This is a genomic window from Methylobacillus arboreus, from assembly GCF_020532725.1.
GTDB classification, from domain to species: Bacteria; Pseudomonadota; Gammaproteobacteria; order Burkholderiales; family Methylophilaceae; genus Methylobacillus; species Methylobacillus arboreus.
In genome coordinates this window covers 631898-689568 of record NZ_JAJAVC010000006.1, presented here as the reverse complement: position 1 = coordinate 689568, position 57671 = coordinate 631898, and the positions used below count along the sequence as shown (strand labels likewise).

General features: G+C 55.7%; 51 protein-coding genes and 1 tRNA gene (2 of these 52 running past the window's edge). 22 read left to right on the top strand and 30 right to left on the bottom strand.

What is annotated here, in order from left to right:
* Nucleotides 1-1007, bottom strand: the 5' portion of a protein-coding gene (locus tag LG198_RS09245) for a M20 aminoacylase family protein (RefSeq protein ID WP_230342885.1). Its footprint begins 226 nt before the window's first position; 1007 of the gene's 1233 nt are visible here — the first part of the coding sequence; it begins with the start codon at nt 1005-1007; its stop codon lies beyond the left edge, outside the window.
* Between the two features lie 13 nt (nt 1008-1020).
* The gene (locus LG198_RS09240) at nt 1021-2040 is read right to left on the bottom strand and encodes an isopenicillin N synthase family dioxygenase (protein ID WP_230342884.1); all 1020 of its coding nucleotides are present in this window, start codon (nt 2038-2040) and stop codon (nt 1021-1023) included.
* A gap of 238 nt (nt 2041-2278) precedes the next feature.
* On the opposite strand from LG198_RS09240, the gene LG198_RS09235 reads away from it, so the two are divergent.
* The 10 genes from LG198_RS09235 (at nt 2279) to LG198_RS09190 (ending at nt 13137) form a co-directional block, all read left to right on the top strand.
* Nucleotides 2279-3079, top strand: coding sequence for a HalD/BesD family halogenase (locus tag LG198_RS09235; protein ID WP_230342883.1), 801 nt, complete (start codon nt 2279-2281; stop codon nt 3077-3079).
* A gap of 26 nt (nt 3080-3105) precedes the next feature.
* Nucleotides 3106-3609 (top strand): GNAT family N-acetyltransferase, encoded by a 504-nt coding sequence (locus tag LG198_RS09230; RefSeq protein WP_230342882.1) that lies wholly within the window; start codon nt 3106-3108, stop codon nt 3607-3609.
* A gap of 11 nt (nt 3610-3620) precedes the next feature.
* Nucleotides 3621-4823: a nucleotidyl transferase family protein gene (locus LG198_RS09225; RefSeq protein WP_230342881.1), complete on the top strand. Its 1203-nt coding sequence runs from the start codon at nt 3621-3623 to the stop codon at nt 4821-4823.
* Nucleotides 4824-4825: 2 nt separating this feature from the next.
* Entirely contained in the window at nt 4826-6076 is a 1251-nt protein-coding gene (locus tag LG198_RS09220; protein ID WP_230342880.1) for an NAD(P)-binding domain-containing protein, read from the top strand.
* Nucleotides 6073-7005, top strand: a complete 933-nt coding sequence (locus tag LG198_RS09215; protein ID WP_230342879.1) for a DMT family transporter — start codon at nt 6073-6075, stop codon at nt 7003-7005. The genes LG198_RS09220 and LG198_RS09215 overlap by 4 nt, the downstream gene beginning before the upstream one ends.
* A gap of 16 nt (nt 7006-7021) precedes the next feature.
* Nucleotides 7022-7690 (top strand): pyridoxamine 5'-phosphate oxidase family protein, encoded by a 669-nt coding sequence (locus LG198_RS09210; protein WP_230342878.1) that lies wholly within the window; start codon nt 7022-7024, stop codon nt 7688-7690.
* On the top strand, nt 7659-8435 hold the full coding sequence (locus LG198_RS09205; RefSeq protein ID WP_230342877.1) for a YoaK family protein: 777 nt from the start codon (nt 7659-7661) through the stop codon (nt 8433-8435). Before LG198_RS09210 ends, LG198_RS09205 begins: the two co-directional genes overlap by 32 nt.
* A gap of 65 nt (nt 8436-8500) precedes the next feature.
* Entirely contained in the window at nt 8501-9493 is a 993-nt protein-coding gene (locus LG198_RS09200; RefSeq protein ID WP_230342876.1) for an ABC transporter permease, read from the top strand.
* 36 nt (nt 9494-9529) lie between these two features.
* Nucleotides 9530-10537, top strand: a complete 1008-nt coding sequence (locus LG198_RS09195; protein ID WP_230342875.1) for a sugar ABC transporter substrate-binding protein — start codon at nt 9530-9532, stop codon at nt 10535-10537.
* Nucleotides 10538-10596: 59 nt separating this feature from the next.
* Nucleotides 10597-13137, top strand: coding sequence for an ATP-binding cassette domain-containing protein (locus LG198_RS09190; protein ID WP_230342874.1), 2541 nt, complete (start codon nt 10597-10599; stop codon nt 13135-13137).
* A gap of 1 nt (nt 13138) precedes the next feature.
* Here LG198_RS09190 and LG198_RS09185 read toward each other — a convergent pair whose 3' ends face one another.
* On the bottom strand, nt 13139-13795 hold the full coding sequence (locus tag LG198_RS09185) for a pyridoxamine 5'-phosphate oxidase family protein (RefSeq protein WP_230342873.1): 657 nt from the start codon (nt 13793-13795) through the stop codon (nt 13139-13141).
* 378 nt (nt 13796-14173) lie between these two features.
* Between LG198_RS09185 and LG198_RS09180 the strand changes: the two genes are divergently transcribed.
* Nucleotides 14174-14989 carry an IclR family transcriptional regulator gene (locus LG198_RS09180; protein ID WP_230342872.1) on the top strand — a complete coding sequence of 272 codons (816 nt, stop codon included), beginning with the start codon at nt 14174-14176 and terminating at the stop codon, nt 14987-14989.
* A gap of 137 nt (nt 14990-15126) precedes the next feature.
* Entirely contained in the window at nt 15127-15375 is a 249-nt protein-coding gene (locus LG198_RS09175) for a DUF2789 domain-containing protein (RefSeq protein WP_230342871.1), read from the top strand.
* Nucleotides 15376-15513: 138 nt separating this feature from the next.
* Here the strand turns inward: LG198_RS09175 and LG198_RS09170 are convergent, their stop codons facing one another.
* From LG198_RS09170 to argS, 5 genes are all read right to left on the bottom strand, one after another.
* Nucleotides 15514-16140: a pyridoxamine 5'-phosphate oxidase family protein gene (locus LG198_RS09170; protein ID WP_230342870.1), complete on the bottom strand. Its 627-nt coding sequence runs from the start codon at nt 16138-16140 to the stop codon at nt 15514-15516.
* 220 nt (nt 16141-16360) lie between these two features.
* On the bottom strand, nt 16361-17155 hold the full coding sequence (locus LG198_RS09165; protein ID WP_230342869.1) for an SDR family oxidoreductase: 795 nt from the start codon (nt 17153-17155) through the stop codon (nt 16361-16363).
* 23 nt (nt 17156-17178) lie between these two features.
* Nucleotides 17179-17814: a thiol:disulfide interchange protein DsbA/DsbL gene (locus LG198_RS09160; RefSeq protein WP_230342868.1), complete on the bottom strand. Its 636-nt coding sequence runs from the start codon at nt 17812-17814 to the stop codon at nt 17179-17181.
* Between the two features lie 62 nt (nt 17815-17876).
* Nucleotides 17877-18482, bottom strand: a complete 606-nt coding sequence (locus tag LG198_RS09155) for an SPOR domain-containing protein (RefSeq protein WP_230342867.1) — start codon at nt 18480-18482, stop codon at nt 17877-17879.
* A 121-nt stretch (nt 18483-18603) separates the two neighbouring features.
* Entirely contained in the window at nt 18604-20262 is a 1659-nt protein-coding gene (gene argS / locus LG198_RS09150; RefSeq protein WP_230342866.1) for an arginine--tRNA ligase, read from the bottom strand.
* Between the two features lie 90 nt (nt 20263-20352).
* On the opposite strand from argS, the gene LG198_RS09145 reads away from it, so the two are divergent.
* Complete coding sequence (locus LG198_RS09145; RefSeq protein WP_230342865.1) at nt 20353-22569, top strand: primosomal protein N'; 2217 nt, start codon at nt 20353-20355, stop codon at nt 22567-22569.
* Between the two features lie 120 nt (nt 22570-22689).
* On the opposite strand, the gene LG198_RS09140 is transcribed toward LG198_RS09145, so the two are convergent.
* The gene (locus tag LG198_RS09140; RefSeq protein ID WP_230342864.1) at nt 22690-22977 is read right to left on the bottom strand and encodes a DUF5666 domain-containing protein; all 288 of its coding nucleotides are present in this window, start codon (nt 22975-22977) and stop codon (nt 22690-22692) included.
* A gap of 255 nt (nt 22978-23232) precedes the next feature.
* Here LG198_RS09140 and LG198_RS09135 point away from each other — a divergent pair, with 255 nt between their 5' ends.
* Nucleotides 23233-24021 (top strand): SDR family NAD(P)-dependent oxidoreductase, encoded by a 789-nt coding sequence (locus LG198_RS09135; protein ID WP_230342863.1) that lies wholly within the window; start codon nt 23233-23235, stop codon nt 24019-24021.
* A 56-nt stretch (nt 24022-24077) separates the two neighbouring features.
* Here LG198_RS09135 and LG198_RS09130 read toward each other — a convergent pair whose 3' ends face one another.
* The 6 genes from LG198_RS09130 to thiD form a co-directional block, all read right to left on the bottom strand.
* Nucleotides 24078-24320 carry a hypothetical protein gene (locus LG198_RS09130; protein WP_230342862.1) on the bottom strand — a complete coding sequence of 81 codons (243 nt, stop codon included), beginning with the start codon at nt 24318-24320 and terminating at the stop codon, nt 24078-24080.
* 19 nt (nt 24321-24339) lie between these two features.
* Nucleotides 24340-24816: a peptidoglycan-binding protein LysM gene (gene lysM / locus LG198_RS09125; protein ID WP_230342861.1), complete on the bottom strand. Its 477-nt coding sequence runs from the start codon at nt 24814-24816 to the stop codon at nt 24340-24342.
* A gap of 152 nt (nt 24817-24968) precedes the next feature.
* Nucleotides 24969-26033 (bottom strand): uroporphyrinogen decarboxylase, encoded by a 1065-nt coding sequence (hemE, locus tag LG198_RS09120; protein ID WP_230342860.1) that lies wholly within the window; start codon nt 26031-26033, stop codon nt 24969-24971.
* Between the two features lie 18 nt (nt 26034-26051).
* Entirely contained in the window at nt 26052-27332 is a 1281-nt protein-coding gene (gene hemL / locus LG198_RS09115) for a glutamate-1-semialdehyde 2,1-aminomutase (RefSeq protein ID WP_230342859.1), read from the bottom strand.
* 9 nt (nt 27333-27341) lie between these two features.
* The gene (gene thiE, locus LG198_RS09110) at nt 27342-27971 is read right to left on the bottom strand and encodes a thiamine phosphate synthase (RefSeq protein ID WP_230342858.1); all 630 of its coding nucleotides are present in this window, start codon (nt 27969-27971) and stop codon (nt 27342-27344) included.
* Nucleotides 27958-28797 carry a bifunctional hydroxymethylpyrimidine kinase/phosphomethylpyrimidine kinase gene (gene thiD, locus LG198_RS09105; RefSeq protein WP_268866823.1) on the bottom strand — a complete coding sequence of 280 codons (840 nt, stop codon included), beginning with the start codon at nt 28795-28797 and terminating at the stop codon, nt 27958-27960. Before thiD ends, thiE begins: the two co-directional genes overlap by 14 nt.
* 431 nt (nt 28798-29228) lie before the next feature.
* On the opposite strand from thiD, the gene LG198_RS09100 reads away from it, so the two are divergent.
* From LG198_RS09100 to LG198_RS09085, 4 genes are all read left to right on the top strand, one after another.
* On the top strand, nt 29229-31922 hold the full coding sequence (locus tag LG198_RS09100) for a cation-transporting P-type ATPase (protein WP_230342857.1): 2694 nt from the start codon (nt 29229-29231) through the stop codon (nt 31920-31922).
* Between the two features lie 12 nt (nt 31923-31934).
* Complete coding sequence (locus LG198_RS09095) at nt 31935-32801, top strand: universal stress protein (protein WP_230342856.1); 867 nt, start codon at nt 31935-31937, stop codon at nt 32799-32801.
* A 126-nt stretch (nt 32802-32927) separates the two neighbouring features.
* A complete protein-coding gene (locus LG198_RS09090) occupies nt 32928-33476 on the top strand; it encodes a M15 family metallopeptidase (protein ID WP_230342855.1) in 549 nt (182 codons plus the stop codon).
* A 221-nt stretch (nt 33477-33697) separates the two neighbouring features.
* Nucleotides 33698-33937, top strand: coding sequence for a DUF2171 domain-containing protein (locus LG198_RS09085; protein ID WP_230342854.1), 240 nt, complete (start codon nt 33698-33700; stop codon nt 33935-33937).
* Between the two features lie 74 nt (nt 33938-34011).
* Here LG198_RS09085 and LG198_RS09080 read toward each other — a convergent pair whose 3' ends face one another.
* The gene (locus LG198_RS09080; RefSeq protein ID WP_230342853.1) at nt 34012-35301 is read right to left on the bottom strand and encodes an OmpP1/FadL family transporter; all 1290 of its coding nucleotides are present in this window, start codon (nt 35299-35301) and stop codon (nt 34012-34014) included.
* A 165-nt stretch (nt 35302-35466) separates the two neighbouring features.
* On the opposite strand from LG198_RS09080, the gene LG198_RS09075 reads away from it, so the two are divergent.
* On the top strand, nt 35467-36360 hold the full coding sequence (locus tag LG198_RS09075) for a crotonase/enoyl-CoA hydratase family protein (RefSeq protein WP_230342852.1): 894 nt from the start codon (nt 35467-35469) through the stop codon (nt 36358-36360).
* Between the two features lie 3 nt (nt 36361-36363).
* Here LG198_RS09075 and LG198_RS09070 read toward each other — a convergent pair whose 3' ends face one another.
* The 4 genes from LG198_RS09070 to LG198_RS09055 all read right to left on the bottom strand — a co-directional run bounded on the left by LG198_RS09070 (nt 36364) and on the right by LG198_RS09055 (nt 42437).
* On the bottom strand, nt 36364-38496 hold the full coding sequence (locus LG198_RS09070) for an ATP-binding protein (RefSeq protein WP_230342851.1): 2133 nt from the start codon (nt 38494-38496) through the stop codon (nt 36364-36366).
* 142 nt (nt 38497-38638) lie between these two features.
* On the bottom strand, nt 38639-39700 hold the full coding sequence (locus LG198_RS09065) for an HD domain-containing phosphohydrolase (RefSeq protein WP_230342850.1): 1062 nt from the start codon (nt 39698-39700) through the stop codon (nt 38639-38641).
* A 292-nt stretch (nt 39701-39992) separates the two neighbouring features.
* Nucleotides 39993-41168 carry an MFS transporter gene (locus LG198_RS09060; RefSeq protein ID WP_230342849.1) on the bottom strand — a complete coding sequence of 392 codons (1176 nt, stop codon included), beginning with the start codon at nt 41166-41168 and terminating at the stop codon, nt 39993-39995.
* 390 nt (nt 41169-41558) lie between these two features.
* Nucleotides 41559-42437, bottom strand: a complete 879-nt coding sequence (locus tag LG198_RS09055) for an alpha/beta fold hydrolase (protein ID WP_230342848.1) — start codon at nt 42435-42437, stop codon at nt 41559-41561.
* Between the two features lie 116 nt (nt 42438-42553).
* Between LG198_RS09055 and LG198_RS09050 the strand changes: the two genes are divergently transcribed.
* A complete protein-coding gene (locus LG198_RS09050) occupies nt 42554-43129 on the top strand; it encodes a CGNR zinc finger domain-containing protein (protein ID WP_230342847.1) in 576 nt (191 codons plus the stop codon).
* 90 nt (nt 43130-43219) lie between these two features.
* On the opposite strand, the gene LG198_RS09045 is transcribed toward LG198_RS09050, so the two are convergent.
* Nucleotides 43220-43293: transfer RNA gene (locus tag LG198_RS09045), tRNA-Gly, on the bottom strand.
* Between the two features lie 149 nt (nt 43294-43442).
* On the opposite strand from LG198_RS09045, the gene LG198_RS09040 reads away from it, so the two are divergent.
* Nucleotides 43443-45572, top strand: coding sequence for a TonB-dependent receptor (locus LG198_RS09040; protein ID WP_230342846.1), 2130 nt, complete (start codon nt 43443-43445; stop codon nt 45570-45572).
* Between the two features lies 1 nt (nt 45573).
* On the opposite strand, the gene LG198_RS09035 is transcribed toward LG198_RS09040, so the two are convergent.
* The 4 genes from LG198_RS09035 to LG198_RS09020 all read right to left on the bottom strand — a co-directional run bounded on the left by LG198_RS09035 (nt 45574) and on the right by LG198_RS09020 (nt 53253).
* Nucleotides 45574-46521 (bottom strand): hypothetical protein, encoded by a 948-nt coding sequence (locus LG198_RS09035; RefSeq protein WP_230342845.1) that lies wholly within the window; start codon nt 46519-46521, stop codon nt 45574-45576.
* Between the two features lie 171 nt (nt 46522-46692).
* On the bottom strand, nt 46693-46899 hold the full coding sequence (locus LG198_RS09030; protein WP_226758103.1) for a CsbD family protein: 207 nt from the start codon (nt 46897-46899) through the stop codon (nt 46693-46695).
* 168 nt (nt 46900-47067) lie between these two features.
* Complete coding sequence (locus LG198_RS09025; protein WP_230342844.1) at nt 47068-50601, bottom strand: glycosyltransferase; 3534 nt, start codon at nt 50599-50601, stop codon at nt 47068-47070.
* A gap of 210 nt (nt 50602-50811) precedes the next feature.
* Complete coding sequence (locus tag LG198_RS09020; RefSeq protein ID WP_230342843.1) at nt 50812-53253, bottom strand: FkbM family methyltransferase; 2442 nt, start codon at nt 53251-53253, stop codon at nt 50812-50814.
* On the opposite strand from LG198_RS09020, the gene LG198_RS09015 reads away from it, so the two are divergent.
* Nucleotides 53254-53427 (top strand): hypothetical protein, encoded by a 174-nt coding sequence (locus LG198_RS09015; RefSeq protein ID WP_230342842.1) that lies wholly within the window; start codon nt 53254-53256, stop codon nt 53425-53427.
* Nucleotides 53428-53597: 170 nt separating this feature from the next.
* Here the strand turns inward: LG198_RS09015 and LG198_RS09010 are convergent, their stop codons facing one another.
* The 5 genes from LG198_RS09010 to LG198_RS08990 all read right to left on the bottom strand — a co-directional run.
* Complete coding sequence (locus LG198_RS09010) at nt 53598-53930, bottom strand: hypothetical protein (RefSeq protein WP_230342841.1); 333 nt, start codon at nt 53928-53930, stop codon at nt 53598-53600.
* The gene (locus LG198_RS09005; RefSeq protein WP_230342840.1) at nt 53897-54175 is read right to left on the bottom strand and encodes a class I SAM-dependent methyltransferase; all 279 of its coding nucleotides are present in this window, start codon (nt 54173-54175) and stop codon (nt 53897-53899) included. The genes LG198_RS09010 and LG198_RS09005 overlap by 34 nt, the downstream gene beginning before the upstream one ends.
* Nucleotides 54176-54475: 300 nt before the next feature.
* Nucleotides 54476-56449: a hypothetical protein gene (locus tag LG198_RS09000; RefSeq protein ID WP_230342839.1), complete on the bottom strand. Its 1974-nt coding sequence runs from the start codon at nt 56447-56449 to the stop codon at nt 54476-54478.
* A gap of 10 nt (nt 56450-56459) precedes the next feature.
* Nucleotides 56460-57218, bottom strand: coding sequence for an SDR family NAD(P)-dependent oxidoreductase (locus tag LG198_RS08995; RefSeq protein WP_230342838.1), 759 nt, complete (start codon nt 57216-57218; stop codon nt 56460-56462).
* Nucleotides 57215-57671 carry the 3' portion of a phosphoglycerate dehydrogenase gene (locus LG198_RS08990; RefSeq protein WP_230342837.1) on the bottom strand. The gene runs 482 nt beyond the window's last position, so the window shows 457 of its 939 coding nt (coding positions 483-939); its start codon lies off the right edge, out of view; the stop codon is at nt 57215-57217. The genes LG198_RS08995 and LG198_RS08990 overlap by 4 nt, the downstream gene beginning before the upstream one ends.

Here is a 57671-nt window from a genome sequence, read left to right as displayed (position 1 = left end):
TAGGCAAAGTCTTCCGCGCCCATGGTGGGTTCTACTGCGTCGTTCACCTTGTCCGCTCCAGCTACCTGCCGCATGATGCCGCAGGCAAAAGCGGTTTGCGTGGCATCGTTGATGGTAGGCATGGATTGCCGTAAGAAACTGAAGTCCGCATTGCAGCCGTGCGCCTGGGCAGTCAGCAAGACGATTTCTTGCATGCGTTGCTCCATCATGTCCAGCACCTCAAGGCTGAACGTGCGCACGGTACCCCCGATCCGGGCGGTATCCGGGATGATGTTGAAGCTGGTGCCAGCCTCTATTTGAGTGACAGAAAGCACAGCACTGTCTATGGGCCGTTTGTTGCGGGTTACGACCGATTGCAGGGCGCAGACGATATGGGCGGCTGTCAGTATTGGATCCGCGCCATCCTGGGGTATCGCGGCATGGCTGCCCTTGCCGTATATAGTAATCCTGAATTCATTGCATGAAGCCATGATAGGCCCCGGGCGCGTGGCGAATTCCCCTGCAGGCAGGCCGGGCCAGTTGTGGAGGGCAAATATTGCATCGCAGGGAAAGCGTTCGAACAATCCTTCTTCCATCATCCTTGCCGCGCCGCTGCCGCCTTCCTCCGCCGGCTGAAAAATGAAGTTAACGGTCCCTTTGAAGTCCGGCTTGAACGCGAGTTGCCTCGCTGCCGCCAGCAGCATGGCAACGTGGCCGTCATGTCCACATGCGTGCATTTTGCCAGCGTAGCGTGAGCGGTATGCAAAATCATTTTGCTCCTGCATATTGAGGGCATCCATATCGGCGCGCAAACCAATGGATCTTCCGCTCTGATAGCCATGCAGTACTCCCACTACGCCTGTCCCACTTATGCCCCGGTGCACTTCAAGGCCCCATTCCGCGAGCTTGTCCGCGATCAGGGCGCTGGTTTGATGCTCTTCATAACCGGTTTCCGGATGAGCATGTATGACATGGCGTATGCCCTCGAACTCTGCAACGCTGGCTAAAATTTCCGGAATCAGATCCACAATGGCCTACCTTTCAGTTCTCATAGGTTGGGCAGGCGGGATAAATGCCGCGGTAGTTCCTGTAGGCATACGGGCCATACTGGATAGGGGGATAGTCTTTTCCGGCGAGCCCTGGGACAGTTGCCACCGGCTCAATCACGGTAGCGTAATTGGGCTGGAAGAAGAACGGCAAGGAGATGCGCGGGGTGCCAGTCAATACACGGTGCTTGGTTGCGACGTAGGCATCCTTGGACCAGTATTGCAGCATATCGCCGATATTGCATATATAGGCATCTTCGATAACAGGGGCGTCAAACCAGACGTTGTTCTTGCCCAATACCTGCAAGCCCGGGCTGTTAGCGAGCAATATGGTCAAGCAGCCGTAGTCTGTGTGGGCGCCACAATTATGGTCGCCGATCTCGATACCGCTCATGCGTTGTTCAAGTTCCGGCATTTTTTCCGCCATGCGGTTAATGTCCACTGCCTCTGGATAATTGACGGTACGGAATTGCCAGAATGAGCGGCCGTTGAAAGCCTTGTAAAAGAAGTCTTCCTCTAGCTCCAGGCTAATGGCGATACCGCGCATGAGATCGAATCCCAGCCGGTTCATTTCTTCTATGTAATGTGTCAAGACCGGCTGGTAGCCTTCAATGTCAGGCCATATATTGGGGCCATGCATAGGCATGCGCGCTTGTACCTCAGGCGCACCAGGTTCGAAATCAACGCTGAATTCCATTAACTCGTAAGAATTGCGCTTGCCATCGGCTAGTTCGGAGAGCACCGGGGAGTAGCCACGGAAACACTTGCTATGCCGCTCCATCGAATACTCCAGTTTGTCTTCCAGCGGTTGGGAGAAAAATGTTTCCGCCATGGCAAAGGTCTGGCGTATCAATTCGGGGCTGATGCCGTGATTGCGGATGTAGAAGAACCCCACTTCCCGGCAGGCTTGCCCTAACTGCCGGGCAACCTCGGCAATGACGGGAGCGTCTGGATCACGCAGGCTTGCTATGTCTATCACCGGAATTTCCAATTGCGTGAAATTGATATCGTCCATTGCCATCCTCCATATATGCCAGAGCTATGTTAAGAGCTTGGTTGCTGCCTTTCACCTGTCATATTTGATAGGTTTTTTCATTTCCCCCGCTTCCTATAATCAATTGCAGTTTCACTTGGCACAGGCCAGGCGGTACTAATTTAAGGCCCGTCATTGGCGGCCTTTTTCAAGAGTCCAGGTAATTAATCCAACGATCTTCTTTTTTGAGTATCAAGGGAGGCATGCTGTGCAAAACACTATGGCTGCACTGAACCAACCCGGCGACTTCATTAATGTTGCCAGAAAGGCCGAACTATACGACCTCATCACGCCCAAGGTTTTTGGGCAGGATGAACTGCTGGACATGCGCGACCAATTTGCGCGTTGCGGATACGTGAAGTTGTCTTCCTTGCTTTCGCAGGAGGCATTGGCGGTTTTTCGCGAGGAAATGGAACAGCTGGAGCAATTGGCTAGCCGTAAGAGATTCGAGATGCCTGGCTATCTCACGCCGCGCAAGCTTTCGGTGGCCGGGGGCGGCCTTATCAAGTCGCATTCTCCCGCGCTTTACAGCTTGTACCATCATTACGCGCTCAGGAACTGCGTGGAGCAGATCACTGGCCGTCCTATCTATACATGCACCCATCCCGAGGAGTACATGGTAGCCAACTTTCTGCACAACAATGGCGACACCCACGGCTGGCACCTGGACGATCCTGCCTACGCACTCATCCTCTTTGCTGAAACCCCACCGGAACAAGCGGGCGGCGAGGTTGAATTCATCTCCAACTGGCTGGACCTTTGCAGGCGCAAGAACCGCAAGCCGGACGAGAATATCCAGGACCTGATCGCCTGGGCGGAAGAGAACGGCATGGTGGACCGCCATGAACACAAGAGCGGCGATGCCTACCTCCTGCGTGCGGATATCAACCTGCACCGAGTATCGCCGCTAAAAAACGCAGGCGACCGCCGCTCGGTGGTCAACCTGGCTTTCCAGGCGACTGCAGTGGCCGATTACGGCCTGACTGCAGACCTGCTCTATGGCATGTCTGCCGTTGTATAACCCTTGAATCACCGAAGGTTGAGCATATGGACGCATTCAATCAGCAAATGACCCAGGCTGCTTTCACTGAAGATAACGCAGACAAGATTGTCTGGCGGTTTAGCACGTTCGAAGCGCTATCGGTACAGGAGCTTTACGCCATCCTTGCATTGCGGGAAAGCATCTTTATCGTGGAGCAGGACGTGCCCTACACGGATATAGATGGCAAGGATAGCCATTGCACCCATCTCATGGGCTACCTTGGCAACGATCTGGTGGCTTACCTACGCATAGTCCCGGTGGGCTTGTTCAAGCCAGGCTGCTACAGCCTGGGCAGGGTAGTGCTCAAAAAGGAATTGCGCGGCGGCAGTGCAGGCAAGCTGCTGCTGAGCCTGGGCCTTGAATACCTTGATTCAATACGAAACGGTGTGCCCGTATGTATTTCCTCCCAGCTGTATCTGAAGAATTTCTACAGCAAGCTGGGTTTTGAAGAAGAAGGAGAACCGTATATTGAAGACCGGATTCCCCATATCGCCATGACCAGACGCTAGGGAGGCCCATCATGATCAAAACTCTTTTGACCATGCATCGTTCCAGGATATATGCAGGCCTGACATTCGCTATCCCTTTCCTGGCGTTTGCCCCGCAGTCGCTAGGAGTGGTGACGACATTGCTGATGGGCGCCATAGGCATAGCGCTTGCCCTGCATGCCGTGCCAGTTTATATCAAGTGGATACTGGCCTTCGAAGACAGGATCAACCTCAAGCTGGGATTGCTGACTCCTGCCCGTTTCCTGCGGACGCTGTGGCATGTGCCGTTGGTCTTGCTGATCAATGCGGGAGCAGGCGCCGACGCTGTTTCAGCGGGAGGCATTCTGCTCTTGGTACTGGCTTCCAGCGGCCTGCAGGCCTTGGCGATAGCCGCCGCCTATAAGGGCTGGGGAGACCGGGTGGGAAATTCGCTGATGGCTTTTGCCGGAGCCTCCGTGCTTGTTACGCTGGCATTGGCGTTCCAACCCCTGCTTTATCTGGGATTGTTGCCGGCTTTGCTGCTATGCGGCTACCTGGGATTGGGCATATTGTCCGATTTCCGCTCGGTGTTTTATCCGAAAAGCGGGGTTGGCGTATTTTTTGGTAGTTTCAATCCTATCCACAAGACCCATATCAAACTCCTGCAACAAGCAATACAACAGCGAGGGCTGAGCAAGGTCTACCTGCACCCGACCACGGTGCCCAAGCTACACCGGGTAGCCTTGGAGCAGGGCGAACTCTCTATGGCCGAAGAGGGCGGTATGCGCGTATACAGCAAAACCGCGCTGGCCGATCCTTACAAAAACTACTTTCCCACAGGCCGCAAGTTCTATGAGTACGAGGTACGCCAGCAATTGTTGCAGGCGGCCATCCGCGATGCCGGGCTCCAGGACAAGGTGGAGGTTCTGGACTGGCCGGGAATTTACGACCAGGGCGGTTTCTTCGCCGTGCTCGACAGGATCAAGGCAGGGCAGCCTCCCGATACCCCCTTTCACGGCATACACGGCAGTGATGTTGGGGGAATCTGGGTGCGCAATATTTTCGAGCTGTCGGGCGGTATCCATCCTTACCCGGTAGTACGATCGGATTGCATTTCCGCCACTGCCATTCGCGAAGGCGCCGTCGGCTATACCACGCCCACCATAGAGGCATTCCTGGCGGCTACCCGCGCAGGGCAGGATTTCATGTTCCCCACCGGCTATTTATTCAAAAACAACAGCATCAACAGGAGATAGCAATGAGTTCATCCACCGAGATCACCATTGTCGGGGCCGGGCCATACGGCCTTTCAATTGCGGCGCATCTCAAGCACCTGGGGCTGGGGTTCAGGATAGTGGGCAGTCCTATGCATACTTGGCGCACGCATATGCCCAAGGGGATGCACTTGAAGTCAGCCGGACTTTCCGCCACGCTGTTCGATCCTGAGCGCAAGTTTAGCCTTAAGGACTACTGCAGGCAGCATGGTCTGCCCTATGAAGATGAAGGCCTGCCTATTTCGCTGGAGTTGTTCACCCAATACGGCATGGCGTTCCAGCAACGCTTCGCGCCGCAACTGGAAGAAGCCAAGTTGGTTTCGCTGCAGAAGTTGCGCGAGGGTTTTGAACTCACGCTGGACAACGGGGAACGCTTCACCTCCGGCAAGGTGGTTCTGGCTGTTGGCATAGACTATTTCCGTTATGTGCCTGCTCCGTTGAAGTCGCTGCATAGCGAGCATTATTCGCATAGCGCGGAACACCATGACCTTGCCAAGTTCGCGGGCAAGGATGTTGCCATCATCGGCAGCGGGTCTTCCGCCATCGACATGGCGGTGCTGTTGAATGAAGTGGGCGCACGTCCCACCCTGGTTGCACGCCGCAAAACGCTCAATTTCAACCAGAAGGAAGGCCGTACGCGCGGGATGCTGAGCCGTCTATTGGCGCCCATGTCGGGCTTGGGGCCGGGATGGAAGAATTTATTGTGCGCTTCCGCTCCCGGTTTGTTCCGCTACCTGCCAGACCAGGCCCGTATCCGGATTACCAAGGATTTCCTCGGGCCTTCGGGCGCCTGGTTCATACAGGAACGTCTCGACAAGGTGCCCGTCATGCTCGGGCAACGGCTGTTCTCGGCTAGCTCGACCCAGGACAAGGCCAGCCTGTATTTTGTCGACGCCAGTGACAAGATCAGCGAACTTGAGGTGGACCATGTGGTCGCTGCCACGGGTTATAAAGCCGATCTCGGCAGCATCAGCTTTCTCAGCCCGGAAATCCGCCTACAGATGCGAACCATAGGCAATACGCCCAGGCTGAGCGCGAACTTCGAGTCTTCAGTGCCTGGCATCTACTTTGCCGGCCCTTCTACCGCGAACAATTTCGGGCCGTTGATGCGTTTTGCACTGGGAGCGGGATATACCTCGAGGAAATTGACCAGGCACCTGTTCCAGACAACAGACGAGCGCGGCAACGTTGCCGGCCGACCCCAGGCTGCCGTGAGCAGCCAGTACCAGCCATGAGGCATTTGCAAGCAGCCTGCCGGAAACTGTGGCATAGCCCCATCCTGCTCCTGCTCTATACCGCGTCGATATGGGGCTGCAATGCGGTGGCGGCCAAGTTGGCCACGGGGAATATCTCGCCCATGAGCCTGGTATTGCTGCGCTGGCTGATTGTATGTGCGGTGTTGGCTTTTTTCCTGCAGCAGCCGATAAGGCGGGAATGGCCACTATTGCGTGCTAACTGGCGGCGCTTCCTGTGGCTAGGTTTTGCCGGCTTTACTGGTTTCAGCGCCTTGTTCTACCTTGCTGCCTACAAGACCACAGCCGTCAATATCACGCTGCTACAAACCTCGATGCCGCCGTTCATCATGCTGGGCGCTTGGCTTTTCTTCAAAGAGCAGATCAGCAGTGCCAGCGTGGCGGGCATGATCATGGCGTTGTGCGGAATGGTGCTGATTGCCTCGCAGGGCAGGCTGGAAACCCTGGCCGGGCTTTCCTTCAACCTGGGCGATATTGCCATCATCCTGGCTTGCCTGCTATATGCGGCCTACACGCTTTCCATCCGCAAGCGCCCTGTCATGCCGGCATTGGTGTTCTTTTTCGGCATGTCCATAGGCGGCTTGGTTACAGCCTTGCCGTTATTGCTGGCCGAAGCAATGGCAGGCTACACCTATTGGCCCAATGCCACCGGCTGGTGGATTCTGTTATTCGTGACATTTGGCCCTACGCTCACCGCCCAACTGGCCTATATGCGTGGCGTGGAACTGATAGGCCCATCTCGCGCCAGCCTGTTCCCATGCCTGGTGCCGGCATTGGGGGCTTTATTTGCCGTGCTCATTCTCGGCGAGCCCTTCCTTTTCCATCATGGCCTGGCATTGGTGCTGGGCCTTGGCGGGGTGTACCTGGCCGAGGTGAGAGTCAAACTGCTGAAGCCAGCCAGAGTGGCCTGAAAGGAGGAGACCAGCATTGGATAAACAACAGGAAGAATTGTACGGGCCGCAGCATCTGGCCTTGCAGCAGGATTTCGACACGGTCAAGCTGGCGGCCGCAGTCCATAACAATATTGTCAGTCCGCAGATAGAAGACGTGCACAAGGCCTTCATAGAAAGCCGGGATATGTTTTTCCTCAGCACCATAGACCACCGAGGCTATCCCACTTGTTCTTACAAGGGCGGCAGCCGCGGCTTTATCAAGGTGCTGGACGAGCACACGCTGGCCTACCCGAGCTATGACGGTAACGGCATGTTCCTGTCTATGGGTAACATCACGCGCAACAGGCAGATCGGCATGCTGCTGATCGACTTTGAAGTCCCGCACCGTATCCGTATCCATGGCGATGCGAGCATAGACCGCGATGACCCGTTAATGGCGGAGTATGCCGAGGCCGAGATGGTGGTGCGCGTCAAGGTCAAGGAATTGTTTGTCAACTGCTCGCGCTATGTCCACCGTTTCCAGCGAGTGGCCGATTCCGACTATGTGCCCAAGCACGGCAAGCAAACCAGGCTGCCGCAATGGAAGCGCATAGATGGCCTGCAAGAAGCGCTGCCTCCACGTGACCAGCATATTGCCGAGGCACTGGGCGGCACGATCACGCCGGAAGAATATGAAGAAATGGTCAGGACGGGCAGCGCCTGACCATGTCATTCGATCGGGAGAGGCCATGATACAGCCACCACCACTACCATTACTCGGCAGAGCAAACGTACTGTCGTTTACCGGCGGCTTCGTGGATGTCGTTGGCTTTGCTGCGCTGTTCGGCCTGTTTGCCAATCACATGACCGGCAATATTGTGATGATCGGCATCTCGCTGAGCTACTCCAGCCCCGGTATGCTGCTGAAGCTGCTGGCAATCCCGGTATTCATCGGCAGCGTGGCCTTGACCCGGCTCATGATCCTGCGCCTGGCTGCAAGCGGCTATCCTTCAACGCGCATCCTTTACATGGCGCAGGCATTGCTCCTCATATTGTTCATGGTGACCGCCCTGGCTTCGTTGCCGCACGACGATCCCAATGATCCTTGGCTGGTTTGCGCCGGTTTGTTTGCCGTGGCGGCCATGAGTGTGCAGAACACCCAGGGCAAGCTGCTCGACCCGCAGTGCGTTCCCACCACCGTAATGACCGGCAACCTGGTGCAGGCTGTCATCGATTTTGTCGACCTGTATCTCGCCAAGCGCAGCGCTGAGCCCGGGGCCAGTCAGCGGTTGAAACAGGCTACGGCTGCAATTGTCAGCTTTATTGCGGGAGCGGTGCTGGGTGCATTTATGCTGAAAAACCTTTCCTTCGCCTGCCTGGGCATGCCGGTATTGCTGCTTTTGTTGCTGAGTTTCATGCCGGGCGGCGCCTATATTGGCAACAAGGAAATGAAACTGGAGATGAAGTGACACCCCACGCTAGCATCCTGCTTCGTTGTATATTGCCTGTTGTTGAATGTTGATCCTGCTTAACCATGATGCACACAAGAACCACCTCTCTCCCGCGATTCCGGCCAGCCAACCAGGAAACCATTGTATTGCTGGCGGCATTTGCGCTTGCATTGCTTTTTGCCGCCACCCTGGACGGTTTTTCCAGCTGGGGCAATATCATGACATTGCTGCGCAGCGTGTCGATTCTCGGCATCCTGGCGCTTGGCATGATCATGGTCATCATCATTCGCGGGATAGATCTCTCGCAAGTGGCGATCGGCATGGTCTCGGCTGCCATCGTGGTCAAGGGCGTAGCGTTGGGTTATCCGCTGCCGGTATGCCTGCTGGTGGGATTGCCGCTGGCATTGTCGATGGGCCTGGTCAACAGCCTGCTGGTGGACCGCCTGCAAATCCCTGCATTGTTCGTCACGTTGACAACGGTATTCATCTACGTGGGACTGGCAAGGGTGACAGTATTGCCCTCGATGATCATCAACCTGCCTCCAGATAGCCGCAGCCTGACCTCGCTGGCAGGGAACTGGCATAGCATTCCCATCCCGTTATTGCTGTTTCTCGCCTGCGCGTTGGCGATGCACTTGTTTCTTGCCCGCACCACCATTGGCCGTTTTTTCTATGCTTATGGCGACAACCCGGAAACCGCCAGGCTGTATGGCATGCCCGTACGCATCATCCCGCTAATGGCCTATATGGGTTCGGCATTGCTGGCGTTCCTGGCGGGCCTGTTGATGGTTTCCACCACGGCAATGGCCGACCTCAAGACGGTGAATTCCACCTTGATCTTCGACGTGATCCTGGTGGTCGTGGTAGGCGGCGCGAGTTTCGCCGGTGCCCGGGGAAGTGTTGCCAGCGTGATTGCCGGCCTGCTGTTGGTGGGCGTGCTGCTTAACGCCATGACCATCATGGATATCAACAGCCAACTACAAAACATCATCAAGGGTGCCGTATTGCTGGTCGTGCTCGTCGCTGATAAATGGTTGTATCCGTTCGACGAGGAATCGTCCAGGCAAAGCATTTGAGCACACGCTAATTATTAAAACGAGGAGAGGAAAGTCATGAAAACCAAGAAGAACCGTTCATTATCGCTATTGCTGCTCAGCAGCCTGTTGCTGGGGCCAGCCGTGGCCCAGGCCGCCAATCCCACGCCGCGCGACCAGATGCGGCTGGACTTTGACAAGGCGGTTAAGGGCAAGACAGTGGCATGGGTGCCGATTACCCTGGGCAATCCGATAGGCGACATGTGGACCGCTGCCATGCGCCAGAACTTCGAGAAGTACGGCATCAAGTTTCTCGTACGTGATCCCAACTTCAGCACGAGCGCACAGCTGCAGGCGGTCACCAACCTCATCAACCAGAAACCAGATGTACTCATCGTGCAGAATTCCAACGTTACTTTACTGACCAAGGAATTGAAACGGGCCATGGATAACGGCATTTACGTGATTCAGGTCAACCTGCTGTCCAACCAGCCCACCGATGCCTATGTCGGGGTGGACTACGTGGACGTGGGACGCCAGATCGCCAGGGACATCGTCAAGGAATGCGGTGGCGGCAAATCCTCCGGCAAGGTGGCTTTCGTCCAGGGCGAGGCTACCGCTACGGACAGCATAGATCAGCTCAAGGGTGCCATGGAAGTATTCAAGCAGGACAAGAGCATCAAGTTGGTCTCTACCCAGGCTGCTAAGTGGGACAGCAACAAGGCCAACGAGATCACCGCCACCACTCTGCAACAGCATCCCGACCTATGCGCCACTTATGGCTCATGGGGCATCATGCAACAGGGCGCGGCACAGGCAGTCAAGACTGCGGGCCTGCAGGGAAAGGTCAAGGTCTATGCTTCCAGCGATGGCCCACGCTCGGATTGCGACCTGGTGGAGCAGAAGCTGTTCCACAAGATATTGTCCTTTCGCGCCGATATCCAGGGCGAACAAGTATCTAACGCAGTCATCAGCTTGCTGCAAAGCGGCAACAAGCCAGGCAGCAAGCGCATGACCATACTTTCCAACAACTACTGGGTAACCGGCAAGCAGGAGCGCAACTACTGCTACGATTTGCCGAAATAAGCAATAACCGCTGTCGCGAGGGCGGCGGCAATTTCTCCAATCTTTAAGCAAGACCAAACATGTGTAACCTAAACCGGTTCAAGACCTTAGAGCCAGGCACCCTGGCGCTGGCATTTGCCGTGCTGGGGCTTTTCGTCCTGTTTGCCGCCACGATTCCCCATTACGCCAGTGCCACGAATATCGAGCAACTGCTGCGGGATTATGCGGAACCTGCCTTGATCGTGACAGGCATGACCATCGTCATTATTTCAGGCGGCATAGACCTCTCGGTAGGCGCCGTGTTTGCCATTGCCAACTTTGTCGCGCTCTACTTGTTCAAAGTGCATGGGTTGCCGCTAGCGGCAACTGTGCCGCTTACCCTGGCAGCCGGTCTTGCTATCGGCCTGGTAAACGGCCTACTCATCGGCTATGTCAAGACGCGGCCTTTTCTCACTACGCTGGCCATGCTGCTGATACTGCGCGCTTGCTACGAGCTGGCCGCCGACAGCTATGCCGTGGAGCTGGTGGACGCCTTCAATGAAAGCGAAGCATGGGATTTCATGGGCAGCGGCGCCGTGGCCGGCATCCCCGTCAACATGCTGGCGCTTCTTGTTGCCGGATTGTTGGTGCATCTGCTGCTTATCCGCAGCAGGCCGGGCTCCCACCTCACGGCAACGGGCGCCAACCGCAAGGCAGCGCGGCATGCGGGTATACGCGTCAACCGCATCATCCTGCTGGTCTATGCCTTGAGCGGCTTGCTGTCCGCAGCGGCGGGCTTGCTGTATGCGGCGCGCCAGAACAGCGCAGGCACCGATACCGGGGTCGGCATGGAGCTAATGGCCATTACTGCGTGCGTAATAGGCGGCGTCAGCCTGGCGGGCGGCAAGGGTACAATACCGCGTGCCTTGCTTGGGGCGGCTTTCATCTTTTTGCTCATGAACGGCCTGCTCCGCTTCAATATCAGCGGCAGCATCTCGGCTACCATTACCGGTGTTATCCTGCTGGCTGCCATCGCGGCCATAAGCAAAGCCAAGCCGCAGGGCTTGCGCGATGCCAGCACAAACTCCAGCGCGCTGCTGCCAGTTCCCTTGGCTGTCCATGATATCGAGCCTTCTGAGGGCCATGACCGTGTGGTCAGCCTGCTCAATATCAGCAAGCAATATGCCGGCCACCATGCGCTTCGCAGGATCAACCTGGACCTGCATGCAGGCGAGATCATGGCATTGCTGGGTGAGAACGGCGCGGGCAAGTCTACTTTGTGCAAAATCATTGCCGGGGCGGTGGCGCCCAGCAGCGGGCAGCTGCTGGTGAACCTGGAGCCGGCCGTCTTCCGCAATCCCGCTGACAGCATCAAGGCCGGCATCGCGATGGTCTATCAGGAAACCAGCCTGATCGAACACATGACGGTGGCGCAGAATATTGTGCTTGGGCAAGAGCCGTGGATCTACCTCAATGCCGCCATATTGGAGCAGATACGTGGCCTGTTGCGGGAGTTCTTCCTGGACATAGACCCCCTGGCCGAAGTCGCCAGCCTGAGCATCGCGCAAAAACAACTGGTGGAAACCATGCGTGCGATACGCTTGAAGGCAAGGGTGATGGTATTTGACGAGCCCACTGCCAGCCTGAGCCAAGCCGAGGCGGAGTTCTTTTTCTCGTTGTTGCGCCGCCTGAGGGCGCAGGGCATTTCGATCGTGTTGATCACGCACGCACTGGAAGAGGCGCTTGCGGTGGCGGACTGCGTTACCGTCCTGCGCGACGGCGATTGCGTCAGGCAGCGGCTGCCGGTTGGCAGCCTCGACCGGGCCACCTTGATACAGCTGATGGTGGGGCGCGACACGCAGGATACCTATGCCGAGCCGCATCAATCCAGCGTGCCTGCCGTTTCGGCCCAGTCGGGCCTGGCGCTGCGGCACCTGACGCTGTCCGGCAGTTTTGCGGATATCTCGCTTGATTTCCCGGCGGGCCGCATCACCGGTATTGCGGGACTGGTGGGTTCGGGCCGCACTGAGATAGCGCGTGCGGCGTGCGGTGCGTTGCACACAGGGGCAAGAGTGCAAGGCCAGGTTCTTTTGCAAGGGAGGCCGGTGGAATGCTTCAATCCGCGGCAAGCCATAGAAAACGGGATAGTTTATGTCACCGAGAACCGTCACGAGGATGGATTGTTCGCCACCATGGACGTTGCCGATAATCTCTACCTGGCATTGCTTTCGACACGCAAAGGCTGGCGTTTCTGGTATTCAAAGCATGCGGCGAAGGCGGTGGCGGCAGATTGGATAGCCAAGCTGGGCATTAGCGGCCTGCATCCCGGCCAGGCTGCCAGTACCTATTCCGGCGGCAACCAGCAGAAAATCCTCATCGCGCGGGCGCTCAGCCTGGAGCCGCAGGCGGTATTTTTCGACGAGCCGACCCATGGGGTGGATATAGGCGCGATTGCCAGGATACATGCCGTGATCCAGGAATTGGCGGCGCAAGGGAGGATCGTCATCCTGGTCTCTTCCTACCTGCCCGAAATCCTCAAGTTATCAAGCCGGATAGTGGTATTGCGCAAAGGCAAGGTGGCCGGGGAGCTGAGCCAGCCAAAAGCCAGCCAGGATAGTATATTGAACCTGGCGGCGCACTAGATCATGCCTCGCCTTTTTTCACTTTCTCTGCATACTCTTCCTGGCTGATGGTGCCGCCCAGCGCTTCCGCTATCCCCTTTGCGTTGGCGGGCAACGCGGGCTGAAGGTCATCTATGCGTTTCCATTGCGGTTCCGGCGTCGGGGACTGTTCGCTTGGTACATACTTGGAGCGTTCAATCCGCTGATAGCGATGGATATAGCGCGGACAATTGGTGAAGATATCGGTGATGGTCACCCGCACAACTAATTCCGCGCCGTGAAAAGTGCTCAATAGCGGATCATTAAAGTCCACCGAGGCGGTGCCGTGTATACGGATTCGGTTGGGGGTCTCGAAATCAATCAGCAGCATGCCTATCTTGTCGTTGGCGATCATGTTGCCGACGGAGAGAAACATGCCGTTGCCATCGTAGCTGGGGAAAGCCAGCATTTTCTCATCCAACACCCTTATAAAGCCAGGATCGCCCCCTTTGTATGAGCAAGTAGGAAAGCCTCTGTAATCCGTGGTGGTGAGGAAGAACATGTCCCGGCTCTCGATAAACAGCCGATGCGTTTCCGTGATGCTGGAGTGTACGATATTCTTGCGCACGGCGTCGGCAAGCTGGGTGGTTTCAAACCGTTCCTGCACCCGCCGATGTTCATCTCCATATAAATCGCTCATTTTGTACTCTCGCGAGATGTCCGTCCTAAGAGCCTGTTCACGATCTTTTCATAGGGCGCGTTTTGAAGCCATGCCCTTCGGGTTGCCCCGGCAGCGCAGCCGCCGCTGCGACGTTACAAATCCTCGCTGTGCAATAAGCCCGTCTGCGGTTTGTGCCTTGCATCGACTACCCTGGCAGGGCAACGTACCTCATGAAAAGATCGTAAGCAGGCTCTAATGGATGAATCCAAGTGTATTGAGTAATAACTGCTGGCAGGCCTGCTGACCTCAGTCTGCTGCTGATGGTACTTGGCCGTGCCTATTGGATAGTGTCGCCAGAGCCTCGATCTTCGTCAAGCGATGATGGATTTAATTATTCGTTGACCGGATAATATTCACATGAAAAACGGAGCCCAGTTTCCTTTCGGGGCCATTACTGAAGATTTGCCAAGAGGCAGCCTCAACCGGGCGGCGATACTGCTCAGGGTCATCGCACAAGGTTCGCGCAAAGGCAGCTCATTATGCCAGCTGGTGGCCAGGACCGGCCTGCCACGCCCCACCATACACCGCACGCTGGACATGCTGGCGGAGATAGGATGGGTCTATCGCGATCCCGAGACCATGTTGTACAACCTCGGCCTGAGCTTGGCTGCCCTAGGCTACACCGCGATTACCCGCCATGCCATAGAGCGGATAGCCGCGATACACCTCAATGAGCTGGCGGCAATACTCAACCAAGTGGTCTACCTGGGTGTGCGCACCGGGCTTGATCATACCTGCATTGGCCGTTATGAAAGCGAGGCCACCGTCACGGAAGGCAGGGGGCGTGCTGGATTGCGTTACCCGCTGGGACTCACGCCAAGCTGCATGGCCATCCTGGCGCGCCTGCCGCCACACGAGATAGAGCAAGTGGTCACTCTCAACCTCTCGCGCTACCACCGCATTGAAGGCTTTGAAGAAACCGGGTTCCGCAAAGCTGTGGCTAAAGCCGTCAAGCAAGGCTATAGCACCTATGACGGCATCATACTTGACCGTTCCACCAGCGGTCTGGGCGTGGCGATTTGCGACCATACTGGCTATCCGCTCGCAGGCATCGGCACCACTTTTGCCACTGGCAAGCTGACCAGGCCGCAGTGGAATGCATGCCTCTACCAGATGCAGAAGGCCGCCCAGATGATTGCCCATGCACTGGACCAGTCTGCTTCCAACGTCTAAATAACAACAAACCCAACTTCTGTAAGCGGGGGTGTCTGCATCGCCAAGATTGTATGATCCCGGGCGCTATGCTTAAATGCTATGGAGGCCGCTTTTGCAATGGGCCTCGTCTCTTTCCCCAGCAATAGGAGCCAGCCGTGAGTCAGACTTTCCACCGCTTTTCAGAATTGTTTGCCCAACTCGGCCTGCCCACCGATGAACAAGGAATCCGCCAATTCCTGGCGACCCATTCCCCCTTGCCCCATGATGTGCTCCTTGCCGATGCGCCTTTCTGGACGCCTGCACAGGCGAGCTTTCTTCGCGAAGGCCTGTTGCAGGATGCCGACTGGGCGGAGGTGATCGACCAGCTCAATATCGCCTTGCGGCCTGACGACCTCAAGGCTTGAGTCTTTTCTACATCCTGATTTACTTTTAGAGCAGTTACAAAACTCTCCTGGCATTATTGCCCTGTCTTGCCGCACTACTTGTACTGCCTGCGCAGGACGCCTAGCCAGGATCGCTTCGCTGAGTTTCGTTAGCTGCTCTTAATACAAGTTCTTTTTGGCGTCTTGGTCCAATACAAGATCAATAAGCTTGGCCGGGACAAACAACTTGTACTGGTCCTTTGCGATCTGCCCCAGGCTGGGGAAATCCTTTTTGCCGACATGCTTGTCCGGATTCCATAATTCCGAACGCTTCAGACCCTTGGAGCAATGCATATACACCTCCTTTGCCTCCACCACGATCACGGCGCGAGGCTGTTTGCCCTGATGGACAAAACGCTGCATGAGGCCTTCATCCAAGGTGATGGATGCCTGGCCATTGATGCGTAGCATCTCGTGGATACCTGGCAGGAAGAACAGCATACCCACACCAGGGGAAGAAAGCATATTGGTCAATGTATCCAGACGGTTGTTGCCGGGCCGGTCAGGGAAGACAATATGCGTATCGTCCAGCACATGCACAAAACCCGGCTCACCGCCACGCGGCGAGACATCGCCCAAGCCCTCGGGGCCGTGGGAGCTGATGCAAAAGAAGGGAGACAACTCGATAAAGCGGCGACTGTACTTGTCGAGCATAGGTAATGCCTTGTCACGGATGGCTTTGGCGGGTTCATCATAAACGGCGCGCAACTCAGAGATTGAAGTAATGGAGGAAAAGTGGCTGGTCATAGCATGTCCGTTCAGTGAGATCGCATTGCCTGGAAAGGGAGCAATAGAATATTATAATAATTCTTATTTACATCTTTGGGTGATAGTCAAGCAATGTTGGTGGTGCAAAACGAGATCAAGGAAGGCATGGCCGCATTGGAGTGCGATGCTGACATTACGCGGCTTCTAGTTTTTGCTTACCATAAAAGTCCTTGCCAGCTCATCAGCAGAGCTTTGAGCTTTATAGATTAATCCTTGGTTTATGCGGTGCATTTCGTGTAAGCCTATCCCACAGCCAGCGTGGAATGATGCGCAATATGCGGGCCACCCAGGCCATCTGCCAAGGAATGATGACGAAGCGTTTGCGTTGGGCGATGGCATCGGCGAACTTTGCCGCGGCAATATCGACGTCCATGAGGAACGGCATGCGGTAACCATTCACGTCGGTCATCGGGGTGCGGATGTAGCCGGGGGCGATGGTGGTGACGGCGATGCCGTGGTGCTGCATCTCGGTGCGCAGGCTTTCGAGATAAATGATAGCGGCAGACTTGGAAGCGCTGTAGGCGCCTGCGCCGGGCAGGCCGCGAATGCCTGCGACACTAGCAATGCCGACGAGTTGCCCTGCCAGTTTTGCATTGCGCATGGCGGCAATAAATGGCTGAAAGGTATGCACCAGGCCGAAGACGTTGATCTCGAATACGGTATGGAAAGCTTCAATATCTTCAGGCTCAGAAGTCAATGTGCCGCGGCTCACGCCAGCATTGGCGATGACGATATGCGGCACACCAGCGTCTTGGATAAATGTCTGGGCGCTGGTCTGCATGGCTTTGGCGTCACGCACATCCACCTGGTATGGCAGGCATTGCCCGGCAGGAAATTCCGCAACCAGTGCCTGTAAAGGCGCCAGCCTACGGGCAGTCACGCCAACGGTTGCGCCTTGCCTGAGGTAATGCCGGGCAACTGCCAGGCCGATGCCGCTGGAGGCGCCGGTAATAAAAACCCGCTGTTTGGCAGCGGGTTTGGATGCTTGCGGCATAGTGGAAGTGGCCAGGCTAGGAATTACTTGGCGCTGCCGCCTTTTTCCTTGCGGACATTCTCGATGATGTAGTCGGCGGTTTTCAGCACGGCCTGGTTGCCGCCTGCCATAGAACTGGAGGTGATGTAGCGGCCATCGATGATGAGGGCTGGCACACCGGTAGCGCCGGAGTCACGGAATGTGTTCATGGCCTTGACGATATTGTTATTGGTGGAGAACGAGTTGAACGCTTCTTCCACTTTCTTGCGGTCCTGCCCTCCTTTATTCGTGATCCAATCGATCAGTTGGGCTTCCACGGTCGGGTTGACGTTACGTGCCTTGTGGATCGCGTCGAACAACTGGGCGTGCAGCTTCTCGGTAAGGTTGAGGGCTTCCAGCGCGTAGAACGCCTTGCCGGCAGGCGCCCAGTCAGGACGGGGCACGCCGGGAACCCGCTTGAAGTAGACGTCCTGCGGCAGCTTCTTGACCCATGCGGTCAGACTGGATTCAAGGTGGTAGCAATGCGGGCAGCCATACCAGAAAATTTCCAGTACTTCGATCTTGGCCGGGTCGTCGGTCTTGATGGTTTTGGCCGTCTGGTTGAATTCGTTGCCCAGTTGCGGGTCCGCAATTGCGGTTGCAGATACCAACAGCATCAAGGCGGCAAGAAGCTTTTTCATATCACGTCCTTCAGTGGAGTTTAGGTTGTTAACGTCTGGCAAATTGTTCTGGATGACCTAGCTTACTGGCCAGGCGTATTTACCTTGATCAAATCCGCCTTGAAGCCGTTTTGCGCAAGATCAGACTTGGCGCTGTTGATTTGGTTCAGGTCGGTAAACGGGCCGACGCGTACGCGGTGCCACACGCCCTTGCCGGGGATGGTGGCTGTCTGCACAATGGCTTCCAGCCCCAGAAGCGCCAGGCTGGCTTTCATGTTGTCGGCTTCCTGCTCGGTCTGGAATGCGCCAACCTGCAGGAAGTAGCTTTCCTGGGTTTGGGCAGGCGCAGGGTCTGCTTCCTTCTGCTTGATTTCCTGCTCCGTTACCTGGCTTTCACTGCCCGGCAGAATGGTATAGAAATCGAAGCGTGGTTTTTCGCTGCCGGCATCATTCCCGGCTTTTTGCTCGGGCTCTGCCTTGGGCAATGCAATCTCACCCGGTTCCAGTTTGGGTTTGCCGGCCTTGTCGGAGAATGGGCTGTCGCTCTTCATGACGACAATGGCAACAGCCACTGAAATGCCTACTCCCAATAACAGGCCAACGAGCAGGCCGGTAAAAAATGGGCTGCCTTTGCTACTGCTGCTGGAGCCAGACGATTTACGCTGGGTAGGCTTGTAATCTCGACTCACAATAATATTCCTCTTCCTCTTTCAATTCATGTCCTGGCGGGTCTTGCATTGAGACTTAACCTAGGAACCTGACTCAGGTTGTTGAGATTCCCCGTTAGAAACCTAAAGTTTACATCTTCGCTTACATTTTTTCCGGTGCGCTGACGCCGAGCAGTGCCAGGCCGTTGCGCAGCACCTGGCGGGTAGCACTGACAAGCGCCAGGCGTGCCGCGGTGATCCTGGCATCATCGACCAGGAATTTATGGGCGTTGTAATAGCTGTGCAGGTCGCCTGCCAGGTCCTTGAGATAGGTCGCAATCATGTGCGGTGCCAGTTCCTGGGCGGCATGCGCAACCAGCTCGGGGAATTCGCCCAGGCGCTGCAGGAGGATGGCTTCATGTTCGGTATCAAGCGGGCTCAGGTCAGCCTGTTCCAGTGCGGCTGCATCGCCGCCCCACTCGTTCAATACGCTGCAGATGCGCGCATGGGCATACTGGATGTAGTACACCGGGTTGTCGTTGCTCTGGGCGCGGGCAAGGTCGATATCGAACACCAGCTGTGAGTCGGCGCGGCGCGCAGCCAGGAAGTAGCGGGTCGCATCGCAACCCACCTCCTCGATCAGGTCGCGCAGGGTCACGTAACTGCCCGCCCGCTTGGAAATCTTCACTTCCTCGCCGCCGCGCATCACCGTCACCATCTGGTGCAGCACATATTCCGGCCAGCCCTGCGGGATGCCGACATTCAAGGCCTGCAAGCCGGCACGCACGCGAGTGATGGTGCTGTGGTGGTCTGCGCCCTGCTCGTTGATCACGCGTTCGAAGCCGCGCTGCCATTTGTCCAGGTGGTAAGCCACATCGGGAACGAAGTAGGTGTACCCGCCCTCGCGCTTGCGCATGACGCGGTCCTTGTCATCGCCAAATTCCGTGGTGCGCAGCCACAGGGCGTCGTCCTGCTCATAAGTGTGGCCACTCTTGATGAGGTTCCCGACCGTGCTTTCCACCTTGCCGTCGTGGTACAGCGCGGATTCAAGAGAAAATACATCGAAATTGATCTTGAATGCCTTAAGGTCCAGATCCTGCTCATGGCGCAAATAGGCCACGGCAAACCGGCGAATCGCCTCGGCATCACCGGCATCGCCCTTGCCGGTGACTTCCTGGTCATCTGCCGTGACGGTCTCCTTTGCCATATAGGCGGCAGCGACATCGGCAATGTAATCGCCGCGATAACCCGCTTCCGGCCATGCGGCATGCTCGGGGGTAATGCCCTTACAATGGGATTGCACCGATATTGTCAGGTTGTCGATTTGCGCGCCGGCATCGTTGTAGTAGAACTCGCGCGTGACGGCCCAGCCGCTGGCGGCAAGCAAGCGCGCAAGACAGTCACCCACGGCAGCGCCGCGGCCATGGCCGACGTGCAATGGGCCGGTCGGGTTGGCGGAAACAAATTCCACTTGTACCTTGCGGGCCTGGCCTTGCTGGTTGTGGCCATAACGCTCGCCCTGGCGCTGGATTTCGCGCACCACGGCTTGCCTGGCTGCCGGACTGAGGAAGAAGTTGATGAAGCCCGCGCCGGCAATCTCGACCTTGGCGACATACTCGGAAGCAGGCAAAGCATTGATCAGGGACTCGGCGATAGCGCGCGGATTCTGGCGCAGCGGCTTGGCGAGCGTCATTGCCAGGTTGGTGGAAAAATCCCCATGGTCTGTATTCTTGGGGCGTTCAAGCTGGATGGCGGGAATGCCCGCATCGGCATTCAGGCTGTTTGCTGCGACGTGTAGTAATTCGGTAAGATGTGCTTTCAAGGCGAGCTACAAACGTGAATAAAAGCATTATTTTAACCTACTGCAAGCTTGCACTGATATGCAATTGTCGAACTTCGTCATGGGAATGCCATGACTGACCCGCGCCAGACGCCACACATGCAGATTCTCAAGGTGGCACTGGATGTTCCGCTGGATGGCGTATTCGATTACCGCAGCGATGTTCCCATCATGGTCGGGCAGCGCGTCGTGGTGCCTTTCGGCCCGCGCAGGCAGGTCGGCATTGTGGTGGATACCGCGACGGATAGTGATATTGCCCCGGCCAAGCTCAAGTTCATCCTGCAGCATTTCGACAACGAACCTGTGCTCGACAGCGAGTTCTTCTCATTGCTGAGGTTCTGCGCCGATTATTACCAATACCCTTACGGACAAGCCCTGCTTTCTGCCTTGCCGGCACGATTGCGCCAGACCGAGCCTGCCCAGGCCAGGCAGCAGTTCCGTTATTGGCTGAATCCGTCCGGCCTGGCAGCCGGGGTGGAGGCGATTCCTGCAAGGCAAGTGATCCAGCAGCGTATTTTCAGTGCCCTGGAAGCGCATGGCAGGTTGGGAGAGACGGAGCTGGCAGAACTCAGCCCAGGCTGGCGCAAAGGCCTGGCCGCCTTGCGCGACCACGGCTGGATCGACGAAGAGCAGGTGTACGCAGGCTTGCGATCGACTTTACATGCATCGAATGTGCAGCCGGAGCTGAACGGCGAGCAATCCCATGCCGTGCAGGCGGTGTTGGCACAACGCAGTGGCTTTAAGCCATGGCTGCTGCATGGCATTACCGGCAGCGGCAAGACCGAGGTCTATATCCGCCTGTTGCAGGCCGTGCTCGAAGACAATGACGATCAGGCGCTGGTATTGGTGCCCGAAATCAACCTGACGCCGCAACTGGAAGCGCGTTTCCGCAGCCGCCTGCCGCAATTTCCTTTGGTCACGCTGCACAGCAATCTTGGTGAAAGTGAGCGCTTGCAAAACTGGCGCCTGGCGCAAACCGGGGCGGCACGCATCGTCATCGGCACGCGCCTGTCGGTTTTCACTCCCCTGCCCAGGCTCAAGCTCATGATTGTGGATGAGGAGCACGATACTTCCTACAAGCAGCAGGACAGCATGCGCTACCATGCGCGCGATGTGGCCCTGGTGAGGGCGCAGCGCCGCAATATTCCGATTGTGCTGGGCTCTGCCACCCCGGCGCTGGAAACCTGGCATAACGCGCAAAGCGGACGCTATGGCCTGCTCAGCATGCAGCAGCGGGCGGTGAGCCAATCGCAACTGCCCCAAGTCCATTGTGTGGATGTGAACCGGGTGCAAATGCAGGAAGGCTTGTCGCCGCAACTGGTCAAGGCGCTGAAAACGCGCCTGGAGCGCGGCGAGCAAAGCCTGCTGTTCATCAACCGGCGCGGTTACTCGCCGGTCCTGTTATGTACTGCCTGCCAATGGATAGCGCCTTGCATGCGTTGCAGCAGCAGGCTGGTGGTGCATTTGCGCCAAGGTTGCTTGCGCTGCCACCATTGCGGGCATGAGCAGAAAATCGTCAGGCAGTGCCCGAGTTGCGGCAATCCCGACCTACACCCTACCGGACACGGCACCCAGCGCCTGGAGGAAACCCTGGCAAAACTGTTGCCGGAAGCACGGGTGTTGCGGGTGGACCGGGATAGCACGCGGCGCAAGAATGCCTTGGATGACATGCTTTCCGCAGTACATGCGGGCGAGGTGGATATTCTGGTTGGGACGCAAATGCTGGCCAAAGGCCACGATTTTCCCAATCTCACACTGGTCGGCGTGCTGGATACCGACAGTGCCTTGTTCAGCCCGGACTTCCGCGCGGCAGAGCGTCTGTTTGCCCAGCTTATGCAGGTTTCGGGCCGCGCCGGACGGGCCGAGAAGCCTGGAACGGTGCTGATACAGACTACCTTCCCGGAACATAGCTTGTTCAATGCCCTGCGCAGCCAGGATTACGCGGCCTATGCCACCGGCTTGCTGAACGAGCGCGAGATCACGCAGTTTCCACCTTACGAGTTCCTGGCCTTGGTCAAGGCAGAGGCAAACGATTACATGCCTGTGCAACGTTTTTTACAGTTTGCTGGTGATGTGGCGCGCGAGATGGGAGGTGAGGTACTGGTCTACGACCCGGTCAGGCCACAGATGGAGCGCCTGAAAGGCATGGAACGGGGGCAGCTTTTGTTCCAGGCACCCAGCAGGCAGGCATTGCAGGCGGTATTGCGGCAGCTGACACCGCAATTACGGGCTCATCCATTGAGCAGCAAGATACGCTGGGCGGTGGATGTAGACCCGCAGGAATTCTGAAAACAGATTGATGCTTGGCAAGGGCATGGGAGGCCCGAATGATATTCGGCGTCACAAGAGCCGTGAACAGCGCATCGAAAAAGGCCCGGCATGATATAAGCTGGGCCTAGCCTTAGATAATCAATTTCCGCACTTTTCCGGTTTGATAGTCTCGATCTCGCTTGCCACGCCTTTCTTGTGTTCCACCTCCACACAGGCACCGACTACCAATGGCCCTTGTTCAGGTTCGATATCGGTTTTTTCAGTCACTTCCACTTTTTGGCCGCTGATGGTCCAGATACCGAGGTTGCCGGTGGGGCGTTCGTCGATACGGCCGATGAACTCCTTGTCAGCCAGTACCGGGGTGCTGATGAGCAGTGTGCTGACGGTAATCAGGGATGCAGCGCTAAGTAGTTTGTGGATTTTCATGTTCCTGTTCCTTTCTTCATGCTTACTTATTGTGGACGAGAGCAAGCGTAGCAACCATGTTGACATCAACGTATCGGTGTTCTGCTGATCCTGATGTAGGAATCAACCTGGATGAACACCTGCTTTCACTGCTGCTTGAACCCATTGTGAGCCTGCTTGGGAGAACGATTCACCACTCATATTCGATTCCATGCACTTATCAAGCTAAGGCCGTGGGCGCATACTCTTTCCATTGACCTATCCACGGGAAATATCATGAAACTTGATCTGGAGAATAAATTAGCGCTGGTCACGGCATCCTCTGCCGGGATTGGATTGGAAATAGCGAAATCGCTGGCAAGAGAAGGCGCGCGCGTGATTGTCAATGGGCGAACCCAAGCCAGCGTAGACAAGGCAATCAAGCGCATCCAGCAAGATCATCCCCAGGCCAGGCTTGAAGGGCTGGCCGCGGACAACGGTACTCTGGAGGGAACCCAGGCAACGGTGCAGCAATTTCCCGATGTCGATATTCTGGTGAACAATCTTGGGGTCTATGAAGCGGTCGGCTTTTTCGATGAGACAGATGCAGCTTGGCAGCATCTGTTCGAAGTCAACATCATGAGCGGCGTGAGGCTGGCCCGGCACTACCTTGGCAAGATGCTTGAACGCCGGACCGGCAGGGTCGTGTTTATTTCCAGTGAGTCCGGTGTCACGCCTGCGCCGGAAATGGCCCATTACAGCGCGACCAAGACCATGCAGATCGGGATATCACGTTCCCTGGCAGAGTTGACCAAGCAAACAGCGGTGACCGTGAATGCCGTGTTGCCAGGCCCTACCAGGACCGAGGGAGTGGAAAAGTTTATCCAGGATATTTATCCTGGCTTGAGCCTGGAGGAAGCTGAAAAGAAATTCATCAGTGAAAACCGGCCAACCTCCTTGATAGGCAGGTTGATCGATCCGGCAGAAATCGGGGATGTGGTGACATTTATCTGCAGCGATCGGGCTGCCGTCATTAACGGCGCGACAATACGTGCAGAAGGCGGACTGATCCGGTCAGCTTTCTAGCCGGATGGGGTAAAAGCAATACCCGGGCAGGCGCCCGGGTATGCCTGACAAGCGGATTATTCGTTGTCGGTTTTTTCTTCAGCGGCTTCGCGAGCCTTGCTGATTGCATCTTCAGCGGCGTCTTTTGCCTCGTCAACGGCTTCTTCTGCCCTGTCGGCAGCGTGTTCCGCATGTTCCTGGGCCTCTTCTACCGCTTGTGCAGCAGCAGCTTCAACATCTTCTTCCTGTTTGTTGCTGCAGCCGCCCAACATGAGGCTGGCAAGAAAAATGGCAAGGACGGAAGTTGAAAGCAGTTTCATGGTAAATCTCCTGTTGGTGTTATTGAGGGATACGTAAAGTCTGGCCCGGGTAAATCTTGTCCGGATGGGTCAGCATGGGCTTATTGGCCTCGAATATCTTGGGATAGGCATTCGCATTGCCGTAATGTTCCTTGGCAATCTTGGATAATGTGTCGCCGCGAACCACGGTGTAGAACACGAAGGCTGTTTCTGCCGCTGTCACCTTGAGGTTGTCCACCACATCGCTGACACCATTGATGTTGCCACTACAGAGCAGGATCTTTTCCTTGATCTCCTGCGTGGCGGCAGTACCGCTCACCGTCACCTTGCCTGTGGCGCCGTCGAAGTCCACTTGCAGGCCGTCGGCATCCAGTTCCATTTTGTGAATGTAGTTGAGAATAGCCTTGCCTGCTTCGGCATTGGCAGCCGCTGCCGGATTCTCGGCTTTGGACTCAACAGCGGGATGGGTGCCGAACAGCTTTTCACCTGCATCCTTGATGAATGAAATCAAACCCATTTGCTTCTCTCCTTGTTGTTATGAAGTCGTGACAAATGAAACCTGCCTATGGTTCATCTTACAACGATATTGCCAGTGAGGGCAGGGGCAGAAAACCGCGATTGACAAAAAATGACAATCGCGGTGCTATGTCCTAGAGCCTGTTTACGCTCTTACAGGTGATACTTGCTGCTGATGGCATGCACGGCCTTGATCATGGCCTCAGCATTTTCCGGCGGCGTGAACTGGGTGATGCCGTGGCCGAGGTTGAATACATGGCCGCTGCCGATACCGTAATCGGCAAGGATGCGCGCCACTTCCTTTTCCACTGCTTCAGGCGTGGAAAGCAGGATGGCCGGGTCCATATTGCCTTGCAGGGCGACCTTGCTGCCCACGCGTTTGCGCGCTTCGCCGAGTGAAACCGTCCAGTCCAGCCCCAGCGCGTTGGCGCCGGTATCGGCCTGGGCTTCCAGCCAGAGCCCGCCGCCTTTGGTGAATACGATGCTGGGCACAGGGCGGTCTTCGTTTTCCTTTGTGAGGCCACTGACGATCTTCTTCATGTATTGCAATGAGAATTCCTGGTAGGCGTGGTGGGAAAGCGCCCCGCCCCATGAATCGAAAATCATTACTGCCTGCGCGCCTGCGGCAATCTGCGCATTCAGATAGGCGGTGACGGTTTGCGCGGTGATGTCGAGAATATGGTGCAGCAAGTCAGGACGTGCATATGCCATCTGCTTGATGGTGAGGAAATCCGTGCCGCCACGGCCTTCCACCATATAAGTTGCCAATGTCCAGGGACTGCCGGAGAAACCGATCAGGGGCACGCGGCCATCCAGCGCGCGGCGAATCTGGCTTACTGCATCGGTGACGTACTTGAGGTCGGTACCAATATCCGGGACAGCCAGCTTGAGGATGTCACTTTCCTCGCGCAGCGTGCGCTCGAACTTCGGCCCCTCGCCTTCCTCGAAATACAGTCCCAGCCCCATGGCATCGGGGATCGTGAGAATGTCCGAGAACAGGATGGCGGCATCAAGAGGATAGCGGTCCAGCGGCTGCAAGGTGACTTCAGTGGCAAAGTCCGGGCTCTGGCACAGGCTCATGAAGCTGCCGGCGTTCTTGCGGCTCTCGCGGTACTCGGGCAAATAACGTCCCGCCTGGCGCATCATCCATACCGGGGTATAAGGTGTGCGCTGGCGTTGCAGGGCGCGGAGAAAAATGTCGTTTTTCAATGAAGTCATTGTTAAATTGGTTCCTGATTAACGCAGGCTGGTAAAAACCTGGTGAGCTGCAGTGATAGTCTGGCTAATATCTGCTTCGCTATGCGCAATTGAGACGAAGCCCGCTTCAAAAGCAGACGGTGCAAGGTATACCCCCTCCTCCAGCATGGCATGGAAGAAGCGGTTGAATGCCTGCTTGTCCGACTGCATGACTTCGGCAAAGCTGGTGGGACATTCTGCACTGAAATAAATGCCGAACATGCCGCCCACGCTTTGCGCGCTGAAGGGGATGCCGGCATCACGTGCAGCTTGCGTCAGGCCGTCGGTAAGCTGGCGCGTCTGGGCGGAGAGTTCATCATGGAAACCGGGACGCTGCAATTGCCTAAGTGTGGCAAGCCCCGCCGCTACGGCAACAGGGTTGCCGGATAAAGTGCCCGCCTGGTATACCGGTCCCAATGGCGCGAGGAAAGCCATGACATCGGCACGGCCGCCAAAGGCGCCGACCGGCAGGCCGCCGCCAATCACCTTGCCTAGGGTGGTGAGGTCGGGCTTGATGTTGAATAGCTGCTGCGCGCCGCCCAGGGCTACGCGGAAGCCGGTCATCACTTCGTCAAAAATCAGCAATGTGCCGGACTGGGTACACAACGTGCGCAAGGCATTGAGGAATTCCGCCGTGGGCCTGACCAGGTTCATGTTGCCTGCGACCGGTTCGAGAATCACGCAGGCGATTTCATTGCCCAGTTCCGCGAATAATTGCTCAAGTGCCGGAACATCGTTGTAAGACAAGGTCAGTGTGTGTGCTGCGAGTTCGGGCGGAACGCCGGCGGAGCTGGGCTGGCCGAAAGTGAGCGCTCCCGAGCCGGCCTTGACCAGCAGGGAATCGGCATGGCCGTGGTAACATCCCTCGAACTTGAGAATCTTGCTGCGGCCGGTGAATCCGCGTGCCAGCCGGATCGCGCTCATGGTGGCTTCGGTGCCGGAGCTGACTAGTCGCACTTGTTCCATGCTGGGCACCAACTGGGTAAGCAGTTCGGCCATTTCCAGCTCAAGCGCGGTCGGCGCGCCAAAGGACAGGCTGTTGGCCGCCGTCTGCTGCACGGCAGCGATCACGTCAGGCTGGGCGTGGCCGAGGATCATCGGACCCCAGGAGCCGACGTAGTCAATGTATTCCTTGCCGTCCTCGTCCCAGAGCCTGGAGCCCAGGCCGCGCTTGAAGAACACCGGCGTGCCGCCTACCGAGCCGAAGGCGCGCACCGGCGAGTTGACGCCGCCTGGAATCAGGGATTGGGATTGCTCGAATAATTGCTGGTTTCTGCTCATGGCCTGGCTCTAACTGAAAAGTTGATTGAATTGGCTGGCTTGCGCCTTGATGTCTGGTGCCTGCCACAAAGCGCCGATGACGGCGATGGCATTGGCGCCTGCCGCGATGATGCTGGCTGCGTTCTCCAGAGTGATGCCGCCTATGGCAACGACGGGCAGCTTGAGTTCACGCGCGGCAGCGAACAGCGCCGGTTCTGCGCGTGCTGCACCGGGCTTGGTGGATGAAGGGAAGCAGGCGCCGAAGGCGACGTAATCCGCGCCCATGGTTGCTGCCTGCCGGGCAAGCGCAATGTTGTTGTAACACGAGGCGCCAATGATCTTGCTTGCGCCAAGTTGCGCGCGCGCGTCGGCAATGTCGCCATCGTCTATGCCCAGGTGCACGCCATCGGCATCCAGGCTGGCGGCGAGCTGCACGTCGTCATTGATGATGAGCGGCACTTGGTAACGGCGGCACAGCGCCAGCAGCGCGCTTGCCTGTTCGCGCGCCTGTTCGCCAGAAACGCGTTTGTTGCGGTATTGCATTATCCTGGCGCCGCCAACCAGGGCGGCTTCGCTATCGGCCAGCAATTTTTGCGTATCCGTCTCATCCGGGGTGATTGCGTACAACCCAGTGATAGCCGCCGGTTTATTCTGCGTCATCGGTTTCTTCACGCGCCCAGAACAAACGGTCGGGGATATATTGGCCCATGCCGGGTCGGAAGGCATGGCGTAACGAATGCCAGGTATATTCCTGTGCCTCGGCGATGGCTTCTTCCATCCCCAATCCATGGGCGAGACAGGCTGCAATGGCAGAGGCCAGAGTGCAGCCCGAGCCATGGTAACTGCCGGGCAGGCGTTCGCATGGATAGGAGCGCAGTAGTTTCTGCGAGCCGTAAAGGTTGTTGACAACTTGGGGCGAGCGCTCGTGGGTGCCGGTCACCAGGACGTATTCCGGGCCCAGCGCCAGCAGGCGCTCCACCACTTCATCCATGGAGGCGTTCTCGATATCGTCGGTGTCGTCGCCGGTAAATGCAAGGCGGCGTGCTTCCAGGCTATTGGGCGTGATCAGGGTGGATTGCGGGAACAGCAGGTCTATCATCGCCTCCTGCATGGCTTCATTGGCAAGTTCGTCGCCCCGCCCCGAAGACAGGATCGGGTCTATCAATAACGGCACATCGGGATAATCTGCGACGATTTCGGCAATCACTGCAATGTTTTCCACGCTGCCCAGCATGCCGAGCTTGAATGCGGAAATCTGCATGTCTTCAAGGATAGTGCGTGCCTGCTCATTGATGAGGTCGGCATCGAGCGGCACTACGTTCTCCACACCCACCGTATCTTGCACGGTAATCGCCGTGACGACCGACAACGGGTGGCAGCCGATGCTGGCCAATGCCAGTAAGTCTGCCTGCAGGCCTGCGCCGCTGCTCGGGTCGGTGGCGGCAAAGGTGAGTACGCAGGGGGGCATGAGGTTGATTGTTTCCATGGCGGATCCTGTCAATGGATAAGAGTGGACTTGAGCCAGGCAATAGCATGGTCAGGCACCATACTATTCCAATGTCGTTCAAGAGGACTATTTTAGCCTATTCATTCCCGAAAAGAGAGGGTGAGGCATGGAGATGCCGATGCAGTTGCGTTTGCTGTGCAGATTCCAGGGATTGAGGAACATAGCTCAGGCTTCATGGTCAGGTTGTCAATACTGCTTTAATTTATTATTAAGAGCAGCTAACGAAACTCAGTGAACGGCCCTGGCTGGGCGGCCTTGCCGCAGGCATTACAACTGGTACGACAAGGCAGAGCAACACCACCAGGAAAGTTTTGTTAGTAGCCATAAGCCATATTTTGATTATGGTTTTGCCTGAATAAGCAAAAGCCTTGTTAGAATAAAAAACATCCACCATTGAAAGGCCATTGCCAATGCCGCCGCAATCCAGCCAGAATGATGAAGTTGTCATGCCGCCATGGCATGCGCTCAAGACCAGTGAAGTCCTCGAGCGTATGCAATCCAGTCCCGAGGGTTTGAGTACCGAGGAAGCCGAGAAGCGCCTGCAGGAGCATGGGCGCAACGAATTGCCCGCGCCGCGCAGGCAGCACCCCGTGATGCGCTTCTTGTCGCAGTTCAACAATGCCCTGATCTATTTCATGATGTCCGCGGCGGTGATTGCGTTCTTCCTCGATCATGCCGTGGACTCGGCGGTGATTTTTGCCGTAGTGCTGATCAACGCGATTGTGGGCTACATCCAGGAAGGCAAGGCTGAGCAGGCGTTGGATGCGATACGCAATATGATGGTGCCGCACGTCACGGTGCTGCGAGACGGCCACCGCAAGCACCTGGATATCGGGGAGTTGGTGCCGGGCGATGTGGTCGTGCTGGAAGCCGGCGACAGCGTGCCTGCCGATGTGCGGCTGCTCAAGGCCAAGCAGCTTTCCAGCGAAGAGGCTATCCTGACCGGGGAATCCGTTCCTAGCCAGAAGCAGGAACAGGAAGTGGAGGAAGGCGCTGATCTCGGGGACAGGCATTCCATGCTGTATTCCGGGACCATCGTCGCGGCCGGCCAGGCGCGCGCCGTGGTAGTGGAAACCGGCAGCGCCACCGAGATAGGCCGGATCAGCAGCATGATTTCCAAGGTGGAAATGCTGGAAACCCCGCTCCTGCAGCAAATCAATCATTTCGGGCGCTGGTTTACCTGGTTTGCGCTCAGCCTGGCGCTGGCGCTGCTGGCGTTTGCCAAGTTGGTGCAGAACTACAGCTGGATCGATGGCTTCATGGTAGTGGTGGCGATCTCGGTCGGCCTGGTGCCGGAAGGCCTGCCCGCCGTGATCACTATTACGCTTGCCATCGGCGTGCAGCGCATGGCCAAGCGCAATGCCATCATCCGCCGCCTGCCCGCGGTGGAAACCCTGGGGGCGACTTCGGTCATCTGTTCCGACAAGACCGGTACCCTTACCCGTAACGAAATGACGGTGCGGCGCCTGGTGGCAGGCAAGGCGCATTACCTGGTGGAAGGCACCGGCTATATACCCGAGGGCGAGATCAAGCCGCAGGATGGCGCGCCGGAAGATGAATGGAATGAGTTGGTGCGCGCGGGTCTGCTCTGCAATGATGCCAAGCTCAAGGAGGAGTCCGGTCACTGGCAGGTGTTGGGCGACCCCATGGAAGGCGCGCTGGTGGCATTGGCCGTGAAAGCCGGACTAGATACGCAGCAAGAGCGCGACGCCTGGAAGCGCGTGGATGAAATACCGTTCGACAGCAAGCACAAGTTCATGGCGACGCTGCATCATCACCAGGAACACGGCAGCTGGATTTTCATCAAGGGCGCGCCCGAAAGCGTGCTGGAAAGGTGCCAGCAGCCGGATCATGATTACTGGGCCGATTGCATCAGCGAAGCGGCCGGCCATGGCGAGCGCGTGCTGGGCTTTGCCGCCATGCGTTGTGAGGATGGCAAGCAGCAACTTGAGCTCAAGGATGTGGAAAGCGGCTTGGAATTTCTCGGCGTCATGGGCTTCATCGACCCTCCGCGTGATGAGGTGCTGGATGCCATTGCCAGCTGCCGTTCGGCCGGGGTCAAGGTCAAGATGATTACGGGCGACCATGCCGCCACTGCCCAGGCGATTGCCAAGCAGCTTCATCTTGCAGACGAGCCAGGCGTGATGACCGGGGCAGAGCTGGACAAGGTGCCGGATAATGAATTGAACGCGGTATTGGCAAAAACCAGCGTGTTTGCCCGCACGACGCCTGAGCACAAGCTGCGCATCGTCAAGGCGCTGCAGGCACAGGGCGAAGTGGTGGCGATGACGGGCGATGGCGTCAACGACGCACCCTCGCTAAAACAAGCGGATGTCGGCATCGCCATGGGCAAGAAAGGCACCGAGGCCGCCAAGCAGGCCTCGGAAATGGTGCTGGCTGACGACAACTTTGCCACCATCGTCTCGGCGGTGCATGCCGGGCGCACCGTATATGACAATGTGCGCAAGGTGATTGCATGGACCTTGCCCACCAACGGCGGCGAGGCCCTGGCGGTGGTGATTGCGCTCCTGCTGGGTATGTCATTGCCGATGACGCCGGCACAGATTCTCTGGATCAACATGGTGTTGACCGTGACCCTGGGCCTGGTGCTCGCGTTCGAGCCGTCGGAGCCCGATGTCATGGAACGCCCGCCGCGTTCAAGAAACTCTGCCCTGCTTTCTCCTTTCCTGCTCTGGCGCGTGGGGTTTGTCTCGGTATTGTTCACGATCGGTGTGTTTGTTATTTTTGAATACGCCATGCGGCGCGACCTGGGCGAGGAAGTGGCACGCACCATGGTGGTCAATACGCTGGTGGTGCTGGAAATCTTCTACCTGTTCAACGTGCGCTACATCAACGCACGCTCATTCAGCTGGCGCGGGCTGATCGGCACGCCGATTCTTTTGATTGCGCTTGCCGTGGTGATTGTCGCGCAACTGGCTTTCACCTATGCTCCACCCCTGCATGCGCTATTTTCCTCTGCGCCGGTTGACTGGACCGATGGCCTCGTGATCATATTGATCGGCATCGTCTTCATGCTGGTGCTGGAACTGGAAAAAGCACTGATACGCAAGCGCTTCAAAACCAATGTGCTGGCTGAATCATAGAAAGGAAACCTGGTGACCACCAACTTCGAGACAAAAAAACCGCGCCAGTTGTTATTAGCTACCGATCTTGGCGCACGTTGCGACCGCGCGCTGGACCGGGCGGTGCAGCTCTCCCGCGAGTGGCAGGCGCCCTTGACCCTGGTGCATGCATTCGAGCAGCCGCAGCCGGTTCTGGATGAGCCCAGCTGGCGCCAGCCGCAGGATGCCGCGCTTGCAGTACAGGCAGAGTTGGAAGAAGAGCTAGGCGTGACGGCGTTGCCGGGCATCAGCGCGCGCGTGGTGCGCGGCAAGCCTGGCGAAGTGGTATTGCAGGTGGCTGAAGAAATACAGGCTGAACTTATCCTGACCGGCGTCAAGCGCGACGGCGCCTTTGAGAAAGCCCTGCTTGGCGATACGGTCACCGAACTGGCGCGCCAAGCCAAGGTGCCGGTGTTGGTGGTGAAGAAACGTTTGCGCCAGCCCTACCGCAAGATCGTGGTCGCTACCGACCTCTCAGAGCTTTCGCGCGTGGCGCTTGCCCGTGCCGTCGATCTGTTCGGGCCGAAAAATCTAGTGGTGTTCCATGCTGCCTTCGCCCATTTTGCCAGCCGCATGGATGACAGGGTGGCGTACGAGAGCGAACTGCGCGGTGATGCCATCCAGAACTGCCAGGACTTCATCCGCGATGTGGCTGGCGAGGATGCGGCTACCAGCATAGAGGTGGTGGTGGAATATGGCGAGCCGGACTTGCTGCTGGAAAAGTATGTCCAGGACAAAAGGATTGACCTTGTGGTAGTAGCGACCCGTGGTCGCAGCGGCCTCTTGGGTGTGTTGCTGGGCAGCGTGGCCATGCGCATACTGGATACAGTGCCTTGCGATGTGCTGATTGCGCGGAGCTGATATTTAGAGTGGCTAACAAAACTCTCTTGGTGGTGTTTCTCCTTTGTCATACCCCCCTTGTAATACCTTCGGCAAAACGGCTAGCCAGGATCGCTTCACTGAGTTTTGTTAGCCGCGCTTAATTTCATGGTGCATGCAGATTACCTGATACGGATTGATGCGCTGATGCGCGAGCTTGGGATTCCAAAGCATGTTGTTGTGGATAGAGATTTGCCGTTGTTCATGGAGGCAAAGGATTTGGTCGAGACTACTTCTATCGCCAAAGATGGCAGGCCATTTCTTCTTGAGCCCGGTACGGCAAATGCCTGGCATAGCATGCAACAAGCCGCGGACCATGATGGTGTCGATCTGGTGTTGCTGTCCGCATTCCGCAGTGTTGATTACCAGGCTAGGATTATTCGCCGCAAGTTGCAACAGGGACAAAGTCTCGAAGAAATATTATTGGTCAGTGCGGTGCCAGGCTATAGCGAACATCATTCAGGAAAGGCCGTGGATATTGCCACTCCGGCATCCCTGAACCTGGATGTTTCATTTGAACATACTCCAGCTTTTCAGTGGTTGTCGCAGCATGCATCCAGTCATGGGTTTGCCATGTCCTATCCCAGAAACAACAGATATGGCTATAGCTACGAGCCTTGGCATTGGTGTTTTCATGCGGTTTCGTCAAACGTGTAATTCCAACGAAAACGGCGTTGGGCCACCTTGCTGTATGTCAGCATTGTCTGCGGCAACCCGCCTTGTTCTATTTGAGTGCAAAACCGTATCAGCGCGAAAATTGACGTCAGCAGTCCTGCAGCCCTTAAGCAATTCTGACAAGGCTTTCAGCATGTTGCCTATCCTGCCGGGACAACATCATGGATAACATGAAGGCTCATTAGTTTGAAAGGAGCAATATCATGAGTCTTTCCCACGGAATCCTGCCCGGTATGCCAGTGATCTGTTCCCAGGGTGGCCGGTTTGCCACTGTGGATCATATGGAAGGCAGCAATCAGATCAAGCTCCAGAAGGATGAAAAAGGTCAGCATCACTATATCCCTGTGAGTTGGGTGACTGCCACCGATGATGCCGAGGTCACGGTAGATCGCCCGGGCGAACAAGCGATGAAGGAATGGTCTACTAGTCCCCTGCCTAACTGATAATTTTTGTAACAATAAAAAGGCGCCAAGCCTCTCGATAGGCTTGGCGCCGTTTTATTGACTGGTCCCAAACTTTAGAAGCTATGTGTCCACTGCACGCTGAGGATGTCCACCTTTGAAGCGTATTCGCCTTGTATCGCATGCCTGATCGCACCCTCGCTGCTGTGGTTGGTCCGGGCATCTTTGATGCGCAGGTAAGCGTAGCCGAAATCCAGGGTATTGGACGAATCCAGCTTCCAGCCCGCGCCGACAGCAAACCAGGTGCGGTCTGCATCCGGGATGCGCGCTGTCAGGTGCGCGGAATCAGGCACTGCGGACTGGTCGTAGGCGACCCCTGCGCGCAATGTCAGCAGCTCGCTGTAACGGTAATTGCCGCCTAAGGAAACACGGTAACTGTCATCCCACTTGTTGGTGGTGACATTGTCCGCCATTCCCTGGTTGTCGAATTGGATGCGCAGTTCCTTGAAGCGGCTCCAGTTGGTCCAGGTAACGTCTGCCAGCAGTTCCAACTTGTCATTGATCTTTTGGGCCAGGCTTAATGAGACGGTTTCCGGCAAAGAAAGATTAGCATTGATATCAGAGTCAGCCACTCTGGCGCCGAGTGCAGGAGATGCATGCCTGAAACGTGCTTCTCCGTGCAATGTGTGTTTGATATGTGAACGGTAGCTGGCCCCGAGAGTGGTGCCGTCCCATGGCTTGTATACCGCGCCCAGGTTGAAGCCCCAACTCAGGTCGTCTCCTGACATTTTGCTGTAACTGTCTGTCGTGACGAGGCCGCCAGTGATAGTGCGTGCGTCCACTGCATTGGTGAGTTCAGCCTTGACGTATTGCAAACTGATGCCGCCGCCGATCGACCATTTTTCCGAAGGCTTGAACGAAAGCGCAGGGTTGATGTTGACGGTCATGAGTTCAGACTTGAGCGCATTGTAACGCCCTACCCAGCCATCCTTGTATTCTGAGGTAAGGCCGTAAGGGACGGTGATACCCAGGCCAAACTTGAGATTCTGGCCCACATCATTTGCGAAGTAGAAATTGGGCACCAAGACCAGTGTTCCAGCATCGCCGCCATCATTGCCCTGGATGGCGGTGCCTGTCGTTGTGTTGCTGGCGCTCGCGTTTTTGAGTTTGATATTCGGCAATATTGCACTGCCGCCCAGCACGATCTGCTTGCCTGGTGGCAGCCAGGACAGGTTTGCTGGATTGAAAAACTGAACACTGGCGTCATCTGCGCGTGCCGCCATGCCGGCATAGGCATTGCCAAAGCCGGAAGCACTTTGCTCGATCAGAGCAAAGCCTGCACCTTGTGCAGATATGCTGATGCTGCCTATTCCCCACATCCATAGCCCTAGTACTCGTTTCATCATTTTTTATATCCATTGTCGACGAGGTTGTATTTATTGCGGATATTAACGGCAAAGTTTCCTGATGGTTGAATTTTTAATAATCAATCAGGCATTTACCTTGCAACACAATTGTGCTACGTCTGTACATGTAGTGCTTTTTTAACCTTCGTTATGGGGAGTTTTATTATGAATGCCGTCATTGATTTCAATCCTTTGAACACCGTCCAATTTGAGCAAGTGCGTACCCACTATGAGTCTGAGTTCGGTATTACTTGGTTGTTTATGCGGCCAAGCCCGCGGCCGTGCTTCAATCGCATTTGCATGAGCGAGTTATTGCTCAATCAAACACAAATTGAAGCATCCCACGCCAACCCGCAACATCGGCCTCAGCAGCTTACCAACTACCTGGTGCTGGCGTCGGATGTTGAAGGCATATTCAACCTTGGAGGAGACCTGGCAACCTTCAAGGAAGCGATAGAGAAACAGGAAAGGAGCAAGCTGCTCGATTATGCCCATTTGTGCATAGACAATCTATGGACCTTCTATAACATGCAGGCGCCGATCACGACTATTTCCCTGGTCAAGGGACAGGCCATGGGCGGCGGATTCGAGGCTGCCTTGTCCGCGCATGTGCTGGTGGCGGAGAAAGGTTCGCTCATGGGCTTGCCGGAAGTGCTCTTCAACCTGTTCCCCGGCATGGGGGCGATGAGCTTTCTTTCACGCCGTATCGGCTTGAACGCTGCCGAGAAGATGATTCGTTCAGGTAAGGTCTATACCGCAGAAGAGCTTTACGGCATGGGCGTGGTGGATGTATTGGCAGAGGAAGGCCAGGGTGAAAAGGCATTGCAGGATTGGGTGCGCAAGACGCATAAATCCTTGAATTCCTTCCAGGCCATCCAAAAAGCCAAGCAGCGTGTCAACCCGCTTACCAAGCAGGAGCTGCTGGATATTACGGAAATCTGGGTGGATGCCGCATTGCGTCTGACCGATCGCAACCTCAAGGTGATGGAGCGTCTGGTGCGTGCCCAGAACAGCAAGGTAGGTGAGCAGGACGAAGTAGCAGTAAAGGTGGCGGGGTGAAACCTAGCTTGAGGCAGCCTGGCGGCTGCTCAAGTAGCCATTGATGGCTTGCTTGGCTGCCTCAAATTCTTTTTCCAGTTGCTCGAACATGATGGTGCCGCGGAAACGCAGCTCCTCCGGGCTTGCTTTGTCCATGAGCTCTGCCTGCTTGCTGACGGCGATTGCGCCAACGCTCAGGCTATTGCCCTTGAGTGCATGGCAAAACTCATGCAGTTCACCATACCGCTTGGTGCTGAGGTTCTGCTTGATCAGTTTGATCAGTGCTCCACAGTCGGTGACATATTTGCTCAACAGGCGTGGTACAAACATACTGTCCTGTCCACCCAGCAGTTCAAGTTCTGACAATGTATCGCTAGACAATATGTCGTTGTTGATATTGGCAGTTTCCTGTTGCGGTACTGCATTCTTTTTTGCATAAAGCTGGGCTACCTGGCCTGAGACCGGCTCGCCTTTGAGGTTGGCAATGGTGTCAAACAACAGCTTGGTTTCAATCGGTTTGGTCAGATAAGCGTCAAATCCCGCTACTTCGGCGGCGGTCTTGGTTTCTACCGTGGCGTCGGCCGTGAACAGGATGAATTTGGTTTGCCGGTCGTCCGGCCGCAGGAATCGATACAGTTTCAGGGCGTCAATCCCATTCATGCCCGCCATATTGAGGTCGGATACCACCAGGTCGAATTGCTCAATTTCCAGCCTGTCCAGTAATTCATCGGCATTGTTGACCACTGCGACATGATGGCCGGGCAATTGCAGCAGTTTGACGATGATGGTCTGGTTGGTGACATTGTCCTCGCATACCAGAATCTTGAGCGGTTTGGTGGTGGCCTGGAGATTGCTGTCAACCGGGGCTAGTGCAACGACAGGGGCGGGTGTGCTGATTTCCAATTTGAGGTCAAACCAGAAACGGCTGCCGACATTGGATGCGCTATTCAGGTTCAGCGTGCTGCCCAATGCCTCAACCAAGCGCTTGGCAATGGTAAGCCCCAGGCCGCTGCCGCCAAATTTGCGTGTGGTGGAAATGTCTGCCTGGGTGAAACTCTCGAAAATGCGTTCACGCTGTTCAGCGGAAATGCCGATGCCGGTATCAATGACCTCGATGCGGTATACGCCGTGATTGTCTGTTGATTCCAGGGTATGTACCGCCAGCGTAACCGAGCCACGTTCGGTAAATTTGACAGCATTGCCGACGAGATTGGCGAGGATTTGCTGCAGAATGTAAGGGTCACTTTTGACGCGCACGTCATCAAGGCCAATGATTTTTTCCAGAGATATCCGTTTGTTGAGCGCCTGCCCTTTGAAAACTTCTATGGTTTGTTCCACTAGCTCGCGCAAGGAGAGCTCGGTTTCTTCCACCTGCAGTTTTTCCTGCTCGATCTTGGAAAAATCCAGCACATTGTTGAGTTGCGCCAGCAATAGCTTGGAGGAACTTTCCAGTGTACGCAGCAATTCATCCTGCTCGCTGTTGAGCTGCGTATTGCGCAACAGGGTGCTGATGCCGATGATGCCATTGAGCGGGGTGCGGATTTCATGGCTCATGTTGGCGACAAAGCGGGTTTTGGCGTGGTTGGCCACTTCGGCTTTTTGCCTGGCTTCCTCAATGCGGGTGATGAGGGTGGCGACATACAGCGGCAATGCCACCAGCATGAGCAACAGGCTGTAACCGATGGCCTGATGCTGCAACCAGAACGGGTTGACGTTGATGATATAGAGAAAACCGGCCAGGCTGAGTATCTGGGAGTGAATCAGGTATTTCTTGCCAAAGCGGAAACCATTACCAAAGGTTACCCATAGATACACCCCAACCAGGATGACGCCCATTTCCCCCGTCATGGCCATGAGCATGGTGGGCAGGCTTATATCCAGCCATGCACCGGACAACCTGCGCAGGACAGGGTGCTTTTTTGTGAACAGGATCAGCCCGAGTAACACAAAAGACAATAACTGGAATGTCAGTGTCATTGTGATTGCGAGCGGGAAGGCGTTACCCTCGGTATTTAGCCCTGCTATTTGCCGGTAGACCAGAAAGGAAAGGAATGCCATGCATAGCCAGATGCGGATCACGGCCTGCTCAAGTTCCAGCGGGTCGCAGTGCCTGCTTAGAGTCAGCCAGTATCGCCTGGCCCGCTTGAAGGGTTGCATTAGTGACATCATGCCGGTCAAGTTTTTTAAGGTTGCGAAAGCACTGCAATAGAACTGCAGTCCACGTATCGTCCTGAATGCGTGTATAGGTTGCGCTTAGATAAAGTTATATTCAAGTCCCCAATTGGGGAAATTTGCAAGCTCAGGAAGCATGGCGCTTGTGGATTTCCTCAAACAACACCCGCACATCGGGAATCAGCTTGATCAACTCCGGGTCAAAGTGCTTGCCGCTTTCTGCATGCAGGTAGTCCACCGCGCTGTTGACACTCCATGCTTCCTTGTAGGGGCGGCGGCTGGTGAGGGCGTCAAACACATCCGCGACAGCGACAATCCGGGCGGACAAAGGAATTTCCTGGCCCGACATGCCATAAGGATAGCCGGAGCCGTCGAATTTCTCATGATGGGCAAGCGCAATCTCGCTGCCTTTCTGCAGATACTTGGATGGGCTGCCTTGCAGGATCTCATAACCGATCAGCGGGTGTTCCTGCATGACCTTTTTTTCTTCCGGCGTAAATGGGCCTTGTTTCAGCAATACGCTGTCCGGGATGCCGATCTTGCCGATGTCGTGCAATGGCGCTGCCAGTTCAATCAGTTCCGCCTCCTCCTCCGGGAAGCCCAGTGCCTCGGCCAATACGCGGCTATAAAGCGCCATGCGCAGCAGGTGCTGGGCCGTATCGTAATCGCGATATTCCCCAGCGCGGGCGAGGTGCATCAGCGTTTCTTTCTCGCGCATGAGGATGTTTTCAGTGGCTTCGCGCACCATGCATTCCAGCAGGCGGCTTTTATCTTCCAATGTGAGCCTTTGCTGACGCAATGTGATGAGGTTCTTGCAGCGCGCCATGCATTCATGCATATCCACGGGCTTGGTGAGAAAATCGGTCACGCCGGCATCCAGTGCCGCATAGCGGATTTCCACGTCCTGCTTGATCGTAATCATGATAGTGGGGACGGATTGATACTGCGGCAAGCGTGTGATTTCATTGATGAAACACAGACCGTTCATGCCGGGCATTTCGTAATCTACCAGCAGCAGGTCTGCGGTATTGTCCTGCGCCCATAGCAGCGCTTCGGTTGGTGAGGAAAACTCAAAGGTCTTGATGCCGCGCCCGAGGTTCCTGACGATTTTCGACAGGATTGAGCGGCTGACAGCTTGATCATCCAGTATCAATACCTTGGCGGTATCAACGAGGTTGAAGTTCTTCATAATTACCTATGTTCTTAGTCCAGGGGGGGCTAGTCACTGCCTCTGCAAATACCTCGCCGATTTGCTTACGGCCGGTAATGCAGAAGATTTAGTCTCATTAGCATGATACAGCCTGTTGTAAAAGAGTGGAGCATAGATGAGGCTGATTAATGCCAGGCTAATATTAAATCCTGACAATATCTTGCCAGGAATTAATGATAAGGCCGTACTAAATTATAGGTGAAGGGGAATTCCCCTTCTTGTGTAAAAGCCTGTAAAAAGCGAGATGAGAACAGGAGTACGGGTGTGAACCTTAAGCCTTGGCGCGCGGAGATACCGCACGTGCGAGGAAGAACGCCAGGCCGACAAAGAACAGTACCACCAGCAGTGCATGGCGCAGGGAAAAGTGTTCACCCAAAAAGCCCAGTAAGGGCGGGCCTGCCAGAAAGGCAATATAACCTGCTGTGGCAACCACGCTGACGCGCGCTGTCGGATGACTGCCGGTATCGCCGGCGGCCGAGATGGCCAGGGGGAACCCCAGCGATGTACCCAACCCCCAGAACAGCACGGCTGCCGCTGCCACATAAGGATGGCTGGCAAAAATCACCATGCCGATGCCGGCCACCCCCAGCAAGGCACTGGCGCGTACTACGGATACTCTGCCGAAGCGCGTGAGGAAGTAATGACCGCTGAAACGGCCCAGGGCCATCATGCCGGCAAACCCTGTGTAGATCATGGAACCAATCGTGGCATTGAAGTGATGCTCATCCACCATGAGGATAGGAATCCAGTCGGTAGCGGAGCCTTCTGCCAATGCCATGCCGAGCACGATCAGACCGATGCACATCAATTGCCAGTCTTGCCACGGCTTGAATGGCTGCCCGGTTTTATTGGGCATGCCAGCCGGAGTTACGGCTTCTTTGCCGATGTCGTGCGGAATGGCTTGTAACGCCCAAAGTGTGATGGGGATTCCATACAATGTGGTCAGTCCAATATGCCAGGTGACCGGGAATTCAACACTTGCCAGGCCGATGCCGACAATCCCGCCCAGAAAGGTGCCCAGGCTGAAACCGGCATGCAACATGGCCAGCGCCGGTTTTTGTGTGATCCGTTCAACTTCGGCGCCTTCAATGTTGAGCGCGATCTCCGCTACACCGACACCTAATCCAAACAGCATGAGGCCCAGCGCCACCACTAACGTCAACGTCCAGCTTAGCCCTGCCGCCATGACGCCTAGCCCTAGCAGGAGCAGCAGCATGCCTGTACGGATCACGGGTTTTGTACCCCAATGTTGTACCAGCTTGCCCGAACTCAGGATACCCGTCATCGCACCAACGGAAATGCTGAACAGGATCAGTCCCATTTCTGCGATTGAGACTTCAAGCTGGTCCCGAATGGCCGGAGTTCGTGTGACCCAGGAAGCTACTGCCAGCCCCGTGAGCAGGAAAAACATGAATAACGCCCGGCGGCGCTGCATAGTCTGGATCATGGAAATGTGATGCAACTGAAGAGGTGTGGTTGATCTTGGCTGATGATTGGTTTTCTGAGTTCTTATGCCAAGGCAGATTGGGCATAAATTCGCTGTGCCACAGCTTGGCTTATTGGTAACAGTATATCGCGCGATGATGACAGGCGCATATCAGATGAAGGATTAGTGGCTGACTTTATTTCCTGCTGTTCTGCACCAATGTCAAATGCGGCGATCAGGCTCCGCTTTTCATTTAACCGGAGCTGTCCATTGTCGATTACTTATCAGCTACACACACAAATATTGCCAGCAAGTAATCTTGCCATCGTAGTCCACCAGCTGCGGCACATTCCCTCACAGTCGGAAGCGTTATCTGAGTAAGCAGGGTATCTATGCAGCCGATGTCGCAACTCACGCCAATATAGCGCCGAATATGGAGCGGATCCGCTGGATGATGTGGCTTGCGTGCGTTTCCAGCGCAAAATGGCCTGTGTCCAGCAGCTCCACCCGGGCGTTCGGATTGTCGCGCAGATAGGCCTCTGCTCCCGGCGGAATGAAGAACGGGTCGTGTTTACCCCAGATGACCAATGTCGGTATCTGGCGCTCGCGGAAGAACGCTTGGAACTTCGGATAGAGCTTAAGATTGTTGGCATAGTCCAGGAAGAGGTCGAGCTGAATCTCGTCATTGCCGGGACGCTGTAACAGCAGGTAATCCAACTGGTAGGACTCCGGAGCGATCAGGCTAGTATCCGGGACTCCATGCTCGTATTGCCAGCGCGTGCCTTCCAGGGTCAGTATCTTGCGGATTGCATCGCGGTTTTCCTGGCTGGGGGTTTCCCAGTAAAGGCGGATCGGATCCCAGGCATCTCCCAGCCCCTCCAGATATGCGTTGCCATTTTGGCTAATCAGGCCGGTGACCCGTTCCGGTTTGGCGAGCGCCAGGCGCAGCCCAGTCGGCGCACCATAGTCAAACACATACAGCGCATAGCGCTGCAGACCCAATGCATCGACAAAGGCCTCAAGAGTTTTGCCCAGTGCATCGAAGGTATAGGTGTAGCCACGGGTCTCTGGTACCTCGGTAAAGCCGAAGCCCGGCAGGTCAGGAGCAACCAGATGGAACTGGTCAGAGAGCTCGGCCAGGAGCTGGCGGTACATATGGGAACTGCTGGGAAAACCATGGATCAGCAACAGCGTGGGCGCCGATGGGTTGCCGGCTTCTCGGTAGAATACGTTGACGCCATCGGCTTCAACATGACGGTAGTGGACAGGGAAATTGGAGTTACTAGGCATGGCAGTGCTCCTGGTTGTGAAGATTGTAACCTTTTAAATTTAAAATTAAGGGTTACAAAATACTAGCTATGGCAAAGTAACTTGTCAATATAATTTTTAAAGGTTACATTTTGTTCATGAAGACGCCATCCATCATCGCCCAGCCATCCGCAGGGGCTCCTCTGGTCGCTGACCAATACGCCTTGGACTTATTGAATACCGTGGTGCAGGAAGCGGGATCCCCAAAGGATTATCTGTATGACGATCTAGCAACGGCACAATGGTTGTCGCGCCTGATCGGGCGTGAAGAGGTTCCCGTGGCTGGCCTGGCCGAGTGCGCACGCGAACTTCGCGAAGTCATCCGGCAAGCCGTGACAGCGCGCAAGCGCAGCGAGCCATTTAGGCCAGATGCCTTCAATGCAGTGCTCTTGCAGATGCCTTCCCGGGCCGTATTGCGGCAGGACAGAGAGGGTTGGCAGATGTATCGCCAGCCCGTGGGAGACAGCCCATGGCGTGCTCTGACTTTCCTAGGCGAGGCGGCGGCCGAGTTACTTGCAGAAGGCGACTTTGGGCTAATCAAACAATGCGAGCATCCCGAGTGCATCCTCTGGTTTTACGACCGCACCAAGTCGCATCGCCGTCGCTGGTGCAGCATGGCGCTCTGCGGCAACCGGCATAAAGTGAGCGAGTTCCGTAAGCGACAGGCCGAATGAATCCATGAGCGTTCGTCGGCCTCTTACAGATACCTTGATATGCTAGTACTGTTGTCTGTCTGGGGAAATATGTGTGGGCTATTGCAAAACTGGAGCGGGCGACGGGAATCGAACCCGCGTATCAAGCTTGGGAAGCTGGCGTTCTACCATTGAACTACGCCCGCGCAGGCGGCAATTATACCTGTTTATGTCAGCCCGGCCATGTCTCAGGTGCGACATTATGCCGCATTCTTGAAAAATGCCATCCCGATTAGAATCCTGCACTTTGTCGCATGCATCAGCATGATGCGCGGACGCTGTTTGGGAATACAACATGGTAGTCAGAATGAAAGCCCCGGTCAGGCCGGGCAGGAGAATGCAGCTTAATTGGACGGTGCTGGTATTGGCGCCATTGTTCAGTGGGCTGGCACATGCAGACCACGACCATTCGCACGTTCTGCCTGAGTTGGAGGTCAAGGCGCACGCGCATGACAGCGACAGCCAGCTCCATCAACGCATGGTCGATAGCGCAGACACTGCTAGCCTGTTGCAGGATTATGCAGGTGTATATTCCTATCAGGCAGGCGGTATTTCTGCCCTGCCCAATATCCGCGGTATGAATGACAACCGCATCCGCATCCTGGTGGACGGTGCTGAGCTCACAGCCGCTTGTGCCAACAATATGAATGCCCCGCTCACTTATATCTCGCCTGCCTCCGTTGCCAATGTCAGCGTACTCGCGGGCATTACACCGGTAAGCATGGGTGGTGACAGCATTGCCGGCACCATTACGGTGGATTCGGCCAGACCTGCTTATTCCAGCAGCGCAGATGCATGGCTGTACCAGGGCAGTTTTTCTACCATATACCGCAGCAATAACAATGGCCTGAGCACGGCGCTCAATGCCACGGCCGCGAGTGACAACCTCAGCTTCAATTTCACCAGCACCATGGACCGCGGGCAGAGTTATCAGGATGGCAATGGTCGCAAGGTGCGTGCTTCCCAGTTTGAGCGCCATATCCAGGCCTTGACGATTGGTGCCAAGGGCGAGAACGAGGATTTTGTGCTGAGGCTTAGCCATCAGGAAGTGCCGCACCAGGGCTTTCCCAATCAATACATGGATCTAGTCGGCAATACGGCAGATTCCATCAATGCGAGCTATCGCCGTCATTTCGGCTGGGGCGAACTGGACACCCGGTTTTACTGGCAGCAGGTGAGCCATGAGATGGGTTTCTTTTCATCCGAGAAAACCGGGATGATGCCGATGAAGACGCGCGGCAAGGATATGGGCTATAACATCAAGGCGACAATTCCGCTGGATGACGTGCACATCCTGCGTGTGGGCAACGATTTCCATCGCAACACACTGGATGATTACTGGCCGCCGGTGGCGGGCACCATGATGGGGCCGCGTACGTTTGTGAATATCAATGATGGCCGCCGGGACCGTTTGGGGGTTTTTGCGGAAGTTGAGTCGCAATGGAACAGCCGCTGGAGCAGCTTGCTGGGCGCGCGCGTTGACCATGTGCGCACCAGTACCGGCGAGGTGCAGTCTTATGGTTCCATGATGGGCGCAGCCGACAACGCGGCAGCAATCGCCTTCAATGCAGGAAGCCGTTCGGCACGGGACAACCATGTTGACCTTACCGCGACAGGTAAGTACGAGTTTTCCGATACCGTGGGCGTGGAGTTTGGCTATGCCCGCAAGACTCGTTCTCCCAATCTCTACGAACGATATTCCTGGGGTCAAGGTCAGATGGCACGCAACATGATCGGCTGGTTCGGTGATGCCAATGGCTATGTCGGTAATCCCGATCTCAAGCCGGAAAAGGCGAATACCATCAGCGCCACGTTAGATTGGCATGATGCGGAGAAAAAATCCTGGCAGGCTAAGGTGACCCCTTACTTTACCTATGTGCAGGATTACATCGGCGTTGAACAGGTTGGATTTGTCGCCGCTGGTAACCGTGCCAACCTGCGTTTCGATAATCAGGATGCGCGTTTCTACGGCATCGACATGGAAGGTGCAAAGCAACTCTGGCAAGGCACTGCCTTGGGCGAGGGTCGTCTGCGGGCCAATCTGGCGTGGACGCGCGGCGAGCGTACCAACGGCGATTCGCTCTACCAGATCATGCCGCTCAATGCGCGCATCAGCTTGGAGCAAAAGAAAGGCGCTTGGTCGAACGGTGTTGATGTGCAGTTTGTCGACAGCAAGACTCGCGTGGATGATGCCCGCCTTGAGCCGGAAACTGGCGGCTATACGTTGGTGGACTGGCGCAGCAGCTACCAGTGGACCAAGGCCAGGCTGGATTTCAGTGTGACTAACCTGTTTGATCGTTACTATGCGCTGCCTGTGGGTGGCGTGAACTATGCGGACTGGAAGGTTAATGGGTCGATAGGGGCAATGGGGCCGGTGGCTGGCATGGGGCGTTCAGTGAATGTTGGTTTGACGTTGGATTTCTAGTTTAGCTTGCCAGCCTGATGGTTGGGGGACGCTCCGCGCCAAACATCCTGATGTAGCGTTCACGCATGGTGGCGCTGCCGTGCATGCCGCCCTGGTGCAGGTACAGCCAGGGTTGCGTGAAATGCTGGCGGTTTTGCAGGATGCAGGCCCAGGCTGGCAGGTCATAGAGCAGGTCGAAGCTGATGCCGGTTTCTGCCACCAATTCGGCCTGCAATTCCCACAGTTCACGATATAGCGAGCCAAAACGGTAATGCGGCTGGCTGCTCAATATTGTCGGTTTCGGCTGGCCTGGCTGTGCGGCAAATACCTGTTCCAGGTAGTGTGTGTCGCCATATACCGGTGTAGTGACCACTTCAATATCTTGTTGCATGGCAGCAGCTAAATGACGGGCGCTAATACCCGTGCCAGAGGGCAGGAATACCTGATGCAGCCCCAATGTATTGCAAGCCTCGCTGGTTTCCCGGCCCATGAATTCAAAGCCATGGCCGGCATGTAGGCTGTTGCCGCCCTCGCCAAATATCCATTCGTCTTCGCCCGGCACAAACTCTTGATGTGTCATGCGCCGATAAAGCGCACTGTCGATATGCATGTGCATGCCATGTTTTAATGCCATGGCGAGATTGCCTTTAGGTTTTGCCTTTAGCTCGTCTGCAAGGTATGGCAATACATAATGAAACTCCGTGCCCATGAGTTGTGCGAGTGCACTCAAGGCCAGCATGGCATTGGATTGCGCCGAGCCATAACTCCAGATGCGCTTAATCGGCGGCAGGGATGCAAGGTTCTCCAGATAGTAAGCCAGCTTGTAGAGTTTGTTGCCCTCGATGGCGTTGAAATATTCCGCTGGAATGGCGGGACAGAATGAAGGCGCAGGCACGGTCTTGACGATGCGGTTGCCGGACAGGGTCGCAGGCGACAACAGGCTGGACTCAATGCGCAGCGTGAAGTCCATTCCGGAAAAACTGCATTGGATGTAGCTGAAGCTAGGCAAGGGCATGCTGGGGACTCAGAAATTTTTCATGATCATACTTAAGCAAAACCCAGACCATCAACAAGAAAAAACCGGCCAAAGGGCCGGTAAAAAGGGAGTACTACTGGAGGAGAATCAAATCACACTATTTGACTAGTGTTTGGTACAGCTCTTATTGAAGGACTCGATCTGCTTTTCGGCTTCTTCCTTCGAAATGCCGTAAAGTTCCTGCAATTTGCCGGACAGCATTTCGCGGTTGCCCTTGATCTGCTCGAACTGGTCGTCTGTGAGCTTGCCCCATTGCTGGCGCACCTTGCCCTTGAGTTGCTTCCAGTTGCCTTCTACTTGATCCCAATTCATGGTGTGCTCCTTTTGTAAGTAGTTCAGTAGGAAAATCGCATTGCGATTAATCTGGGAACAATAGTAGATGCTGCATGGAATAGCCGCAGTCAGGGCGAGGATGAATTGGCTGTCAGTATTGACTGACAGCCAGACCAGATGCGGGATTTAATGAACTCAAAAGCCCGGTTAGTTGCTGTCCGGTAGCCAGGCACGGTGCCAGCAATGCAGATGCTCGCCTTCCAGCATCCAGTTCGCCAGCACCGCATTGCGCAGTTCATCGCCAGTTCTGGCGGTGGCATCCAGGTCTGCAAGATGCATGCGGATCGCATCCACCCAGTCGCGGAAGCGGTTCTTGACGCGGGTGACCGGCAGGTCATCCTCCTGATAGCAACGCACATCGCTGCAGATGACCGGGAAGCCGCAGGCTCCATATTCCAGCAGGCGCAGGTTGCTTTTGCACTCGTTGAACAGGTTCTGCTCGACGGGTGCCAGGGCAAGATCCAGGTTCAGGCCGGCCAGGACTTTAGGGTATTGGTCGATGGCAACACCGGCATGGAATTCGTGCACATAGGGCCGCAGTTTTTCCGGGCACATGCCAAAGAACACCCATTCCACTTCGTCGGCCAGCTCCTTGATGACATCTACAATCAGCTCCAGGTCGCCCGTATGGCTATTGCCCCCAGCCCAGCCGACGCGTGGCTTTGCTGCAGTACGGCGATGGCTCTGCAAGTCTTTCCACCAGGCGACCGGCAGGCGGTTCTTGACGACGCGGATATCGGCATGCAGCCCGGCAAAAGCTTCTGCCAATGCCGGGGTGGACACCACAAAACGGTCCACAAAGCTGAGCCCTTGGCGCAGGATTTTGATGATGTCCTTGGGCATGCGCTGGCGGTAAATGCTCTTCATGGGCAGGTTGGGTATGTAGTCATCCAGTTCATATACCTTGAATGCCTGTGAAAAAGCCTTGATGCTGCGCATGGCCTCAACACGTTCTTCAGTGGTTTGCCGTTGCAGCACGATCGCGTCAGGCTTATATCGTTCCAGGTCGGCAGGCGACAATAAGTTGGCGGATATCGTGCCGTCAACCAATGCAGCTTCGCGCATGGCGGCAAATGGCTGGATGATCCGGTAATGGCCGCATCCGTATGGGTCGGCATTGTGCGCCAGGATAACCGGCAACGGTCGCCAGGCTTGCAGTGGGCGCCAGGCCAGTTGCGGTTCTGCCAGCTTGAAGCCCTGCTCGGCTTGCAGCGAGAAACCCGGGTTGTAAGCCGGGTCGCGCGCAAGCACCGGCAGCCAGCGGGCATACATGGCATCTTCTTCCCCGGTGCTTGCGGTGGTGGCCGGTGGCATGTCCATCAGCAGTTGCGCTCGCGGTGTCCAGACATTGAGGAAACCGGCCTGTTGTAGTTTCAGGCACAGGTCGACATCAACCCAGCGCGATAGCAAAGGGTCTTCGTCAAAGCCACCCGCTTCCAGGAACAAGTCCCGCCGCAGCATCAGGCATTCACCGCTGATGGCAGAGTAATCCTGGTCTAACTGCAAGCGCTGCATATAGCCGTTATCGTCGTGGGCCAGCCCTTCAAAAGCGCGCCCTGCCGGGCCGTTGAGGCCGAGCAGCAGTCCGGCATGGCGTATTTTCCCGTCGGCGGAAAGCAGTTTGCCGCTTACAGCCCCCACTTCGGGGCGCAACCCATGGTTGAGCAGTTGCTGCAGCCAGTCTTTGCGCAGAATCCCTGCGCCATCGCCCAGCCAGAGCAGGAAGTCTCCCCGCGCCTGCTGCGCTGCCTGGTTGCACAATGCCTCACGCGAAAGGTTATTGGCGAAATGCAGCACGCGCAGTTGCGCGACACCCATTGCCTCAATCCCGGCCAGCCAGGTGCGGATGTCCGCTGCCTGGTTGCCATGATCCAGCAGCAGCACTTCGTAATTGGGATAGCTTGTGTTTTCCAGCAAGGTTTCCAGGCAGCGCTGAATTTGCGGCAACCGGTGCTTGGCTACAATCAGGATGCTGACCGCAGGCTGTTGCGGATGTCCGTAATTGATCTCATAGCATCGAGGCAGGTGGCTGGCGATTTCAGGATGTTCATAGCCGCGGGCCTGCAAATGGCGCTGGATGACTGCCTGCTCCTCGGGTTTATCCTGCAAGCTTAATGTGTTGCCTGTCAGCAGCGGTTCGCTAATGTGGCCGATGCAGCCCAGCCCTTGCTGTTCGATCAGGCGTAACTGGTATTCCAGCTCAAAAGCCTGACCAAATTCTTCGGAAAACCCGCCCTGCTCCAGCAATGCCGTCCGGCGGAACAGCCAATGTGAAGACATGCTGGCCGGGAAACTGAGCAGCAAGTCGAGGTTGAGGTCTGGCCGCAGCATCAGGCCGAGCTCATCATCTTCCAGGCGGATGATTTCATCGGCGTAGGCCGCTTGGCAGGTCTCTGGCAGCGTGGGCAAATCCAGGGCGGCAACCAGCAGGCCGCTGTGCATGAATTCCGCGCCGGCTTGCACCAGCAAGATCCATTCGGCCCGTAAATCGGTCAGGCTTTGATTCAATGCTGGAGCGACGCCAGACCCGGGGTCGAAGGTCACAACCCTGGCCTGGTTTGCCGCAATGGGTAGCGCAGATGGCGAAAACACTAGCACATCCAGGTTGCGGTAGAGATTGGGCTGCTCCAGGGTTTGCAACGTGCGTCCGACTGCATCGGCATCGCCTTTAACATCGATCAGCACGACCGCAATGCGCGGGCCGCCGTCCTGTTGCGCCATTCGCTGCTCGATCAGCTTTTGCTGCACCGGCGTCGGCCGCCGCGAGGCAATCCAGTTAGCCAGGGAAACGCTGCCCAGTTTCGCCGCGCGCTGCAAGGCTGCCAACAGGTTCATCGGCTTAAACACCCGCGCCTTCAGGCGCGTGATCGGCGCGACATTGACGAAACGACTGTCGCCAGAGGCGCGATACCAGCCAAGATCGCGAACCCCTTGGCGGAAATCAGCATGGCCTTTGTCGCCGATGCCAGCCTGGTCGCGGCCAACCTGGCTGAATTGTGTGCTGGAGACGCGAAACTTGGTCAACGGCCTGGCAAGAAAAGCCAAATTGCCGCGCTGCAGCAGCTTGGCATACAGCGCCAAGTCGCCAACCCAATGGATGACCTTGCCGTTGAGCGACATCAGTTCGTCGGCAATCTCCAGCAGGTCGCTGCGCCGCGCCAGGATGCAACTCGGCTCTCCAATGAAATTGATCGTGTGGTCGCCGAGAAACGAGACCAGCTCCTTGCCGTTGATGACCACATCGCCGGAAAACGGGAAGCAGGTATGGAGAATATCCGGCAACGGCTCGCCGTCGTCGTCGATCCGCTGGCGGCGTGAAGAAGCCAGGGCAATGCCCTGCTCATTTTCCATGGCCGCTACCAGCTCGGTGATACAGTCGGGTTCCAGCACATCGTCGTCATGCAAGAGCTTGATGTACTTGCCTTGGGCTAGTTTGATGCCCTTGACTGTGCTGACGAGTTCTCCAAAGTGCCCGCCATTCTTGTAATAACGTATGAGTACGTTTGTACTGTCTTTCTTCTGCGCAACCAGCTCGGCGATGCGCCCGTTATCACTGTCGTCGCAGATGATTAGCTCCAGCATCGGATAAGTCTGGTCCAGTACCCTATCCAGCGTTTGTGCCAGATATTGGTGCTTGTATGCTGGCATGACGATGCTGACTAGCGGGAGTTCACCTGCCATTCCTTGGGCCTTTTTGAGTGTTGAGCGAGACTAGGTTAAAGAGTATACGTTGGGCAAGTGCTGGTCTAATGCCGGAATAATGGCGATAAAGGTCGGTTAATATTTGAATTGCAGACCATTGGAATGGAGGTTGCAGTGGCGTGCGTTAACCCACATATTCACATATCCATGCAGGCATTAATAAGCAAAAGATGAAAAACCAGGAATATCCTAGGGTCTGTGGTACGGTCTTACCAGCAAGTCTACCCAGCCAATTCCCTCTTTGTTGAGAGACATGACATAGTCGAGAAAATCTTCGCGATTTTCTTGCTTCAGCGGATAGGAAAAAAGGGATTCCATGCTGGGTGTTCCATATGGGATGCGTTCGGCAAATTCGGCAATTTCAAAGCGACATTCGTCCTGTAGCCAGGCCAGCAAGCTTAGTGGATCTGTTCCCTGTGATCGTAGCAAGTCAGGAGCGAACTCCATCTTGATTACCCAGTCATGATGATTGAGCAACCAGGAGTCACAACCGCGCAACACATTGAACTCAAAGCCCTGGGTGTCAATTTTGAAAAATGTTTTGCCTGAGACACCATGTTTTTGCAACACGTGATCAAGGCGCATCATAGGCAACGCTATTTCCCCCCAGCCACTGATACTGACACGATTATCAAGACTGCTTCTGGGGTTCAGGCTGAAAGTCGTATCAGTACGCGATTCTGCACCCATAATTGCATTGAGGATGAGAATTTTTTCAAGCCCAAGTCTTTCAAAATTGCGACGCATGAGCTCGACCAGGCGAGGGTCTGCTTCAAGCGCAATACAATGCAGCTCAGGAGCCGTTAAGCTGGCTAATATGGATATGAAACCGACATTTGCGCCAACATCGACAAATTGAACAAACCCCTCATCGCGGATAAACTGGTATAGCAACGAAGCCTTTTCTTCATAACTCTTGCGTTGCTGGTACCACGTTGCGTCATACATGTCGTCCAGAACTTCAAGCGGCAGGCCGTCAAGGTTTAGCTGTCTTGATGTTAATGACCCCAGCAGGTGTTCGGCCTGTAGGGCAGCAGGTGGAAAGCGAAGCTGTTTTTCTACCACCTGTGCCAGCACAAGCTCGTCTACCGGATCGCGGAATGCCAGCAAGTTTCCCCAGGACTTTTCGTTCTGCAGTTGATAAGGATATTTTGCTAGGCAACGCCAGTCATGGCGTGTGCCATATTGCACGATGGGATGCCATTCACTGACGTAGACTGTGTAACCTTTATCGACCAAAAATTGCGCCAAGTCATGGAAGTCGTAACCTAGCGGTATGGTCTTGGCGTCCTCGAATTCACATTCGATAACAGCAGGTTTTTTCTGATCCCATGGAAAACCATTCAGCACGAAAAGATCGTGCCCTTCGGTATCAATCTTCAGAAAATCAACGTCAGGTGTTGCGTCATTAGCAAAATAATCGCTTAGCGTGACAGCACTGACCCGCTGCGTTTCGGCGTGGGACTCGTGAAAGGCGGAAAGCCCGCTGATGCCCGTGCTTTGCTCTGACCGGTAAAACGGCAAGCCATGACAAGTTTTATTGCTGACACAACGTGCGTCCAGCGTCACCAAATGCTTGTTTGCATGCCCGGCCAACCCTTCCAGCAGCTTGCTACGGTTCTGATCATCCGGTTCAAAAGCGTAGATATGCCAGCCTTTATTGAGGAAAGGCCACAATGCTGAGCCAACATGGGCCCCCACATCTATCATGGTTTTGTCCATACTGTATTCACCAGCGTACAGGTTGGCGATGCAATGCGTCTCGTCATAGTGCGCGGACCGCTCGCGCTCAAAAGGCCCGACAATTACCTGGCCTGCTGGCGCAGATACAAGGGAAACATATTGCCTGAACTTTTGCTGGACGGCTTTGCGCGAAAGATGCCTGGCGGCATAGGCTTGCGCTTTCGCAGCAAGCGTTTGCCGTCTTGCCGGGTGAATGGCCAGGTGTTTGATCGCATTGCGCAACTTCTCGGGGTTTCGTTCTGTGACGAGCTCCGCACATTCAGCATGGTGCAAATAGGCAATCGTTGCGGTGCTGGGCGGCCCATAAGCCAGTACTGGTGTGCCGGAGGCCAGACACTCCGGCATTTTGTTGGCGATGGAAAGGCCTGTGTAAGCCATGCTCATGGCGTCGAAATTGTAGGCAATGACCAGCGCATCTGCCTCGCAAAGTGTTTTTTTGTATGCGGATTCGTCAACCTGAGGGTGCACGGACACACCTGCCCAATTTCCCATCTCATGGCGTGCCTTGTCCAGCCACTCCTCTACTGTGTAGATTTCAAGGCGAACCGGGCATTTTTCCTGTAATGAGGCAACGGCTTCAGCTACGTCCCGGACGCTGGCATAAGTCATGTCGTCGGCAAGCGCGCCCATATAGCGAATGATAAACGGGGATGCCGGGGTGGGAATGCTGTACGATTTTGCATGGTCGTTGGCGAAATCGGATCGCTCCACCCCATTGGCCAAAGGAAGCCAGTAACCGCCATAGCGTGAGGCATAGGCTCTGCTCATCGCGGTTCCAATGCTTAGTCGACGCCAGCTTTTTGCCAGGATACGCCGCAGCTTCGGGGCGAACCAGGCAAAGCGGGCTGCATCGCGGATGCGTAGGCGTTCTGGCCAGTCATCCATCATATGTACTACCAAAGGCACTGGCAGGGTATCCAGCAAACGCTCGACGAATCCAAACAAGGCGCCGGATTCCACCGGCCGGAAATAGATGATGTCTGGCTGGAATCGGACACAGTCATTCATGACTTCCTCAACCGTCCCGGCATCTGTGATGTTTTCCTCAAGGGACTGCCCTAACCTGATCGTGCGCAAAGGTTGCGCTGCCAAGTCTTCGTACCATACCTGCAAAACATGGTCTTGTGGCCAGTCTTCAAGGAACAATTGCTTTAACTGGCTCGTAGCACATATGTATCCCGGAGGTGTCGGGTCGATGATCAATAGCCGCGGCAATTTCGTCTGCGACATGCTTACTCCTCTCGGGCGCTTGTGTTCAGGTAGGGAAGGATGGATACAAATTCGGATAATTGCTTTTTATTAATGCAAACAAGGTTGGTCTGCACGAGGCCTATGGTACGTTTCAATTCATAGAACTCTTGCTTGAAATCTCCCCATGACTTTCTTTTATAGCCAAACCAGGCCTTGGCATTGGTGGATAACGCAATCTCTGTTTCCGAAATCTCAAACAGGACTTCGGTTTCTGTCGTGGGCTCGCCTATAAACATATATTCCGTATCAAATATCATGTAACCGGAGTCGATCAGGAACTTCAATAAGCCATTGCCGGAATGGAGAAATTCCACCCATAAAAACTTGGCTTCATTGAGGATGCGAGGCATCCCTTCAATGCATTCAATTTGCCGCCCTGCAAATCAAGCTTGACGAAGTCAATGGAGATAGCTGGGTCAATGACATCGTCGCCCCGGAAGCACTCCACTTCGATATTGGTGTGAATATTGTCTCTGGGTGCGGAAAGCGAACCTAGTGATGAATAGCCCGCCATACCCTTTTCTCCCCAAGCAGAATCCTCGCTGACGACAGAAGGCATATAAAGTTTGCATATTGATGCTTATCAGTCAGTGCCTTAGGGATTAGCTGGATAAGCGCATCAATGTTGTCGAAAAAGCGGTGATTCCCAGGGAATGGCTCGAATGCATATACTTTGCTCTCAGGAGCGAGATGCTCCAAGATGTCGCGAGACGTTTTCCCGAACCCAGCGCCCCCATCGATGGCATTGCGTAGCGGGTAACGGGCTCTTCTATACGCCTCTATGAGTGTGTCAGGTTTATTGACCTTGAGGGCGGACAGCAAATTATTCATCTGTGCTTTCAATCATAGGCTGGATGAATCAAGTATTCCTGAGGAAATCTTCAATAGAGACAAACGGAAAAATCGATTCGTCAAACAATACAGACTCTTTATTCGAATTGAAGATGCGCGTTTTCCAGGAGTAGGCCTGCCGGTCGGCCGCTACTTTCTTGAATGCGCTGACGTGCAGGTTCCGGCCCGGATTCGGGATGTTGTATTTGTCCCCGGCCTGCTGGTAATCGTCAAAGAAATAATTGGGGTTGTGCTTGGGGGTTTCTGTCATCACAAGCTTGATTCCACCTGCATGCTGTGCTTCGGGTATCACTTCCACATATCTCAGGTCCACTCCCAGAATGGCAATGTCCGCATAGCCCATATGAGCAGCGTAGCGCACGGCAAATGCGCCCGTCGTGTGCTCCAGGGAGGTGGTGCCCTTGAAGGGGATGGAGGAGTGTATCCTGATGCCGCGCAAATAGGCGCTCTTTCGCGATGAGTTCTTGAAGCTTTCCAGGAAAAAGACATTCTTCCGGCCACGCAGGTCTGGATAGTAATTCAATATCTTGGCGATCAGGAACGCTGTTCTCACCTTGCCTGAAACGATCATGTCATGGATCGCGCCGGCATGGGTCTCGATCAATTGATCATCCAGGCAGACGTAATGATCCGGATACCAGTTGACGCGCTCCCAGTAACGATAGGCTGCGTTCATCCCCAAGGTATCGGCGCCTGTGAGGGAGTGAAGATCAAATCCCTTGAGTGACGGGCCATTCCCCAGGATGACCAGTTTCCCGCTGCGGGAAAAATGGTTTTCCCCTTCTGCTGCCTGGCGTTCTGCAGCCGACTCCTCGAGAGATTCGATACGCTGGATCAGGCTGAGTCCTCCCGAACGCAGGAACGATTCATAAGGAAGCGTTCTGCCCCACGTCATGACAGCGGAATAGTCTCCCCACTGATCCAGTGTTTCCCTTGCATGGTGATGTGCCACTACGGAAATCTCCGGCACAATTGGGGCCAGGCGTGCCGGTGCCAGAAGCTGGTGCCAGAACGCAGGGGAGAGGAAATCCTTGAAATGCACTTGTTGGTAGAGCTGGCAGGAGCTTTCTCCTTGCCCAGCCAGCGGCACGGCTGGTTGATACAGCATGTGTGAGCGTTTGCCGAACCATTGTGCTTCTTGCAGTATTTCAGCGGAAATGCCGGTTAGCTCAAGGTCTTCGGTCGCGGAAAGTATCTGGTAACCACCTTGCTGGCACAGGGCTACTGGCTGCCCTGTGATTCGTGCCAATGCGGCGCGTTCTTGTTGCGCGAAGTCCGCCACCAGCGGGTGGCCCTTGTAAAGCAGGCGGCGCCCTTGGCATAAGGTTTGCAACCGGTCAGCAAAATCGTCACATCTCAGGCTACGTCCATCGGGTGTTTGCAAGGAGGTTTCGTATGGCGCCTGGCCGATATAGATCAGGCTGTCATCAAGATCATCAAAATGAAAGCTGCCTTCTTCCTCCACCAGGGCTTTATGCATGCGCACATTGGCTGCCAATGCAGCAGCCTCAAGCCGGATTTCCTCTTGCTTGACCGCATATGATCCGACTTTTTTTAATGTATCTGCATTCGAGCAGCGTACCGCGATGTACAAGTCGCGGGCAAAACGCAGGGGGGATGTCGTGATGTTGATGAAATCGTAACCATGGTCTGCACATGCCTGTTCCAGCCATGGCGGCATATCAACCGATAGCACCAGGGCATCTTCCGGCAGGCACGAAAACAGGTAATCCACTGACGCCCGGGGTGCTGCCCAGGACGAGCGTTGCTGCCCATGCGCATCGCTGGCCAAGGCAAGAAATTTCTCAAGATCAAATTTTGCAAGTAATGCGGATGGCTTTTTCCTGACTGTGGGCGGGTAGGCAATATCGATACCGCAACCCTGCAGGATGGGCTCGCGCATCAGGTCAAACATGCCTTTCTGGCGTGAAAACCTGCCTTTGAATAAGTCGGGTAGGCATACGATTTTCGTCACATTCATTGTTTGGTTCTCAATCCGGGTCATGCAGTCTGCCGCGTATGCCGCCGTCCAGCGCCACGCAACTGCCATTGGCAAAAGGCAAGCTGTCTCCACACAATATCAAGGCCAGCCTTGCCACTTCCTCTTGCTGACCGATGCGGCCAACCGGGTGGTATTGTTCCAGTTGTGCCAAGCCTTCAGGATTGTCGCTGAAGCCATCCCTCAGCATCTCGGTATCGATGGCGGCGGGCTCGATTGCGTTGATACGGATACGGTCGCCCAAATCCACTGCCAGTGCGCGCGTCATGCCGCTCAACGCCGCCTTGCTGGTGGCATAGGCCACGAACCGCTTCTTGGTTTGCGCAGCATGAATGCTGCTGATATTGACGACTGCGCCTTGCGTCGCCTCCAGTTCAGGCAAAAGATCTTTCACCAGAATAAACGGTGCGCTCAGGTTGACGTCCAGCGTAGTCTGCCAATCCGCCAGGTCCAGTTCGCCGGTATCGGCAAGGATCTGAACCGCTGCGTTATTCACCAGGGCGTTCAGCGAGGGTTGTTGCAACGCTTTGCGTACTTCCGCCAGGAACGCATCTGCATACGCAGCTTCCCTGACCAGTCTTGCCAGATCTGCAACCAGCCAGGTTTGCCCTGGTGGCAGCCACTCGGGTCTTGAAGCTATATCGGTCGCAATGACGTGATAACCGTCGGCATAAAAAGCTTCTACCAGGGCGCGGCCTATGCCGCCGGCTGCACCGGTAATCAGTACATGGCGCTGCGGTGTGGCGTTCATTGACCCGTTACCCCAAGAAAGCCCATCAGCCTGTCGATGGCGATCTCGCTTGTGCGTACAACGGCATCGGCAGTATTAGAGGCATTGTGCGAGCCGAAAATGCAGCGTGGATGAGCACGCAGCGAGGAATCGACCGGCAATGGCTCAACCTCGAATACATCCAGCGCCGCGGAATATACCTTGCCCGATTGCAGTGCGGCTTCCAGCGCGGCTTCGTCGATGATGGGACCGCGCCCGACGTTCACTACCCTGACGCCGTCCTTGGCCTTGGCCAGCGTGTCCGCGTTAAGCATATGGTGGCTGCTAGCGGTCAGTGCGCACGTGACTACGATGAAATCCGCTTCATGCAAACGCTCGGGCCAGGCAGCGCGCTGCACTTGGGCAAGCTCGGGGACGTCGGGCGCCGCCGGGTCGTAAGCAATCACCTTCATGTCTGCAGCCAATAAACGTCGA

Bases quoted from the DNA above. Each gene is read 5' to 3' on its own strand.
- LG198_RS09240 (WP_230342884.1), bottom strand. From the start codon at position 2,040: ATGGACGATATCAATTTCACGCAATTGGAAATTCCGGTGATAGACATA.
- LG198_RS09235 (WP_230342883.1), top strand. From the start codon at position 2,279: ATGGCTGCACTGAACCAACCCGGCGACTTCATTAATGTTGCCAGAAAG.
- LG198_RS09230 (WP_230342882.1), top strand. From the start codon at position 3,106: ATGGACGCATTCAATCAGCAAATGACCCAGGCTGCTTTCACTGAAGAT.
- LG198_RS09225 (WP_230342881.1), top strand. From the start codon at position 3,621: ATGATCAAAACTCTTTTGACCATGCATCGTTCCAGGATATATGCAGGC.
- LG198_RS09220 (WP_230342880.1), top strand. From the start codon at position 4,826: ATGAGTTCATCCACCGAGATCACCATTGTCGGGGCCGGGCCATACGGC.
- LG198_RS09215 (WP_230342879.1), top strand. From the start codon at position 6,073: ATGAGGCATTTGCAAGCAGCCTGCCGGAAACTGTGGCATAGCCCCATC.
- LG198_RS09205 (WP_230342877.1), top strand. From the start codon at position 7,659: ATGAAGAAATGGTCAGGACGGGCAGCGCCTGACCATGTCATTCGATCG.
- LG198_RS09200 (WP_230342876.1), top strand. From the start codon at position 8,501: ATGATGCACACAAGAACCACCTCTCTCCCGCGATTCCGGCCAGCCAAC.
- LG198_RS09195 (WP_230342875.1), top strand. From the start codon at position 9,530: ATGAAAACCAAGAAGAACCGTTCATTATCGCTATTGCTGCTCAGCAGC.
- LG198_RS09190 (WP_230342874.1), top strand. From the start codon at position 10,597: ATGTGTAACCTAAACCGGTTCAAGACCTTAGAGCCAGGCACCCTGGCG.
- LG198_RS09185 (WP_230342873.1), bottom strand. From the start codon at position 13,795: ATGAGCGATTTATATGGAGATGAACATCGGCGGGTGCAGGAACGGTTT.
- LG198_RS09180 (WP_230342872.1), top strand. From the start codon at position 14,174: ATGAAAAACGGAGCCCAGTTTCCTTTCGGGGCCATTACTGAAGATTTG.
- LG198_RS09170 (WP_230342870.1), bottom strand. From the start codon at position 16,140: ATGACCAGCCACTTTTCCTCCATTACTTCAATCTCTGAGTTGCGCGCC.
- LG198_RS09165 (WP_230342869.1), bottom strand. From the start codon at position 17,155: ATGCCGCAAGCATCCAAACCCGCTGCCAAACAGCGGGTTTTTATTACC.
- LG198_RS09160 (WP_230342868.1), bottom strand. From the start codon at position 17,814: ATGAAAAAGCTTCTTGCCGCCTTGATGCTGTTGGTATCTGCAACCGCA.
- LG198_RS09145 (WP_230342865.1), top strand. From the start codon at position 20,353: ATGACTGACCCGCGCCAGACGCCACACATGCAGATTCTCAAGGTGGCA.
- LG198_RS09140 (WP_230342864.1), bottom strand. From the start codon at position 22,977: ATGAAAATCCACAAACTACTTAGCGCTGCATCCCTGATTACCGTCAGC.
- LG198_RS09135 (WP_230342863.1), top strand. From the start codon at position 23,233: ATGAAACTTGATCTGGAGAATAAATTAGCGCTGGTCACGGCATCCTCT.
- LG198_RS09130 (WP_230342862.1), bottom strand. From the start codon at position 24,320: ATGAAACTGCTTTCAACTTCCGTCCTTGCCATTTTTCTTGCCAGCCTC.
- lysM (WP_230342861.1), bottom strand. From the start codon at position 24,816: ATGGGTTTGATTTCATTCATCAAGGATGCAGGTGAAAAGCTGTTCGGC.
- hemE (WP_230342860.1), bottom strand. From the start codon at position 26,033: ATGACTTCATTGAAAAACGACATTTTTCTCCGCGCCCTGCAACGCCAG.
- hemL (WP_230342859.1), bottom strand. From the start codon at position 27,332: ATGAGCAGAAACCAGCAATTATTCGAGCAATCCCAATCCCTGATTCCA.
- thiE (WP_230342858.1), bottom strand. From the start codon at position 27,971: ATGACGCAGAATAAACCGGCGGCTATCACTGGGTTGTACGCAATCACC.
- thiD (WP_268866823.1), bottom strand. From the start codon at position 28,797: ATGGAAACAATCAACCTCATGCCCCCCTGCGTACTCACCTTTGCCGCC.
- LG198_RS09100 (WP_230342857.1), top strand. From the start codon at position 29,229: ATGCCGCCGCAATCCAGCCAGAATGATGAAGTTGTCATGCCGCCATGG.
- LG198_RS09090 (WP_230342855.1), top strand. From the start codon at position 32,928: ATGGTGCATGCAGATTACCTGATACGGATTGATGCGCTGATGCGCGAG.
- LG198_RS09085 (WP_230342854.1), top strand. From the start codon at position 33,698: ATGAGTCTTTCCCACGGAATCCTGCCCGGTATGCCAGTGATCTGTTCC.
- LG198_RS09080 (WP_230342853.1), bottom strand. From the start codon at position 35,301: ATGATGAAACGAGTACTAGGGCTATGGATGTGGGGAATAGGCAGCATC.
- LG198_RS09075 (WP_230342852.1), top strand. From the start codon at position 35,467: ATGAATGCCGTCATTGATTTCAATCCTTTGAACACCGTCCAATTTGAG.
- LG198_RS09070 (WP_230342851.1), bottom strand. From the start codon at position 38,496: ATGCAACCCTTCAAGCGGGCCAGGCGATACTGGCTGACTCTAAGCAGG.
- LG198_RS09065 (WP_230342850.1), bottom strand. From the start codon at position 39,700: ATGAAGAACTTCAACCTCGTTGATACCGCCAAGGTATTGATACTGGAT.
- LG198_RS09060 (WP_230342849.1), bottom strand. From the start codon at position 41,168: ATGATCCAGACTATGCAGCGCCGCCGGGCGTTATTCATGTTTTTCCTG.
- LG198_RS09055 (WP_230342848.1), bottom strand. From the start codon at position 42,437: ATGCCTAGTAACTCCAATTTCCCTGTCCACTACCGTCATGTTGAAGCC.
- LG198_RS09050 (WP_230342847.1), top strand. From the start codon at position 42,554: ATGAAGACGCCATCCATCATCGCCCAGCCATCCGCAGGGGCTCCTCTG.
- LG198_RS09040 (WP_230342846.1), top strand. From the start codon at position 43,443: ATGGTAGTCAGAATGAAAGCCCCGGTCAGGCCGGGCAGGAGAATGCAG.
- LG198_RS09035 (WP_230342845.1), bottom strand. From the start codon at position 46,521: ATGGACTTCACGCTGCGCATTGAGTCCAGCCTGTTGTCGCCTGCGACC.
- LG198_RS09030 (WP_226758103.1), bottom strand. From the start codon at position 46,899: ATGAATTGGGATCAAGTAGAAGGCAACTGGAAGCAACTCAAGGGCAAG.
- LG198_RS09025 (WP_230342844.1), bottom strand. From the start codon at position 50,601: ATGGCAGGTGAACTCCCGCTAGTCAGCATCGTCATGCCAGCATACAAG.
- LG198_RS09020 (WP_230342843.1), bottom strand. From the start codon at position 53,253: ATGATGGATGACTGGCCAGAACGCCTACGCATCCGCGATGCAGCCCGC.
- LG198_RS09015 (WP_230342842.1), top strand. From the start codon at position 53,254: ATGTACTACCAAAGGCACTGGCAGGGTATCCAGCAAACGCTCGACGAA.
- LG198_RS09005 (WP_230342840.1), bottom strand. From the start codon at position 54,175: ATGCCTTCTGTCGTCAGCGAGGATTCTGCTTGGGGAGAAAAGGGTATG.
- LG198_RS09000 (WP_230342839.1), bottom strand. From the start codon at position 56,449: ATGAATGTGACGAAAATCGTATGCCTACCCGACTTATTCAAAGGCAGG.
- LG198_RS08995 (WP_230342838.1), bottom strand. From the start codon at position 57,218: ATGAACGCCACACCGCAGCGCCATGTACTGATTACCGGTGCAGCCGGC.